The 41,858-nt window shown below is 36.4% G+C and carries 37 protein-coding genes (1 of these 37 cut by a window edge); 19 read left to right on the forward strand and 18 right to left on the reverse strand.

What is annotated here, in order from left to right:
* Window positions 1-189 carry the start of a DNA-binding transcriptional regulator OxyR gene (gene oxyR, locus Q5N69_RS04790; protein WP_304367716.1) on the reverse strand. Its footprint begins 708 nt before the window's first position, so the window shows 189 of its 897 coding nt (coding positions 1-189); it begins with the start codon at window positions 187-189; its stop codon lies off the left edge, out of view.
* A 263-nt stretch (window positions 190-452) separates the two neighbouring features.
* Between oxyR and Q5N69_RS04795 the strand changes: the two genes are divergently transcribed.
* The 3 genes from Q5N69_RS04795 to Q5N69_RS04805 all read left to right on the forward strand — a co-directional run bounded on the left by Q5N69_RS04795 (window position 453) and on the right by Q5N69_RS04805 (window position 3,897).
* Entirely contained in the window at window positions 453-1,262 is an 810-nt protein-coding gene (locus tag Q5N69_RS04795) for a formate/nitrite transporter family protein (RefSeq protein ID WP_304367717.1), read from the forward strand.
* 184 nt (window positions 1,263-1,446) lie between these two features.
* Window positions 1,447-3,150 carry a bifunctional protein-serine/threonine kinase/phosphatase gene (locus Q5N69_RS04800; RefSeq protein ID WP_304367718.1) on the forward strand — a complete coding sequence of 568 codons (1,704 nt, stop codon included), beginning with the start codon at window positions 1,447-1,449 and terminating at the stop codon, window positions 3,148-3,150.
* 234 nt (window positions 3,151-3,384) lie between these two features.
* Window positions 3,385-3,897 carry a DinB family protein gene (locus Q5N69_RS04805; protein WP_304367719.1) on the forward strand — a complete coding sequence of 171 codons (513 nt, stop codon included), beginning with the start codon at window positions 3,385-3,387 and terminating at the stop codon, window positions 3,895-3,897.
* A gap of 203 nt (window positions 3,898-4,100) precedes the next feature.
* Here the strand turns inward: Q5N69_RS04805 and Q5N69_RS04810 are convergent, their stop codons facing one another.
* Entirely contained in the window at window positions 4,101-5,867 is a 1,767-nt protein-coding gene (locus Q5N69_RS04810) for a lysophospholipid acyltransferase family protein (protein WP_304367720.1), read from the reverse strand.
* A 322-nt stretch (window positions 5,868-6,189) separates the two neighbouring features.
* Here Q5N69_RS04810 and Q5N69_RS04815 point away from each other — a divergent pair, with 322 nt between their 5' ends.
* The 5 genes from Q5N69_RS04815 to Q5N69_RS04835 all read left to right on the forward strand — a co-directional run bounded on the left by Q5N69_RS04815 (window position 6,190) and on the right by Q5N69_RS04835 (window position 10,570).
* Window positions 6,190-7,821, forward strand: a complete 1,632-nt coding sequence (locus Q5N69_RS04815) for a phospholipase D family protein (RefSeq protein ID WP_304367721.1) — start codon at window positions 6,190-6,192, stop codon at window positions 7,819-7,821.
* 75 nt (window positions 7,822-7,896) lie between these two features.
* Entirely contained in the window at window positions 7,897-8,610 is a 714-nt protein-coding gene (locus Q5N69_RS04820) for an AraC family transcriptional regulator (protein WP_304367722.1), read from the forward strand.
* 86 nt (window positions 8,611-8,696) lie between these two features.
* Window positions 8,697-9,119 carry an SHOCT domain-containing protein gene (locus tag Q5N69_RS04825; protein WP_304367723.1) on the forward strand — a complete coding sequence of 141 codons (423 nt, stop codon included), beginning with the start codon at window positions 8,697-8,699 and terminating at the stop codon, window positions 9,117-9,119.
* Between the two features lie 152 nt (window positions 9,120-9,271).
* Complete coding sequence (locus tag Q5N69_RS04830; protein ID WP_304367724.1) at window positions 9,272-10,219, forward strand: EamA family transporter; 948 nt, start codon at window positions 9,272-9,274, stop codon at window positions 10,217-10,219.
* A gap of 15 nt (window positions 10,220-10,234) precedes the next feature.
* Complete coding sequence (locus Q5N69_RS04835; protein ID WP_304367725.1) at window positions 10,235-10,570, forward strand: tRNA-binding protein; 336 nt, start codon at window positions 10,235-10,237, stop codon at window positions 10,568-10,570.
* A gap of 35 nt (window positions 10,571-10,605) precedes the next feature.
* Here the strand turns inward: Q5N69_RS04835 and Q5N69_RS04840 are convergent, their stop codons facing one another.
* From Q5N69_RS04840 to Q5N69_RS04850, 3 genes are all read right to left on the reverse strand, one after another.
* Window positions 10,606-10,908 (reverse strand): AzlD domain-containing protein, encoded by a 303-nt coding sequence (locus Q5N69_RS04840; protein WP_304367726.1) that lies wholly within the window; start codon window positions 10,906-10,908, stop codon window positions 10,606-10,608.
* Entirely contained in the window at window positions 10,905-11,552 is a 648-nt protein-coding gene (locus tag Q5N69_RS04845) for an AzlC family ABC transporter permease (protein WP_304367755.1), read from the reverse strand. The genes Q5N69_RS04840 and Q5N69_RS04845 overlap by 4 nt, the downstream gene beginning before the upstream one ends.
* Before the next feature lie 179 nt (window positions 11,553-11,731).
* Complete coding sequence (locus Q5N69_RS04850; RefSeq protein ID WP_304367727.1) at window positions 11,732-12,571, reverse strand: AraC family transcriptional regulator; 840 nt, start codon at window positions 12,569-12,571, stop codon at window positions 11,732-11,734.
* Between the two features lie 204 nt (window positions 12,572-12,775).
* On the opposite strand from Q5N69_RS04850, the gene Q5N69_RS04855 reads away from it, so the two are divergent.
* The gene (locus Q5N69_RS04855; RefSeq protein WP_304367728.1) at window positions 12,776-14,047 is read left to right on the forward strand and encodes an alpha/beta hydrolase; all 1,272 of its coding nucleotides are present in this window, start codon (window positions 12,776-12,778) and stop codon (window positions 14,045-14,047) included.
* A 101-nt stretch (window positions 14,048-14,148) separates the two neighbouring features.
* Here Q5N69_RS04855 and Q5N69_RS04860 read toward each other — a convergent pair whose 3' ends face one another.
* From Q5N69_RS04860 to katG, 3 genes are all read right to left on the reverse strand, one after another.
* Window positions 14,149-14,385: an RNA-binding protein gene (locus Q5N69_RS04860; protein WP_304367729.1), complete on the reverse strand. Its 237-nt coding sequence runs from the start codon at window positions 14,383-14,385 to the stop codon at window positions 14,149-14,151.
* A 118-nt stretch (window positions 14,386-14,503) separates the two neighbouring features.
* Window positions 14,504-15,505: a cytochrome-c peroxidase gene (locus Q5N69_RS04865; protein ID WP_304367730.1), complete on the reverse strand. Its 1,002-nt coding sequence runs from the start codon at window positions 15,503-15,505 to the stop codon at window positions 14,504-14,506.
* 174 nt (window positions 15,506-15,679) lie between these two features.
* The gene (katG, locus tag Q5N69_RS04870) at window positions 15,680-17,902 is read right to left on the reverse strand and encodes a catalase/peroxidase HPI (protein ID WP_304367731.1); all 2,223 of its coding nucleotides are present in this window, start codon (window positions 17,900-17,902) and stop codon (window positions 15,680-15,682) included.
* A gap of 293 nt (window positions 17,903-18,195) precedes the next feature.
* On the opposite strand from katG, the gene Q5N69_RS04875 reads away from it, so the two are divergent.
* Window positions 18,196-19,110: a hydrogen peroxide-inducible genes activator gene (locus tag Q5N69_RS04875; RefSeq protein WP_304367732.1), complete on the forward strand. Its 915-nt coding sequence runs from the start codon at window positions 18,196-18,198 to the stop codon at window positions 19,108-19,110.
* 723 nt (window positions 19,111-19,833) lie between these two features.
* Window positions 19,834-20,172, forward strand: coding sequence for a YkvA family protein (locus tag Q5N69_RS04880; RefSeq protein ID WP_304367733.1), 339 nt, complete (start codon window positions 19,834-19,836; stop codon window positions 20,170-20,172).
* 187 nt (window positions 20,173-20,359) lie between these two features.
* Here the strand turns inward: Q5N69_RS04880 and Q5N69_RS04885 are convergent, their stop codons facing one another.
* Window positions 20,360-22,345, reverse strand: a complete 1,986-nt coding sequence (locus Q5N69_RS04885) for a serine protease (protein ID WP_304367734.1) — start codon at window positions 22,343-22,345, stop codon at window positions 20,360-20,362.
* A 239-nt stretch (window positions 22,346-22,584) separates the two neighbouring features.
* On the opposite strand from Q5N69_RS04885, the gene Q5N69_RS04890 reads away from it, so the two are divergent.
* A complete protein-coding gene (locus Q5N69_RS04890; protein ID WP_304367735.1) occupies window positions 22,585-23,265 on the forward strand; it encodes a 2OG-Fe(II) oxygenase in 681 nt (226 codons plus the stop codon).
* Between the two features lie 86 nt (window positions 23,266-23,351).
* Here the strand turns inward: Q5N69_RS04890 and Q5N69_RS04895 are convergent, their stop codons facing one another.
* Complete coding sequence (locus Q5N69_RS04895; protein ID WP_304367736.1) at window positions 23,352-23,822, reverse strand: nuclear transport factor 2 family protein; 471 nt, start codon at window positions 23,820-23,822, stop codon at window positions 23,352-23,354.
* A gap of 178 nt (window positions 23,823-24,000) precedes the next feature.
* Between Q5N69_RS04895 and Q5N69_RS04900 the strand changes: the two genes are divergently transcribed.
* Window positions 24,001-24,582 (forward strand): TetR/AcrR family transcriptional regulator, encoded by a 582-nt coding sequence (locus Q5N69_RS04900; protein ID WP_304367737.1) that lies wholly within the window; start codon window positions 24,001-24,003, stop codon window positions 24,580-24,582.
* Between the two features lie 145 nt (window positions 24,583-24,727).
* On the opposite strand, the gene Q5N69_RS04905 is transcribed toward Q5N69_RS04900, so the two are convergent.
* The 5 genes from Q5N69_RS04905 to Q5N69_RS04925 all read right to left on the reverse strand — a co-directional run bounded on the left by Q5N69_RS04905 (window position 24,728) and on the right by Q5N69_RS04925 (window position 30,474).
* Window positions 24,728-25,579, reverse strand: a complete 852-nt coding sequence (locus Q5N69_RS04905) for a universal stress protein (protein WP_304367738.1) — start codon at window positions 25,577-25,579, stop codon at window positions 24,728-24,730.
* A 10-nt stretch (window positions 25,580-25,589) separates the two neighbouring features.
* Window positions 25,590-27,077, reverse strand: coding sequence for a SulP family inorganic anion transporter (locus Q5N69_RS04910; RefSeq protein ID WP_304367739.1), 1,488 nt, complete (start codon window positions 27,075-27,077; stop codon window positions 25,590-25,592).
* Window positions 27,078-27,802: 725 nt separating this feature from the next.
* A complete protein-coding gene (locus Q5N69_RS04915) occupies window positions 27,803-28,573 on the reverse strand; it encodes a GGDEF domain-containing protein (protein ID WP_304367740.1) in 771 nt (256 codons plus the stop codon).
* Window positions 28,574-28,702: 129 nt separating this feature from the next.
* A complete protein-coding gene (locus Q5N69_RS04920) occupies window positions 28,703-29,503 on the reverse strand; it encodes an alpha/beta fold hydrolase (protein WP_304367741.1) in 801 nt (266 codons plus the stop codon).
* Between the two features lie 68 nt (window positions 29,504-29,571).
* A complete protein-coding gene (locus tag Q5N69_RS04925) occupies window positions 29,572-30,474 on the reverse strand; it encodes a LysR family transcriptional regulator (protein WP_304367742.1) in 903 nt (300 codons plus the stop codon).
* 202 nt (window positions 30,475-30,676) lie between these two features.
* Here Q5N69_RS04925 and Q5N69_RS04930 point away from each other — a divergent pair, with 202 nt between their 5' ends.
* From Q5N69_RS04930 to Q5N69_RS04945, 4 genes are all read left to right on the forward strand, one after another.
* Entirely contained in the window at window positions 30,677-31,366 is a 690-nt protein-coding gene (locus Q5N69_RS04930) for a type 1 glutamine amidotransferase domain-containing protein (RefSeq protein WP_304367743.1), read from the forward strand.
* A 123-nt stretch (window positions 31,367-31,489) separates the two neighbouring features.
* Complete coding sequence (locus tag Q5N69_RS04935) at window positions 31,490-32,647, forward strand: iron-containing alcohol dehydrogenase (RefSeq protein ID WP_304367744.1); 1,158 nt, start codon at window positions 31,490-31,492, stop codon at window positions 32,645-32,647.
* A 37-nt stretch (window positions 32,648-32,684) separates the two neighbouring features.
* A complete protein-coding gene (locus Q5N69_RS04940; protein ID WP_304367745.1) occupies window positions 32,685-33,113 on the forward strand; it encodes an organic hydroperoxide resistance protein in 429 nt (142 codons plus the stop codon).
* 20 nt (window positions 33,114-33,133) lie between these two features.
* Window positions 33,134-34,186: an NADP-dependent oxidoreductase gene (locus Q5N69_RS04945; RefSeq protein WP_304367746.1), complete on the forward strand. Its 1,053-nt coding sequence runs from the start codon at window positions 33,134-33,136 to the stop codon at window positions 34,184-34,186.
* Between the two features lie 83 nt (window positions 34,187-34,269).
* Here Q5N69_RS04945 and Q5N69_RS04950 read toward each other — a convergent pair whose 3' ends face one another.
* Both Q5N69_RS04950 and Q5N69_RS04955 read right to left on the reverse strand, forming a co-directional pair.
* Window positions 34,270-37,380: an efflux RND transporter permease subunit gene (locus tag Q5N69_RS04950; protein ID WP_304367747.1), complete on the reverse strand. Its 3,111-nt coding sequence runs from the start codon at window positions 37,378-37,380 to the stop codon at window positions 34,270-34,272.
* A gap of 3 nt (window positions 37,381-37,383) precedes the next feature.
* Window positions 37,384-38,565: an efflux RND transporter periplasmic adaptor subunit gene (locus Q5N69_RS04955; RefSeq protein WP_304367748.1), complete on the reverse strand. Its 1,182-nt coding sequence runs from the start codon at window positions 38,563-38,565 to the stop codon at window positions 37,384-37,386.
* A 328-nt stretch (window positions 38,566-38,893) separates the two neighbouring features.
* Here Q5N69_RS04955 and Q5N69_RS04960 point away from each other — a divergent pair, with 328 nt between their 5' ends.
* The gene (locus Q5N69_RS04960; protein WP_304367749.1) at window positions 38,894-40,138 is read left to right on the forward strand and encodes an MFS transporter; all 1,245 of its coding nucleotides are present in this window, start codon (window positions 38,894-38,896) and stop codon (window positions 40,136-40,138) included.
* A gap of 643 nt (window positions 40,139-40,781) precedes the next feature.
* On the opposite strand, the gene Q5N69_RS04965 is transcribed toward Q5N69_RS04960, so the two are convergent.
* Complete coding sequence (locus tag Q5N69_RS04965; protein WP_304367750.1) at window positions 40,782-40,988, reverse strand: hypothetical protein; 207 nt, start codon at window positions 40,986-40,988, stop codon at window positions 40,782-40,784.
* A gap of 479 nt (window positions 40,989-41,467) precedes the next feature.
* On the opposite strand from Q5N69_RS04965, the gene Q5N69_RS04970 reads away from it, so the two are divergent.
* Complete coding sequence (locus Q5N69_RS04970; RefSeq protein WP_304367751.1) at window positions 41,468-41,776, forward strand: hypothetical protein; 309 nt, start codon at window positions 41,468-41,470, stop codon at window positions 41,774-41,776.
* Window positions 41,777-41,858: the final 82 nt, after the last annotated feature.

The following is a 41,858-nucleotide window of genomic DNA, read 5'->3' on the forward strand; positions in this document are numbered from 1 at the left end:
TTCTCCTGCAGGAGTTAGCATTACTTTTCTAGTTTGCCTTTCAACTAAGGTTAAACCTAAATGCTCTTCGAGCTTCATAATCTGACCACTTAATGTGGGTTGACTTACAAAACAAGCTTCAGCAGCACGACCAAAATGTCTGTGTGTATCAATGGCATCTAAATATTCTAAATCACGAATCTTGATCATAGCTAAACTCTATCAATAATTAAAAAGCAATCTATTTTAACTATATCACAATCCTTTTACCTATTTGTCACAAGCATAAACACACAAATATAAGAAATACGCTTCAGCATAGTGCAGCATGCCCATCACTGAACATTTTTTAACAAGAAACAAAGAAATAGAAAACACTTTGAACAATAAAAACAGACACTTAACTTATTGGTATCAGACTTGCTGTACACATAAGTAGATTAAACATTAAATTCAGACAAAAGTGAGAAACCATGGCTTATATAGAACCCAGTGAATTTGTAACCAAAATGGTCGATTCTGGTGAACAGAAAGTTTACATGTCGACTAAAGATACCGTTATCCGTGCATTTATGGCGGGTGCCATTCTTGGCTTAGCCGCTATTTTTGCTATTACTGTAGCAACTAAAACCGGCAGCCCTATTTTAGGCGCGTGTTTATTCCCGGTTGGTTTCATCATGCTTTACTTGATGAAGTTTGACTTATTAACAGGTGTATTTACTTTAGTGCCTTTAGCTTTATTAGATAAACGTCCAGGTGTTACCTTTGGTGGCGTGATGCGCAACTGGGGTTTAGTGTTTATAGGCAATTTTGGTGGTGCCATGACAACCGCTTTCTTTATGTCGTTTATTTTAACCTATGGTTATTCTGCTGATGGTGGTGCAATTGCCGCTAAAGTCGCTCACATTGGTGAATCAAGAACGGTAGGTTACCAAGAGCACGGGATTGGCGGTTGGTTAACTATTTTCATTCGCGGTATGTTATGTAACTGGATGGTGTCTATGGGTGTTGTTGGCGCCATGATTTCTACCTCTGCAGGCGCTAAAATGGCTGCCATGTGGATGCCAGTTATGTTGTTCTTTTTCATGGGTTTTGAGCATTCAATTGTGAATATGTTTTTATTCCCATTCTCTATGATCATGGGTGGTGACTTTACCGTTTATGATTATTTACTTTGGAATGAAATTCCTACAGTTCTAGGTAACTTAGCAGGCGGTTTATTATTAGTGGGCTTACCACTGTACTTTACTCATGTGAGAACTTCACCTGAGCGTAAACTTTAGTAAATTGTTGTAAAGTATTACTTTAAGAAATGGCTTCGTAATTAATATTGCGGAGCCTTTTTATTTTAGACCTTATGAAATAATGTAACTCTGGTAGACTTTTAATGAACTTATTCACACCTGAATAAACAGAATAAGTAGTGTAGATTGAAAACGTTATAATCGAGTTTGATAGGAATAAATCATGAGCAAAGCACTTAGTGTCAGTATTGGCGGTGCAACCGATAAAGGTGTAAAAGCCATTAACCAAGATTTTTTAGGCAGCGTAACGCCTAAAGAACCTCAGCTTAGTGCTAAAGGTATTGCACTAGCTATGGCTGACGGTATTAGCTCAAGTAAAGTAAGCCAAATAGCCAGCGAGACTGCTGTTGCTAGTTTTTTAGATGATTATTACTGCACCTCTGACTCTTGGTCAGTAAAAAGCTCTGTGCAAAAGGTTATTAAATCGATTAATTCTTGGCTGTATTCGCAAACCCGAAATAGCCCATACCGTTTCGATAAAGACAAAGGATATATTTGTACTTTCAGCGCTTTAGTTTTCAAATCAAATACGGCTCACTTGTTTCATTCTGGCGATACCCGTATTTATCGTTTATCAGGCGACGGGCTTGAACAACTTACTGAAGATCACCGTCGCGTAGTTTCATCTGAAGTCACCTATCTCACGCGGGCGTTAGGTATAGACCAAACCTTAGAAATAGATTATCAATCCCTTACTATCGAACCAGGTGACACTTTTGTTATTGCCACAGATGGTATTTACGAATTCATTAAAAGCTCAGACATTACTAAAGCCATTAATAACGCTGAGTCATTAAACGATGCCGCACAATTAATTCTTGAACAAGCACTTGAACACGGCAGCGATGACAACTTAAGTATACAAATAGCTCGAGTAGATAACTTACCTGAATATCAATTAGACGAAGTACATCAACTTACTATGTTGCCTTTGCCGCCTAGACTAACGCCAAGAATGGATTTTGATGGTTATGAAATACTGCGAGAAATTTATATTAGCAGCCGCAGTCATGTATTTTTAGCTCGAGATAAAGACACAAACGAAACTGTTGTTATTAAAACGCCATCCACCGAGTTACGTAACGACAGTAAATATTTAGAACGTTTCATGTTGGAAGAATGGATAGCCAAACGAGTTGATAATCCAAACGTAGCAAAAGCAATAGAGCCTAAACGAAAACGTAACTTCTTATATTTAGTAACGGAATATATTGAAGGCATTTCATTAAATCAGTGGATGATAGACAACCCCAAGCCTAAGTTAGAACAAGTTCGCGACATAATCGAACAAGTCGCCAAAGGATTACAGGCTTTTCATCGGCAAGAAATGATCCACCAAGATTTACGGCCAAATAACATCATGATTGATCATACAAATACCGTAAAAATTATTGATTTTGGCTCAACCTTTATTGCTGGTGTTACCGACGCAAATACCGAAGATGTAATGCGCGGAACCATACGTTTTTCGGCACCTGAGTATTTTTTAGGACAATTAGGAACTCAGCAATCAGACATTTATTCATTAGCGGCTATCACCTATCAAATGTTGTCTGGTGAGTTTCCATATAGCCAAGCCATTGCTCAAGCGAATACCCTTTCAGCACAGGAAAAACTGGGATATAGAAGTTTAATTACTAAAGATTCACAACTTCCTGTTTGGCTAGACTATACTTTAAAAAGAGCTTTACATATCAACCCGTTAAAACGACATTCAGAATTATCAGAATTTATGCATGATCTTAGACATCCAAATAAAATGTATTTAGCACAAACTAAACCACCTTTAATGGAACGAGATCCTGTAATGTTTTGGCAAGGCGTTAGTTTAGTTTTATTTGTACTGTTAATCGCCCAGTTCATCTGAGTTAACTACAGCAAAAAGCTGTGTAATGAAATTTTAATATATTTGTTTTATTATGTAACAATATGCAACCGTAACTGGAAGTATTAAAACTTTTTTACCTGGATAATGAGTATTTTAAATTATATATTTATAAATTCAGTTAATTAAGAATATTTATTTAAGATCTACGGTCTACTATTAGGCAACATAAAAAATCGACATCACGAAACGAACAAACGAGAGAAAAGAAAAATTATGATCACTAGCCAAATAGAAATACTTGAACAAGCACGTTTATATCTGAGGAGTATTACACAAGAAGAATACGTAGAAATAATCTCTCCAAACTTTATCAGCTCAGCCGGCTCACATGTTCGCCATATCATAGATCATTATCAATCGGTTATATCAGGAATTGAAAACGGTATTATCGATTACGATTTCCGTTTACGTGGTAGTAAAGTAGAAGAGAATCCTCAACTAGCTTTAGAAAAATTTGATGAAATTGAAGCATGGATGTCGAATCTTACAGACAGCGATTTAAATCAAACTATTTCACTTTCAACTGAAGTAAGCACCAGCTCTAAACAAGTGCAAATTGTACAAACTTCATTAGCACGCGAGCTTATTTTTGTAGGTAGTCATGCAGTTCATCATTATGCGATGATCACACAAATTACTTTTGCACAAAGCTCTACAGCAAATACATCGTTTGGCATTGCACCAGCAACAGCGACTTTCTTAAGAGAGAAAAACGCCTCAGCTTAATCATTAAGTGTAAAACTTCTAAAAGAAGAGTTAACCCGAGTTAAGATATGGACTTCTTAAGTTATTGATTAGTTTATTTAGATTGAATTTAAACAAATAAACTAATCAATAATGGGCCTTCAACTTAATCAACCTCAACTAGGGATAAGCAAAGTCAGTACTAACTTTACTTCCCAATCTAACAACCCTTTCAAGTAAATAAACTACCTTGTGTAGTTCAAATACTCATCTTTTCCTTTACCTAAATACAGCTTAAGTAATTTCTCTGGAGCTTTTGGTAAATCAACACTTAACAATAATCCCGGCGTGTGATTAAAGTTAGTATCAATACCCGTACAATGAAATTTAGCACCCAATTTATGATATTGTTTTAACAATATAGGTACATCTTTCCCGTCAGTTTCTATGCCTGCTACCATTGCAGATAACTGTTCTAAAGTAACAGAATTAGCTTTTAGAAAGTCTTGTGCTTCAGGATGTAGGTTACTTTCAAAAGGTGATTTAGCATCAACTCCTTCACGCTCGGTGATCATGACTTCATTAATTAACGCAACAGAACGCGGATCGTATAACTTACTTAGCGATACCGTGCCATATAAGGTTCTATATCTTGGGTTTTTACATACGTAAGCGCCTATGCCCTTCCAAAGTAATAACAAGCCGTGATAGCTATTTTGATGCTCAGCAACAATAAACGAACGTCCCATTTCTAAACACGCTTTCTTTTGATTGATAAACTCAGGTTTAAAGGTAAACATTTGCGATAAATACAACTTAGAAATGTCAGCATCTTTTTGTAAAACATCTGTTTGGCCTATACGGTAAGCACCAATAATTTCTTCATTTTGATGATCGAATATAAATAAATGCATATAAGTTGCGTCAAAATGATCGGTATCACATTCTTCGCCACTACCTTCATTATGTTCTCTAAAAGTAATCTCTCTTAAACGAGTGATCTCTTGTACACAATTTGGTATTTGGTGTTGGTAACCGTTATACACAGTAAAAGATTTAAACTTCACTAAAACCTGCTCTTCTGGCAAAGCAGCAAGTTCTTGTGTCATTAAAGCTTTATCAGCCATTGGAATAATGTCTTTAAATTCAACTGTTTTATCGTCTTCTATCCAAGGGGTTAAATATGTTTCATCGTTCAAATAACACTGTAGTCTTACAAAATCGTTCATGTTCTCAATACCATTAAATGCATTAAGCTGCTCAGGCTTAATTAAATTATTTGTCACTAAATTAATAGGGTGTTCATTTAGTTTTACCATTTCGCGCGCCAGCATTAGCAATCGAAAACGATAATATATTTGCCCCATTTTATGGAACAGTTTGCTATTAGTCCCGGAAATAAATACAGGTAATATAGGAGCTTTCTTTTTAACAGCCACTTGAATGGCAATTCGGTTCCATTCTGCATCAGTAATGCGTTGTCTATCGTCTTGAAATGAAGATACTTTTCCAGCAGGGAATACTACTAATAATCCTTCATTATCAACATGCTTAAAACATTGTTTAATCGCCGAAGTATTTATCGCCGCTTTAGGTTGTAATGGATTAGCAAAAATAAAATAATCAGCAATTTCTTTAAAAACCCGTAAGCCTAAGTTCGCCATTATTTTAGTATCAGCACGATATGCTGTAAGTATTTTAGCAATAATAACTCCTTCTACCATACCGTAAGGATGGTTACATACAACAACACAACGACCTTCTTTCGGAATTTTAGCAATAACACCATCACCGCCAAAAACGCGTACACCTAGCTCCTTTAACAAGCGCTCTGAAAAATCTTGTTTTTCGCGCCCCCATAAATCACCTCGAACATAAAGCTGATGAAGTTTATCTATGCCTAGTAGTTTATCTAATAAAGGGGAAATCGGCCTTAGTATGTTACCTAACAGGCTATCGGGTAGTAACGCAGCTAAGCGTAAATCTGAAACATTTTCTTTAGGTTTATTCATAGTGATGGGTTTACAACAATTCTCAACAATTTAATTTTTATTTTGCTTAACTTCAGCCTCAATACGTAAACAAGACCCTTAACAACAGAAAAACTATTCAACAGACTTTAATAATAACTCTTCACACAAATAAAACTAGCATAAAAACATAACTTTACTGCTAACAATTAACACCTGTTTAGTATATTGGTTTATATTAACTCCTCCCGTAAAGCATCAGTAACCATACTGAGAGTCTTATTATTGAACGAAGCAACACAGGATGTTTACGCCAACTCATTAATTTATAACAAGCATTATTTATTGAGAGCTAAAAAATAATATGAAAAAAACTATACTCAACAAATCATCTTTTAAACATCAACTCTCAACACTTATTAAAACATCTTTACTCTGTGTTAGTTTTTTAACTGCATCATGTTCCTCTGCTCAACCAAGTGTTTTAGAAACCCATTATCAAGAAAACGCTCATAAACTTCATGATAAAAACACAGCTGAAACTTGTGCAGCACTTAGCAAACCCAATCAAACATCGTTATCACAGCACTTAGCTCCTTATGCCGAGAGAATGCAAAATAGCACAGGGGTTTATGTACTCGAAGAAGGTATAGAATCGTTATTATCTCGGGGCTGGTTAACTCATAAAGCTGAAAAGACCATTGATATTCAATACTTCATTTTCACTGCCGACAACATCGGACTCATTGCCGCAGACTACTTAATTCAAGCAGCTGACCGTGGTGTAAAAGTTCGCTTACTTGTTGATGACTTAATGGTAGATGCTAAGGGTGACGAATTATTAATATTAGACGCTCATGAAAATCTATCTATTAAAATATATAACCCACTAGCTAATATTGGTAAAAACATTTTCCAAAAAGTAAAAAATCTCGCCACAGATTTTCACGGTTTTAATCAGCGCATGCACAATAAAACCTTCACCGTTGATGGCAAAGTATCAATTACTGGTGGCAGAAATGTAGCCGATGAGTATTTTGGTTACGACCACGAATATAATTTCAGAGATCGTGATGTGTTGTTGTTAGGTGGCTCTGTTAGTGAAATTGAATCATCTTTTGAAGATTTTTGGAACGACGAACTAAGCGTGCCAGTAACGCAACTTATTAAAAGTGAAAACAATGATACTGACATCACAAACTCAGACTTAGCAAATTATGAAGCCCTGCATCAATACGCTTGCGATACTGAAAACTATGTTCCTCTAGTTCGTGAAAAAATGAAGAAAATTCCTGAAGCATTTTTGCAGCAAGAAACTGAAGGTAAAGTGTATTGGTTGCAAGATGTTGAATATATCTCAGATATTCCAGGTAAGAATAACGAAAATAAATTCCTCGGCGGTAGCGGTCTTTCTACAGAAAAACTCATTGAACTGGTTCGTAATGCTAAAAAGTCGATCATCATTCAAACACCTTACTTAGTTACCACCGACTTAAGCCGAGATTTATTCAAAGCATTAACAGACAACGGTGTTGAGATAAAAATACTAACCAACAGCTTAGCCTCTAACGATAACCTTGAAGCTTTTAATGGTTATCAACGCGACAGACAAAAACTATTAAAAACAGGTGTCGAAATTTACGAATTTAAACCAGATGCTGAGATCAGACAAAAAATAATGTCTGAAGTTATGGATAAGCAATTAACCACCCCACCTATCTTTGGTTTACATTCAAAGTCGATGGTAATTGATGATGAAATAACGGTGATCGGGACTTTTAATTTAGACCCACGCAGTGCCAATTTAAACACCGAAAGTATTACGGTTATTCCTTCAAAAGCATTAACGCTAGATGTAAAACAAGGCATGCTTGAAGAGATGGAACCACAAAATGCATGGCGAACTACAGAAGATTGGAATCCTGATGGTGAAGTCGACATACTCAAACGAATAAAAGTAAAGTTACGAAGAGTTGTACCTAAAAATATACTTTAGGTGATAACTTAACAACGGCTTAAGCATAAAGAAATGGAATGCAGAGTGATGCAACTTGGTAATGAGCAATAGCTAATGAGTGAAATTAATCGTATTTCAATACGCTCTTACACTAACAAAATAGAAAGCCATGCTCACAGCTATCATCAGCTAGTGCTGCCCTTGCATGGCTCTATTGATATTAAGGTTGGAGACTTTTCAGGGCTAGTCAACATTGGTGATTGTGTCATTATAAAATCTGGCGAAACACATGAATTTAAAGCCCACCAGGACGCCAGATTTATTGTGGTAGACAGCGATAAATTACCTGAAAACATCATGAAATCACCTAACGAAAAAATTGCGATTAACGCACCTTTACTGGCTCTTATTCAATTTATTGAAACTCAATTAAATCATCATATTAATCAAACCATAGAATCAGCCACTTATGACTTCTTTTATCTGCTTTTAGCACAACAACCGCTATCAAATAACAGAGATAAACGCTTAAACAAAGTACTCAGCTATATTAACCAACACCTAGCGACTAACATGACGAATACGCAACTAGCACAACTCGCTTTTCTCAGTATTACTCAGTTCAAAAAAGTCTTTAAAGAAAATCTCGGTGTAACCACTCAACAGTACATTACACAACAAAGAATGGATAAAGCTAAAACGCTACTTACCCATACCGATACACCTATAGCAATCATTGCCGAGCAAGTAGGTTATCAAAGTCCGTCAGCATTTAGCCGTAAGTTTAAAGCTCATTTTGGTAATTGCCCGAGAGAATTTAGTCAATAATCACTTAGAAAGTCGAGTGAATATTCACATTGAGTGGTCAGGTTAACTTCGTTATATTAAAACAATGCCACAAAACAGAGTTATATATGAAATTAAACGGAACCTCTAAAACTAAAGAATCTAAATACAATTCAACAGTCAGCTTATTTTTAAGCATAGGTATGTTAGTTGTGGTTTTAGTCGCTTTTGATTTTTCAGAAATGCCCACATTTGGCAAACTGTTCATGATTCTTTGGATAGGTGTGGTATGTGCACAAATTTATCAATCATACAGAAACTCTATATTCTCAAATAAAAGCTTACATCATGAGGTTACAGATCATGATTTGAAAATTTCAGGATTCAAACAGAACGTTTCTCCTAAAGCTGAATCAACAAAAGCTAAACCAGAAAAAGACTTTGCATTACGTCTAAGAAAACTAGAAGGTTTATACCTAGATGGCTTATTAACCACTGAAGAGTACGAAGCAAAAAGACAAGATATATTAGATGAAGATTGGGGAAAATAAGCAATGTATAACAAAACCCAAACTCCCCCCTTCTTTAAAACCTGTTGCCTAAATCACGTCTTCCAAAACAACAAAAGCGTCCTTTCTGCACACTTATTAACTTCATAAGCTAGATAATATGCCTCTATGTTAATTCTTTTGGGCCTATGATTATGCAAACCACCTTAGGTATTTTAGCTATTGTTATGTGGAGCTGTTTGGCCTTGTTAGGGGTTAACACGGCGGCTATTCCTGCATTTCAATTATTGTCTGTGTGCTTTGCCATTTCAGCGTTATTAATGTTTATTAAACGCCTTATTTTAAAAGAAAATCTATTCTCCAAGCCAACGTTATCAGTTAAGCAATGGTTAGTGGGAGTTGGTGGATTATTTGGTTTTCATTATTGTTATTTTACCGCTCTAAAAATAGCGCCAGCAATTGAAGTAAGCTTAATTGCTTATTTATGGCCGATGCTACTAGCGCTATTTATTGCCACTAAAGCGACTCGTATCAAAGCATTATTAGGTGGCTTAATAAGCTTTATTGGTGTGAGTTTTATTATAGTGGGTGATACTGATCTGGCTTACAATCCTGACTATATCAAGGGTTATGCATTAGCTGCTTGCTGCGCCATTTTATGGTCCACTTATTCTTGGTTCTTTTCAAAGTCAGATAGTAACGCTGCAAACTCAGTTGATAACATTGGTTGGTTATCGTTAGTTACTGCATTATTCGCGCTTATAGTTCACTTTCAATTAGAGACAGCTTACCTGTCAAGCTCGCAATTAAGCTCTCAGAATTGGCAATTCACTTTTCAACAATGGATTAGCATTATTTTATTGGGAATAGGCCCTGTTGGCGGCGCATTTTATTTATGGGACATCGCTTTAAAGCAAGGAAATAAGAAACTCTTAGCCTCGTTAAGCTTTTGTACTCCACTAATCTCGTCAATAATTTTAGCTCTTGTTGGACTTAACTTATGGTCTTCGAATATACTGATTTCATTAAGTTTAATACTACTAGGCGCGCTGGTTTCTAATACACGAACTCTTTCATTCTCAGCTCTGCTTTTATATATAAAATTAAAAGTGAAGCGGAACACACACAAAATCTCAACGTAAATATAAGGCGATAACATGCAAATAACATGGGACGATTTTCAAAAAGTAGATTTAAGAATTGGCACTATTATCGAAGTTACTGAGTTTCCTGAAGCTCATAACCCTTCGTACAAAATGAGAATAGATTTTGGTGACGAGATTGGTATCAAAAAGTCTAGCGCACAAATCACTAAGCTTTATAACCTAGACGATTTACTCGGTAAGCAAGTGCTTGCGGTAACTAACTTTCCACCTAAGCAAATAGGCCCATTTATGTCGGAATGTTTAGTGACGGGTTTCTACAATACCAATAAAGATATTGCGCTAGCGATGCCTGAATTTGACGTACCAAACGGTTCTAAGCTTATTTAAACTGGTTTATATCATGACTTAAATATGAGTATATGCTACAAAACAAAAAAGAATATGCCCATACTAACTACCACAGTAAGTAAGGTATTTCGCGTAAAGTAAGCCAGTAAACACGCGATAATAGCGCCCACTAAGTAGTTATTATCAATACTTAAATAAAGCGCCTGCTCTTTTACTAAAACCAAAGGCGCTATTATTGCCGTCAGTACAGCAGGTGCGGCATAACTAAGAAACTGCAACGAATGTTTATTAAGTTTTAGCGGCAACTTAGGTTCTAGAAATAAGTAACGGCTGATAAAAACGATTGCAGCCATTAAGCCTATAGTTATCCAAATCATACTGATTCACCTGTCATTCTTGCATACAAAGTACCGCAAGCCATGCCAATTAAAGCAGAAATGAGTAAACCTATTTCAATATTGTAAATCCTACAAACCACCGAACTCACCAACGACACTAATACACATACCAAGATAGATTTAGCTTTAACCATAGGAATAATAATCGCGATAAAGGTAGAAGCAATAGCAAAGTCTAATCCCCAGTTTTCCATATTCGGTATGCTTTGCCCGGCAATAATGCCAAGTAAGGTAGCAATGTTCCAAAATACATAAAAACTTAAACCTCCGCCTAGTGCATACCAGCGGTTAAATAAGTGATCTTTACTTGTAGTAACAATGGCAAAGAGTTCGTCGGTTAGTAAAAAACCAAGAGACAAACGCCACTTTAATGGTAGTGAACTTACGTCTTTTCTTAACGCCATGCCGTAAAGTAAATGTCGAGAAGTGATCAACAACGTAGTTAGCAAGATACTTGTTAAACCTATACCTGATTTTATCATACCTAAAGCGACAAGCTGAGCAGCTCCAGCAAAAACTATCATCGACATACCTTGCGACTCAAGTGATGTTAGCCCAACCTCAATGGCATAAGATCCCGCTAAAATACCCCATGGGATCACAGCGATACTTAATGGCAACATAGCGATAACGCCTTGCCAGAATGATTTCTGCTTCGATTGGGTTTTGGACTTCTCTTTGAACTTGCTTTTGAATTGTTCTTCGGCTTGCACTGGCGCTTCTCTTAGTTCTAACCGCTTAGGAAAATTACTTTTAAATACTGGATTTAATAAAAATTATTTTACGACAAAAAATGATAAATTTATTGTACAAAATTGGCTCTTAACGCTTTTGAATAAACACCAGGTGTTACACCCATGGCACGTTTAAAATGACGATATAGATGGCTTTGATCATGAAAACCACTATCAAGCGCAACATCCATCATTTTATAACCTTGTTGAATCAACTTTTTAGCCAGTCTTAATCGGCTTTGTATTTGATAAGTATGTGGCGGTAAGCCAAAAGAACGTTGAAACTGTCTTAATAAATGGCATGGGCTTAAGCCTGAAATTAACGCTAACTCCTCCAAAGAAACATCGGCAGCAGGATATTCATCTAAAAACTCTTTAACAAGCAACACATGACTTTTATTAGATTGCGCGAGGTTAATATTGAAACGGCTTTTACTGTGCCGCGCCACTAATTTTACCAGTGCAGAATAAAGCACGCTTTCACGCAATAAAGTATTTTCAGAGGTACTAAGGGTAGTAAAAGTTGTACGTAATACTTGCGCCAAATGAGGGTCGTAAACCACAGCTTGTGGGAAGTAAGGAGCACCTTTATTTAGCCCTAACTCTTGGCTGATAGATTCAAATACAGCAGGCAGCGGATACATAGCACGATACGACCATCCACCTTCAGATGCTGAACAGCCATTATGTACTTCATCGGCATTCACTAAAATAATACTGTGCTGTGGAGCAATATGATTATCACCTGTGCGATAGAATTTTTGCGCACCATTATCGATAACACCCACAGTATATCCAGCATGACTATGCCGAGAGAAATTCTGTTTATAGTAAGTCGCGTCAAGCAGTTCAATACCGCCTAACTCTTCTGTTAACTGAAATTCCGCCCTTTCTTTTAACGCCGCCATACTGATTCGTAGTTAGCCATTTTTATACATTATAATTCATCGAGATTAGCATGTTTTGTACAATATGAGCATGTAGATTTTAAACATTAGAGTATTCGAACAAAATTCCCAAAAAAACATAAGTCTGTTATATTTTCTTAGCTGAAGTAACTCTGTGTTGTAAGTCTAATCAATAACTATAAGAATCGAAAATAAGGAATAAATATGTTTCTCCATCCTAAAGGTAAGTTCGCTATTTTCGTTTCGCTGTTCGTTTTTCTACTATCTGCTTGCTCTTCCAATCCCAAACTCATGCCAACCCCTAATGTATTTGTGAATTCACCTTATTCAGAAAACGATATACCTGAAACTTTACGTGAAACCAGTATGGAGCTGATTTATGTAACCGACAGAGGTGCTTCAGAAAAAAAAGGCGTTAAATACGATGCTAGTCGTTCCTCATCTATTGCTTATGGTGTTGCCAAAGTAAATTTTGATAATAACGCACTCCCTTTTGCGACATTAATTGAGCAAAGTAATCTACAAAAGCGCTCGGCCGATTTAACTTATGTTATGGAACAAGTTGATGAGCAAGGACGTTTTCCTTTATCACCTTATAAATTTAAAATGGTAGGAGAGCACCTCCAGATTGATGAAGACATTCTAGAAAAGAAATCTTTCCATGAAAACCAACTCAACAACAAGATCAATCAAGGCTTAAAAAACAGCGAGAATAAAGATGTTGTTTTATTTGTTCATGGTTTTAACAATACCTTTGATGAATCGGTATTTACTCTTGCTGGTCTTTGGCATTTTATGAAACGCCAAGGTGTTCCTATCGTTTATTCTTGGCCAGCAGCAGCGAAAGGTCTTAACGCTTATTTTGCAGATAAAGAGTCAGGACAATTTACTATTTTCCATTTGAAAGAAACTTTACGAGTACTTTTTAAGAATCCTGAAATAGAAAACATTCATATTATTGCTCACAGCCGTGGCACCGACGTAGTAACGACAACATTACGTGAACTGATTATTGAAAACAGAGCCAGCGGTGGAAATCCAAGAAAAGACTTACGCATAGAAAATCTAGTTCTAGCAGCTCCCGATCTAGATTTTGGTATAATTAAACAAAGATTAATGGCAGAACAGTTTGGCCCAGCTTTCGGAAAAATCACCATTTACACCTCTCAAGAAGACAGTGCTTTAGGTATTTCCTCGTGGTTAACAAACAGCTTGAGCTTTGGCCGATTAAATACAAAAGATGTGAACGTGAATGAGCGAAACATCTTTAATTCAGTAGGAAATGTAAGCCTAATTAAAGTACCTAAATCAAGTAACTTTATTGGACACGATTACTTTCATAGTAACCCAGCTGTAAGTTCAGACCTTATCAACTTGATCTTACACAAAGCTTCTCCGGGTTCAAAAGAACGACCGTTAACAAAGCTTGAAAATAACTTTTGGTCGCTCGACTCAGATTATTTGATAGAGAAATAGCTTCTCATCTCTCATTTATTTTAGTTTTCCACTAAACTCCAGACACAAAAAAGCCAGCGACTGACGAAGCTGGCTTAGTTTTACTCAAAATAGAATAGCTATTATTGAGCTACTTTTACTCGAATTCTGTTTTTTGCAATTCTTTGTTCATGTAAAGCTGCTAATGCTTTTTTTGCTTCAATTTCTTTCGGCATTTCTACAAAAGCAAAACCTTTTGATAAACCTGTCGCTTGGTCTAAAACCAGCGTACATTCTGATACTTTGCCATGTGCAGAAAATAAAATACGAATTTCTTGTTCGGTTGTTGAACGAGAAAGGTTACGAACTAAAAGTTTCATAATTAACCATTGGTGTGTTTCTTTATACTGCAATTATCTCACAATTCTTCTACAGACCATATTAGTTTGTGTATTTTATCGCTATGTCACTGTTTCAACGTTTTACAGCTGAGTATTGTTACCTTTCGACGACTGTCGCTTTATTGTTTAGCGTATTAAAAAAAGCTTTAATTTGGCTGGTTTCTTCGGCGGTTAGTCTAATGCCTAATTGATGCCAACCGGTATCTTCGATCGCTTGTTCAATAGTGGTTGCTGCACCATCATGAAAGTAAGGCGCGGTATTTAATACGTTACGTAATGATGGAACTTTAAAGAAGTAGTTATCGCCGGGGTTCTTGGTTATATCTCCAACACCTTTATCTATTGTATTTGGATAAGGATGTACAATACCCATTTTCATAAATAAGCGGCTACCTAATAACGGTCCGTTATGACAAGCCACACAGCCTTTTTCGATAAAAGTATTTAGCCCTATTTTTTCGGCTTGTGTGATGGCAGTTTCATCGCATTTTAAATATTCATCAAGCCGGTCTCGGGTAATTAAAGTGCGTTGAAAAGCTGCTAGCGCCTGCGAAATATTCTGTATAGAAATCGGTTGCTCTTGTTCTGGATAAGCTTGCTGTGGAAATGCTTGTTTGAATTCAGTTAAATAGCCTTTGTTGATAAGTCTTGTAAGCACTTCGTTTTCTGAAGGCATGGCCATTTCTTTTATATCGAAAAGTGGAAAGGCAACTTGTGCTTCTAAGGTTTTAGCGCGTCCGTCCCAAAACTGAGCGACGTGCATTCCTGCATTCCATGTGGAAGTTGAGTTACGTGTACCTAACTTACCTAAGGCACCTACAGATACCTTTAAGTTATCAACACCTGCTGCATTATTAATAATGTTATGGCAGCTATTGCATGATTGTGTTTTGTTAATTGAAAGCGCAGTTTCAAAATAAAGTTTTTCGCCTAAAGCTTGTTGCTGCTTGGTGTCAGCTTCACTGCCTGTCATTTTATCGGGCATCGGCTGGAAAAATTGTAATGCAGATTGAACAAGACTGTTAGTTGCATGGCTTTTACTTATATTGCTTAGGGTAAGTAAAAGAGTAATGGCACCAAGTAGTAAGGTTTTGTTCATGAGGCTTCTTCTCCCAAGCACCCTCTAATGTGAAAAAAGAGAAGAATAAGTGCTTTGGCAATAAACCAGTCAGTACTCATTCTTCTCTTGTTATAAGGTTAACTCTGTAATGATACAGAGTTAACCTTTCTTACTTACAAACTATCATTTGTATATTTACGATTAATGCTTAGTTTATTTCAGGTCAAAGCGATCTAACTTCATCACTTTATCCCAAGCACTTACGAAATCGTTAACAAACTTCTGGTCAGCATCTTTAGAAGCGTAAACTTCTGCAATTGCTCTAAGCTCTGAACTTGAACCGAAGATTAAGTCAACTGGTGTTGCTTTCCACTTTAACTCACCTGTAGCACGGTCACGACCTTCGTAGATACCTTCTTCAGATTTAGCTTTAGTCCATTTGTTAGACATATCTAATAAGTTAACAAAGAAGTCGTTAGTTAATACGCCAGGCTTGTCTGTAAATACACCTAGTGAAGAACCATCGAAGTTAGCATTCAATGCACGCATACCACCAACAAGCACTGTCATTTCAGGAACATTTAAGCCAAGAGTATTCGCTTTATCAACTAACATTTCTGTTGGTTTCATGTAGCTATCTGTAGTGTAAAAGTTACGGAAACCGTCAGCATCAGGCTTCAAGTAGTTAAACGATGTAACATCTGTTTGTGCTTGTGTTGCATCAGCACGGCCAGCTACAAATGGAACTTTAACTTTAAAGCCAGCTTGTTTAGCAGCGTCTTCAATTGCTACAGCACCACCAAGAACGATTAAGTCAGCAAGAGAAACCTGTTTCTTAGATGATTTCTTGTTGAATTTATCTTGGATAGATTCAAGTTTAGCTAATACTTTGCTTAGTTCTTTAGGGTTATTAACAGCCCATGTGTTTTGTGGCGCAAGGTTAATACGTGCACCATTTGCACCGCCACGCATATCTGTAACTCTGTGGCTAGACGCTGACGCCCATGCTGTTCTTACTAATTCAGACGTTGTTAAACCTGAATCAAGAATGTTTTTCTTAAGTTTAACTACATCCTTGTCTGTTACTAACTTGTATGTAACTTCTGAGATAGGGTCTTGCCATGTAAGTACTTCATTTGGTATTTCAGCACCAACGTATCTTGCACGAGGTCCCATATCACGATGCGTTAGTTTGAACCATGCTTTAGCAAAAGCTTTATCAAATTCACGTGGGTCTTCTCTGAAAGCTTCAACAATCTTACGGAATGCTGGATCTTCTTTTAACGCAACATCAGTTGTAAACATAATAGGCGCATTACGCTTATTAGGAATATGTGCATCAGGAACTAAGTAAGCTGCAGCTGGATCATCTGGTGTCCATTGCTTAGCGCCACTAGGACTTTTAGTAAGTACCCAGTTAAAATTCATTAGGTTGTCTAAGTAGTTTGACGACCATTTAGTTGGAGTTACTGTCCAAGCGCCTTCTAAGCCACTTGTTGAAGTATCAGCACCAACACCAGTACCACATGAATTCTTCCAGCCTAAACCTTGATCTTCAACCGCCGAACCTGCAGGTTCAACGCCAACACATTTACTTGGCTTTTTCGCACCATGTGCTTTACCTAATGTGTGACCACCAGCAAGTAGAGCAACAATTTCTTCGTCGTTCATTGCCATGCGGCCAAATGATAATCTAATATCTGCAGCAGCTAAAAGAGGATCAGGGTTACCGTGTGGACCTTCAGGGTTTACATAAATCAAGCCCATTTCTAATGCAGCAAGAGGACGTTTTAATTCGCCTTTTGAATCACGACGTTCGTCAGTAAGCATTTTAGTTTCTGGACCCCAGTAAACTAGATCTGGTTCCCAATCGTCGCTACGACCACCAGCAAAACCAAAGGTTTTAAAGCCCATTGACTCAAGCGCTACGTTACCAGAAAGTACCATTAAATCTGCCCAAGAAACTTGACGACCATACTTTTGTTTTACAGGCCATAATAAACGGCGAGCTTTATCTAAGTTTGCGTTGTCTGGCCAGCTATTTAGCGGATCAAAACGTTGTTGACCACCAGAAGCACCACCACGACCATCATGTACACGGTAAACACCAGCACTATGCCAAGCCATACGGATCATTAATGGACCGTAATGCCCCCAATCTGCAGGCCACCAAGCTTTTGAATCAACAAGCGTTGTTTCAATATCTTTTTTAAGTGTATCAAGATCAACTTTGGCAAATTCTTTTGCATAATTAAATTCTGCACCGTACGGGTTTGATTCTGCACCGTGCTGTCTTAGTGGACTAAGGTTTAATTGATCTGGCCACCAAAATTGATTTGTTTTAGCTTCGCCTTCAGCAAATGCTGAAACAGTTACAGCCATTGATGAAAGAGCTACTGTAATTGCTGCTGCCATTGGGAGTGCTTTTTTTAGCATGATAGTTTCCTCGTAATGTTTAAGACTTTATTTATAACTTTGTTCAGAAGTTGTAATAATTAATTTCAAGTGCAGTGTAGAGGCAAGAGTATCTTCTGGATATTTGATTAACTTGAAGATAATGTTCTGTTTTTTCGACTTATCGATTTTTTTGATTAAATATCAGCTATTTGATTTAACTTTTAATAAAGGAAAATTGAATTATATGATTTAAAACTAAGAGTTTGCTTGTCATCATTCTATAAAATTGATTAACATGACCACTTAATTCTATTTATACTAACGCTTTTCTTATGATTTCATTCAAACAGCTCTCTTATGCTTTAGCCATTGAAAAAACCTTACATTTTAAAAAAGCAGCTGAAGCCTGCAATGTGTCTCAGTCAGCTTTAAGTACCGCGATAACAGAGCTTGAAAGGCAATTAGATGTCACTATTTTTGAACGAAATAACAAGCAAGTACTTATTACAGATAAAGGCGAGCTTATTCTCAACAAAGCGAGAAGAGTGAAGTTAGAATTAGACGAATTACTGCAAATAGCTCAAGTTGATAATCAACCATTCGCTAACCCAATGAAAATAGGTGTTATTCCAACTATTGGCCCTTACCTTTTACCTAAAGTATTGCCTGAAGTAAGAAAGCAATATCCTGATTTCAAATTACGTATTATAGAAGAGCAGTCGCATAATTTAGTTGAGATGGTACGCACAGGTGATATTGATGCTGCAATACTTGCCTTACCCTTCCCTATTGACGGCTTAATGAGTTTTGAATTTTGGAAAGAAGATTTCTATTGGATTTGTCATAAAGATGAATACCTGCCTTCGATGCAAGAAATCACCAGTGACGAATTAGAAATTGACAAACTCATGTTGTTAAAAGACGGGCATTGTTTAAAGCAACATGCTTTAGCAGCCTGTAGCTTACAAAATAAAACCCAAGAATCTGATTTTGACTCAACCACTTTGTATACGCTTATTCAAATGGTAGCGAGCAAGTTAGGTTCTACGTTAGTTCCGCACATGGCGCTAGATCAGTTGATATGTAATGAGTCGGAAATTAGAGCCGTACATTTAAATGAGCCAGGCCCACACCGTTCTATAGCCTTGGTTATACGACCAAACTATGTGAGAACAAGCGAACTAACAATACTGATGAATATATTTAAAAGCCAACTATCGAATTCTTGTAGTTTAGCTGCAGAATAGCGCTAGCCACATTGAGATAAGTATCTCTCAATAAGCTATAGAAAATAACTATAGGTAGACTCACCCAATGGCATCTAACATTTACACTGTTTTATATACAAATGGCGAGTCAGCCTTCTTTTTACAAGAAAGTGGGATTAGATCCTCCTTTCACACATTACCAGTTACAGCTATATTTTTAAGTTATTGATCTACTGATAACAATTACGTAATGTCGATATTAATAAATAACGGTTAGGTATACGGAGCATGCATGGACGATTTTGATTGGATTGATAGAAGCTCAGGAGAGCGATTCCATTCTGCAATATACAATTGTCCTGATTGTAGTAAAAAAGTTTCATTCGGTGATAATTTTTGTCGGCATTGCGGTATAAAATTTACCCCTCAAATGTGTAATCACATGAAGAAAAATTTAAAACTGCTTAGTGATAGTAATTTCAAACATTTAGTCATAATCATGCTTATAGTTTTGGTTATTATATTGAGTACTGTACTTTCTTAGTTTGGTTATATTGTATACCTAAGAAAATGAACTAGGACAAAAAATAACTGGCTAGGTTTCGCTCCACTTCACATTTTTGACAACTTAGAGTTAGCATGTAAACGGCTTGTTTTTTAAGTAAAAATGCAGCGAGACACTTATTCGCTGGCTTCGCCAACGACACTCACAACGGCTCTTTAGCAAGGGTTTGCTTTCAATCTACAATGGAGTAATTAAAATTGTCAGATAATAAATTTGAACAAGCATTTAGTGAAAATAGTTTTTGGGATAAAACCAAGAAATTTGCAAAAGCGGCAGGTGAAACTGTTTTAGAGCCTGCACTAAAGCTTTATTATTCAGCTCAAGATTCCGATACTCCTTCTTGGGCTAAAACTACCGTTTACGGTGCACTTGGATATTTTATTTCACCAATAGATGCGATTCCTGACCTTACTCCTATTGTTGGTTATTGCGATGATCTCGGAGTCCTTGTAGCAGCCACAACAACCATAGCTGTATATATTAAAAATGAGCACTCCGAAAAAGCAAAAGAAACATTAAAAAAATGGTTTGTTTAATACAAAGATAACAAGTGATTATGGTTTCAAATCTTAATGATTAATCCATTTTGGCATCTCAATGTAACTGTTCGAGCTAAATAAAAAGAGGAAACAGATAAGCACCTATTTCCTCTTTTGTAATACTAAACCTTTACTTTAAACGCAGGTTTCTAATGTTAGTAACAGCGAGTGTTAATAACTCAGCTTAATGAATACCTTTTATGAAAGCGTCACACGATTCGTTAAATTCAGCTTCTTTTACTTCTGACTGTAACTGACAACCCACTAAGTAATTTACGTCTTTAGACTTTGTTTTAACGAGTTTTTTGTCTTTAAAGTTGGCGCTAAGATTCATGTATTTACTGATCAGCTTCCCTTCATTTAACAATTCAAAATTATATGGTGTTTCTAGCTGAGTAAACTTCTGCCAAAAATCTTTATAGCTGTCGCTGGCTTCGTCGGCTAGGTCGTAATATTTAGAGATATAAAACGCGCCATCTTCGTTAATATTAGGGCTAAAATCTAATGTCCCGATCACTAACTCGTTGGTATTTTCAGGGTTCACTTCAATACCTGCGTATAAGTTACTGTCGTTAGTAAGTTTCAGTTTTTCCATGTCGCCTGAAAAGCCAGCTAATTCAAACTCAATGTTGTTTTTGTTAATTTCAAAACTTGAGTCGTGAAGGTACTTAGGCAGAATTTTATCAGGTAATTCTAAAAATTCTTTCCATTCACTTAGTTTAGCTGAGTAAGACAACATGGTTCTGTGTAGGTTATCTGGGTAAGCTTGCTTTTGTACTTCAAGCCAAGCGACTGAAGTTTGCAATAAATCACACGCAACACCTTTAGGAATAGGTAAACAGTAGATCATAATGGCTCTATCTGAATACTGATCATTCCATGCTGCCATTTGCCATACTCGACCATATTTGTCGGTGTGCTGTTCTTGGTAAACAGGCTCTCCATATGAAGCTATATATACTGGAGTACCTGATATTTGGCGGTTCCACTGCACTGACGATAAAAAGGTATCTAAAATGCCTTTTTTATTTTTAATAAATGCGGCGAGCTTAGTGTCTTCTGGCTTTTCTAATATAAACTGATAGGTTCCCAACATTTTACTATTGTTACCGTACAATAATGATTGGTTTTTAGTGATGGTTATTTCACGTTGGTTTTCAGGGTTATGTAACAACCATTCACCATTACCGTTAATATCAATAATAGACAACATCTTATCGTTAGGCTGGTTTCTTAAATATTTATCTACATTCTTATGTTTAGGGAAAATCTCGTTTTCGAATTTGTCGGTAAATTCACCTCTGGCATCAGCAAAGCGGGTATAAAAGCTTTTTTCTGCTGCAGCTCTTAAATCCATAATGTCTTGAGGTAGCTTAGTGTTAAATTTCCAAGTAAATCGGTGTCTTTGTAATGATTCAACTTCAGACATTTGTGGTGCAAAAAATTCAGCTTCTTTATCAGTAAACTTAATAAATTCTTGAATAGGTAGTGCGTAGTTAAGATTTTCGTTAGATGACTTTTTAGTTACGATACCAACTACTTCACCTGCTAAGTTAAGTAACGGACCTCCACTATTACCTGGCGATGCTGCGGCTGAATAACGTATATTTTTCCATTGCCCATCTATAGCTTCGTATGTGAATGAGGTTAGTGAACCTTTTCTGAAAATAACGCCTTCTCCTAAGGCATTGCCCGCAGCATAAACTACATCACCTTCTTCGTAGTCATCGCTAAATGCAAACTTATGATACTTAGAGGTGTCACCTTCAATAGAAAACTGGATAAGGTCTCGATAATTTGAGAACTTCTCAACTTTTTTGATTTTGAATAAGTTGCCTTTACTGTCGCGAACAGCATAGTTTTTAGCAAATAGAGAATAGTTACCAATATTAAAAACATGTGCCGCAGACACTAAAGTATTGTCGTCAATTAAAAAAGCTGTACCTACGCTGTGTTGTTTGTCTTTGCGAATATGGAAGGGAATTAAATCTTTAGGAAATTCATCTTTGTAGATGGTGTTATCTTCTAGTTTTAAGGTAACAACTTCGAAAATGCCTTTCTTTAAGGTTTTTATCTGACTTGAAAGTAGTTCCTCTTTTTCGGCATAAGCTGGAAGTGAAATACTGAGTACTAAAATACACTTTAAAATAAATCGATAAGCTTTATACATTAACTTTATTCCTTTTAGTTATTATTTTTATCCTTAATCAACCCCTATCTGGTTTTGATAAAAGCTTATTTAATATAGCACTAAAAGATTAAATTAATAAGGTGGAAAGCGTACGTAAAATTGTGTGCACTTAATCGGCATTTTTATATACCAGATATCAACATTTCGGTGTTATTATGCCGCACTTTCATTCAATTTAATTAGCACTCCATGTTAGTTTTAACTTTCAAGACAAGCCAATGTTGAGCTTGCCTAAAACTTTCTCTTCAGACGATACCACATCGCTTTTTGAATCAATTACTAATGACATAGTAGATAAAGGTTATAGTATTCGTCCTTATGCTTTGCCTGAGCATTTAGCGCAATTACTTTTGCAACATGTCACTATGTTAGATGAAGAAAAATTCAAACGTGCCGGGATCGGGCGTGCAAATGATCATGTTGTAAATGACTTTATTCGTACTGATGAAATATGCTGGATAACAGGTAATAGTGATGCGGGCAGTGCTTGGATAAAATGGTCTGAGTCTTTACGTATTTATTTAAATAGGCACTTATTTTTAGGCTTGTTTTCATTTGAAAGCCACTTTGCTCACTACGCCAAAGGTGACTTTTATAAAACGCATACTGACGCTTTTAAAGGTGAAGGTAATCGTATGTTGTCGGTAGTAGTTTACTTAAACCAATACTGGTTACCTGATGATGGTGGCGAGTTGGTTATTTACGATAAACAACAATCCACATCAGCGGTTATTGATAATAGTGTTATTAAAGTAACGCCTAATTTTGGTACTATTGTTGTTTTTTTAAGTGAAGAATTTCCGCATGAAGTATTACCAGCAAAACGCGACAGATACTCAATAGCAGGTTGGTTTAGATTAAATAACAGTATTGCTAATAATATTGATCCGCCTAGCTAAATAACACGTTTAACCGTTGTAAGCTCAAGCGATTTTTCTTATAACTAATCACTTGAGCCTATTAATTTACAAGTTTAGCTCAAGAACTACAAACCTAGCTCAGATAAACTTGGAAAATCATCAGGGCGAACGGCCCCTTCCCAGGTAAATAATCGGTCTTTTTCTTCAATAGGCAAATCGTTTATGCACGCATAACGTTTTTGCATTAGTCCGAGTTCATCAAATTCCCAATTCTCATTACCGTAAGCACGAAACCATTGATTTTCAGCATTCTTATACTCATAAGCAAAACGCACTGCGATTCGATTATCGGTAAATGCCCACAACTCTTTAATAAGTTTGTAATCTAATTCTTTCGCCCACTTCTGGGTAAGAAATTCTACAATTTCAGCTCTTCCGTTGATAAAAGATGAACGGTTACGCCATGAACTGTCTGGACTGTAGGCTAAAGATACGGCTTCTGGGTTTTTATTGTTCCAACCATTTTCAGCAGCTCTAACTTTTGTTTTTGCGCTTTGTGCATCAAATGGTGGTAGTGGCGGACGTGGGTTTTCCATGAATCTATCTCCGAGTATTAATTTAGTTTCAGGTGCTTAAAGTAAAAGTTAAATAAGCCATTGGTCTCATAACAAAAGAGTAGACCGACTTGTCTATTGAGTTAGGGTAGACAACTTTGTATACTTACGCAACACTTTTATTGCAAAGTGCTATAAGTCGCTAATAGAGATGCAAACAATGCTAGTAGAAAAGGTAAATGATAAACGTACGCAATTAATTGATACTGCATTGCAGCTATTTTATCTACAAGGTATTCATGCCATTGGTATTAATGAAATATTAGCAACATCAGGTATCGCCAAAAAAACCTTATACAATCATTTTTCAAGTAAAGAAGTCTTGATACAAGCTTGTGTAATAGAGCGAGACAAACGTTTTATGGCATGGTTTGAGGAGCAATGCAGTAATGCTCATTCAGTATCTGAATTTATTGAAAAATTATTTGATGGGTTAGATGATTGGATTAATAATCGCGTTTCCCAGATAGGGAATTTTGATGGCTGTTTTTTTGTGAATACAGCAGCAGAATATGGTAACTCTGATAGTGAAATTTATCAGTTATGTATGCAACATAAATTGAATATTAAACGCTGCATAGAGCAGCAACTTGCCTTAATGCTTAACGATAGCAAAAGATTAAAAAGCCTAACTGACTTGTTATTACTGCTTAAAGAAGGCGTTATTAATTGCGCCTACGTGATGAATGATAAAAAGGCCGCAGTGAAAGCTAAACCTTTAGCTTTAGCATTTAACGATTAAGGATTAGGGTAATAACGTAGCTAGATTGTTTAGCTCAATTCGTTAATAAAAACTAACTCATAAAAAACTAGGCCATAAAAAAGCAGCCTGCGTATTCACTTAGGCTGCTAAATATATTTGAAAGGTAAACTAATGATAAAAAGAATTAACGCAAAATCACCATAGGTAAGTTCGTTTTTTCCATCATTTTTAATGTATTACTACCAAGAAAGACTTGCGCTATTTTAGAGCGTGAAAAAGCGCCCATCACTAGCATTTCTATCTTATTTTCAGTTTTGTAATCCATTAAAGCATCATAAATATTACCTTCTAAAAAGCTGGCTTTTACGTTAAAACCGCTTTCTATGAGTAACTTTTTAGTTTGCTCAAACTTCTCTGCTATGGCACTTTGCTTATTATTTACTGTCACTAAATGACAAGTTAAATTATGCAATAATCCGCCTTCAATAATACGTTTAACCGCGGTGTCTGCAGTTTCACGCCCATCATAAGCTAACATAAAGTTTTCAGGTTCTGTAAAGCCTTTATTCGCGATAAGTACTGGCGTATTTACATGACGAATAATCTGCTCAATATGCGAACCTAAAGCTTTAAAGTTTTTCCCATGGTTTTCACCTGAACGACCAAGAACAATAAAGCGAGCATCGGCTTCAAGATCACAAATAGCTTCAGTAATGTCGCTGTGGCGTTGCGTTTTTTCAACCGAACTACAGCCGTTATCCGTTGCAAGCTTAGAAGCTTGCTCTAACATTTCATTACCTACAGTTAATGCAATTTTGCTGCGCTGTTCATCTAATAAAGACATTTCTTTAAGTAAAGATGAATGCGCACCTAAGCCAATACTGCCACTTAAATTTTCTACTACAGGCGTATTTACCTTTTCGATAGCATGTAAAAACAGTATGGTTTTGTTAAGCTTTTTAGCTGCCCAAATACCTGCATTACAAACGTCATCTGCATAAGCTGAGCTATCTACACATGTAATAATATTGTTCATTGTTATCCCCTTAGTGACCTGCCATGAACTTTTCAACTTCCTTCGGATCGTTATGTACACCAAACTTATCAACAATCGTTTCTGTTGCTTCACTCATTCCAATAATTTCTACTTCAGCACCTTCACGTCTGAACTTAATAACGACTTTATCTAGTGTTGATACTGATGTTATATCCCAAAAATGAGCATTACTTAAATCAATAACCACTTTACTTACGACTTCTTTAAAATCAAATGATTCAACAAACTGCTCTGAAGAAGCAAAGAAAACCTGACCAATAACTTGGTACACACGTGTATCTTCAGTAGATTTATCAGTTTTAACCACCATAAAGCGACCAATTTTGTTGGCAAAAAATAAGGTTGCTAATAAAACACCTACTAACACGCCCATCGCTAAGTTATGCGTAGCTACTACCACTACAACAGTTGCAATCATAACAATACTGCTTGAAAGCGGATTTTTCTTTAAGTTAATCACTGATGTCCAAGAGAAAGTACCAATTGAAACCATGATCATTACTGCAACCAGTGCAGCCATAGGAATTTGTTTTATCCATTCATCCATAAATACCACCATGATGATCAAGAATAAACCAGCAACAAATGTAGATAATCTACCTCTACCACCTGACTTCACGTTGATAATCGATTGACCAATCATCGCACAACCAGCCATACCACCCATTAAGCCAGCACCAATGTTTGCAATACCTTGACCTTTACACTCACGGTTTTTATCACTTTTCGTGTCGGTTAAGTCATCAACAATAGTCGCTGTCATCATGGATTCAAGTAAACCAACAACGGCAAGGCCAATTGAATAAGGTAGGATAATCATTAAGGTATCTAAATTTAATGGAACATCAGGCCATAAAAAAATAGGTAAAGTATCAGGTAATTCACCCATATCACCAACGGTACGAATATCTAAACCAACAGCCATAGCAACACCTGTTAAGACAACAATACATACCAACGGAGATGGAATAGTTTTGCCAATAACAGGTAAGTATGGAAATAGGTAAATAATCCCAAGCCCTGCTGCTGTCATTGCATATACATGCCATGTAACGTTTGTAAGTTCTGGTAATTGCGCCATAAATATAAGAATAGCTAAGGCGTTTACAAAGCCAGTAACCACTGAGCTAGAAACAAAACGCATTAAACTGCCCAGCTTTAAATAGCCGGCAAATATTTGAAACACACCTGTTAATAACGTTGCAGCAAGAAGGTATTCAAGCCCATGTTCTTTAACTAGGGTTACCATTAATAATGCCATTGCACCTGTAGCCGCAGATATCATACCTGGACGACCACCAACAAAAGCAATAACAACTGCGATACAGAATGACGCGTATAAACCTACTTTAGGGTCAACGCCTGCAATAATAGAAAAAGCAATAGCTTCTGGGATCAAAGCCAACGCCACAACAATACCTGCGAGTAGATCGCCTCGAACATTAGAGAGCCAATCTAGTTTCATTTTTTCTAACATAAATAACCTTGTAGTATGTTTAACAGCAACGCCTTACAAGCACTGAATGATGAGCAGCAAATTTACGCTTTTCATCTATGCCTTAACGTTTATGTTTTTTGTTTTAATTGTTTATAAAATCTTTTGTACTAACGCACCCACCGCATTTACGGTACGAGAATGTCACGCTGAAACTGGTGACTTAAAGAAGAGAAATAGTTAGGGCTGCATAATCTACAAAACCTTACTTTTATTTCAAAAAGTACGAGTATCTATTATACAGCAAATTTGTTGAACAATTAAATAAGAACCTGCTTAACACCGCCTTTCTACCGTACTTATTTAACCTCAACTCGGGATAATGAATGTCATAACATTCAATAAAAAGAATTATTTATTAATAAATTAAAGAACCATCAGAGTACTTTACATGTAATTTGATGACTCAATATTGATAGTTTGATGCCTAGCAAGGCGGATTTGTGTACCCAATAGCTGGCTATTGGTAACGAATACCAGTTTTTTATTCCCGATAAAAACTAAATACCTACATCCATGTAGGCAACGATGTTAGGCTTAAAAATAGCTTATTGAGTAACTTTGCTTATCCCGAGCTGAGGTTATTTAAAAAGCCAATACTTCAGGTACAAAAAAGCTCACTATAAAGTGAGCTTAATATTTTTATATTATCAGACTACAAAGAAAAGTATTACTATAGAGTTCAATATTAAAAAATAAACACGTTATTAATATTGAGCCACCGTTGTTTTATTTCGACCTGTGTTTTTAGAAGAATATAGAGCGTCATCTGACAACTTCAGTAGTTCATCAGCACTTCTTTTTTCATCTTCATTACTAACGACTACGCCTATGCTAATAGTAATATAGATATCGTTTACACTTTCCTGTTTGACTTTTTTCCTTAAGCTTTCTGCTAGTTTATAAGCATCTTCTTCATTTATGTCAGACAGTAGTAATACGAACTCTTCGCCACCTACTCTTGCCACTATATCATTTGACCTTCGGTCTTCTTTTAATATATTAGCTAAGTGAATTAGGGCTTTATCACCCACTTGATGACCATGGGTATCATTAACTCGTTTAAAAAAGTCGATATCAATTGATAACAATGCAAAAGTAGATGGATTACGAGAAATATGATTAATAGCCCTCGTAATTTGTTTTTGTAGCTCGCGGCGATTCATTAACCCTGTTAATGGATCTGTTATTGCTAATTGATAAAGCTCTTTAGATTGCTCTTCAAGCTTCTCTTTCATCTTGATTAATTCACTGTGCAGCTTATCTCTATTAGTACATTCATATATAGACCAATAAGATTTCCCGTCCTCTCCTATTCTAATATTTACAACGACAGGAATAACTTTTTTCTGTTGGTTAACCCAAGATAATTGAATTTCTTGTACTGCGGTTTCGATCAACAGAAGAGGATAAATATAGCTATCAATAAAAATATTTGATGCTTTACTAAAACACGAAGATAAAGACAAATTAGTCAATGTACTAACCGCCCGCCCGCTTAAGTTACCAATATAAGAGTTACAAAAAACTATCTCTCTTTCTTGGTTAACTATCATATGGCCGGAGCAAAAGTTATTAATATCTGTGACAACATTAGTCGCCATAGATTACTCAATAAACTTAAGAATAATTGGAGTAATATCTTGGTAATTGGTCATATGCAAACAATGACCTTCAGCTTTCACAATTTCAAGCTGACTATTTTTTATATTTTCAGCCATATACTGCCCTACTTTTGTGCTTGCTAACGAATCAGATGCGCTTTGTAAAATAAGGGAAGGACATTTAATGTCTTTAAGAATATGTCGATAGTCTGAAAAGAAAGTAGCTTTTGCGAAGTTTTTGGCTATTAATGGGTCTGTACTACAAAAGCTTCCTGATAATTCAGCAATAAGTTCAGCTGATTGAGAACTCCCCATCACCAGTGGGGCTAAATAATTCGCCCAGCCAATATAGTTTTTATCCATTAACTCAATTAACTCTTCTAAATCACTTCGTTCAAAACCGCCCTCGTACTGTGGTGGAACGTTTAAAAAGCAAGGTGATGGACAAACCATAATTATTTTGCTGATTTTTTCAGGTATTTCTAATGAAGCAATAGAGGCAATAATAGAGCTAACTGAATGACCAATTATAGTAACATCAGTCAGTTGTAATTCTTCGATAATATCAATGATATCTCTTGCGTAACCTTCTAATGAACTGTATTTCTCATTTGAATAGCCTGTTACTACTGAATTCCCAGAGCCAACATAATCAAAGAGTACAACTTGATAGTGTTTTTCTAATTCTGGCAGCAGAAATCGCCACATATTTTGATCACATCCGAACCCATGAGCCAGCAATAAGGTAGGAGCATCTTTTAAACCTGAAATTTTGATATTGTTTATTGTTTTTATATTCATCATATCACCAGCTTTTTTTTAATAGTTCTTAGTATATATCAATGATTCAAAAATTTCTTAAACCACTTTTTTCATAAAAGCCTAGGTGTCATAAAATAAGCTTTTAAGAAATCGATAAGTAAACGTAGCTTTTTAGAGTCGGCGCCGCCAGGCGGAAATACCCCATACACGTTTATATCTTTCATTTTGTAATCATCGAGTACAGAAACTAAAGTGCCTTGTTGAATTTTAGGCTTAGCATCGTACATAGGTATTCGTCCTAAGCCATGACCACCTTCCACAAATGCAGTTCGTGCGGCAGCATTGTTGGTGGTAATTGTGCCTTTCATTTCAACGCTAAAAGATCGTGAGCCTTTGGTTAACTCAAGCGTACCTGAGGTTAATTTATACACCACCCATTGATGTTTATTTAATTCACTAGGATGTTTTGGCACCCCAAACTTTTCGAAATACGATGGCGAGGCACAAAGACAAGTATCTAATGTCGATAACTTAACGGCTTGCAAACCTGAATCAGCCAAAGGTGCTCCCCTGATGGCTAAATCAATACCCTCTTTCATTATATTTACCACTTCATCCGTTAACATCACATCAAGTTCAATTTTAGGATAAAGAGTACGAAACTCATTTAACGCAGGCACAATAGTTTGCAACCCAACATTTACTGGACAAGTAATTTTTAATAAACCGACAGGTTCATGTTTTAAGTTTTCAATTTGTTGATTAGCAGCTGTCGCTTGTTCAGCAATAATTCGACAATGCTGATAATAATCGCTGCCCGCTTCTGTTAAAGAAATTGTTCGAGTTGAACGGTTCAATAGCTTTATACCTAAATGCTCTTCAAGCTTTTTGATATGATAACTAACCACAGCACGCGATAAACCTATACGTTTAGCTGCGCCACTTAAAGTGCCTTGCTCAATAACTTGGGCAAATACCACCATACTTTTTAACTGCTCGAATGAAATATTCAACACTCACCTCATGCTTAACTACACTAAAGGCACAACAAGCTAATTCAACAACACGAACCTTATTATGCAAACAAAGCCATTGTATCATTTATTGATACAAAGTTAATCATATTAACTGCATTGTTAGCTTAAGCTTGCTTGTGTACACTTATCTCAGTTAGAAAATTACTTGTAAAACAACTTAATAAATTAGGAGTTCAAAATGAATACGAAGAAAGTATTAATGGTATTAACATCGCATGCTGATTTAGGTGATACAGGTGAGAAAACTGGTTTCTGGGTAGAAGAATTTGCCGCACCTTATTACGCATTTAAAGAAGCTGGGTTACAAATTACCTTAGCCTCTCCATTAGGTGGGCAAGCGCCAATTGACCCTAAAAGTGAATTAGACGACTTTCAAACGCCAGCAACTGTAAAATATTATGCTGATTCTGAAACTCAAGCGTTAATCGCTAACACACATGTACTTGCAGAAGTGAATAGTGAAGACTTTGATGCCGTTTTCTATCCTGGCGGTCATGGACCTTTATGGGATTTAGCATCAAACAATAATTCTATTGAATTAATTGAAAACTTTCTTAAAGCCAATAAGCCAGTGGCAACAGTTTGTCATGCGACTGCCGCATTATTAAATGTTAAAGACAGTGCTGGTGAATATGCTGTTAAAGGTAAAGCAATTTCAGGTTTCACAAACAGTGAAGAAGAAGCCGTACAGCTTACCGATATCGTGCCATTTTTACTTGAAGATGAGTTAGTTAAACGTGGTGCTGACTATCAAAAAACTGATGACTGGCATGCTTTTGCAGTACAAGACGCATTATTTATTACTGGCCAAAACCCGGCAAGTTCAGTACTTGTAGCTGAAAAATTACTTAACCAGCTAAATAAGTAGTACTCAAACTGATGATCACAAGGTTTTTAGTAGCTATACCTTTAAATAGCTACACAATCTAGTTTCTAGCTAACTGGCATAGATCAGTTAGCTGTTTCCCCTTTTATTGAGAGATTTTCCCTTATGTTAAATTTTAGCTTTCAAAACCCAACAAAAATTCATTTTGGTGAAGATCAGATTCACCTTATCGCTAAAGAAATTCCAGCTGACGCAAAAGTATTATTAGTATACGGCGGCGGCTCAATTAAAAGTAACGGTGTTTATGATCAAGTAGTAGCAGCATTAGCTGATCATACTTGGTTTGAATTTTCAGGTATCGAACCAAACCCTAAATACCAAACATTAATGAAATCATTAGAAATCATTGAAAAAGAAGACATTGATTACTTATTGGCTGTAGGTGGCGGTTCAGTAGTTGATGGCGCTAAATTTATCGCCGCAGCTGCATTATTTGAAGGTGGTGATCCTTGGGATATTCTAGCTAAGCAAACACCTGTAGAAAAAGCATTACCACTTGGCGCAGTATTAACCTTACCAGCAACAGGTTCTGAAAGTAACGGCAACTCAGTTGTGACACGTGATGGTGATAAATTACCATTTGCTAGCCCTTTGGTTCGTCCACAGTTTGCAGTATTGGATCCTAAAGTAACGTTATCATTATCTGATCGTCAAATTAGTAATGGTGTAATCGATGCTTTTATTCATGTTATGGAACAATACTTAACTTACAGCGTGAATGGCAAAGTTCAAGACCGTTTCGCTGAAGGTTTACTTCAAACCTTAATTGAAGAAGGTCCTAAAGCGTTACAAGCTGAAACGAAAGATGACTTAGAAATACGTGCAAACATTATGTGGTCTGCAACGATGGCATTAAACGGTTTATTAGGTGCTGGTGTTCCACAAGATTGGTCTACACATATGATAGGTCATGAATTAACAGGTGGTTTTGGTATTGACCACGCACGTACATTATCAATTGTTTTACCTGCAGTAATGAAAATTAAACGCAAAGAAAAACACGGTAAATTAGTACAGTACGCAGAGCGTGTATGGCATTTAACAGATACTGACGAAGAAGTTAAAATCGATAAAGCTATCGAGTTAACTGAAGACTTCTTCAAACGTATGGATGTACCTGTACGATTATCTGAAATAGATATAACAAAAGATCAAATTGATGGTCTGATTGAGAGACTAGAACAACACGGAATGACTGAGCTTGGTGAACATAGCGACATTACATTAGATGTAAGTCGTAAAATTTTAGAAGAAGCACTTTAGTCTATTTGCATACGATTTAAATGAAAGGAATATTAAAATGAATAAACTTGATAACGTACTTTACACAGCAGAAGTTACAACAAATGGCGGTCGTGATGGGTCATCAAAATCAGATGATGGTCATTTAAATATCTCATTATCTACGCCTAAGTCATTAGGTGGTGCAGGTGGAGAGGGCACGAATCCAGAGCAATTATTTGCTGCTGGTTACTCAGCTTGTTTTATTGGTGCTTTAAAAGTGGTAATGGGGCAAGAAAAGATTGCTTACCCTGAAGATGCTTACGTTAATGCAAAAGTTGCTATAGGCCCTATCCCTAATGGTTTTGGTATAGCAGCCGAGTTAAATATTTTTTTAGGTGATATAGACAAAGCAACAGCTCAATCACTTGTTGAAAAAGCTCATGTTGTTTGTCCATACTCAAACGCAACCCGTGGAAATATCCAAGTTACTTTGAATGTTTTATAAACGACTAATAGGAATTTATAATGACAAAATTAACACAAACAACAGAAATTAATAGACAGATTGTTTTAGCGTCACGCCCTTTTGGCGCGCCAACTAACGAAAACTTTGAATTTGTACAAACAGAAAAACCAACGCCAAAAGCAGGCGAGATTTTATTACGTACTATTTATCTTTCTTTAGACCCTTACATGAGAGGACGCATGAGCGACGCTAAGTCTTATGCCGAACCTGTTGGGATCAACGAAGTAATGGTAGGCGGTAGTGTTTGTCGTGTTGAAGAATCAAACCACGCTGATTACCAAAAAGGTGATTGGGTTGTATCTTTTGGTGGATGGCAAGATTACAGCATCTCTGATGGCGTTGATTTACTTAAATTAGATAACAACTTAGCTAATCCGTCATACGCTTTAGGTGTTTTAGGCATGCCAGGTTTAACAGCTTATATGGGGCTATTAGACATAGGTCAACCTAAAGCTGGTGAAACCGTTGTAGTTGCTGCTGCAACAGGTGCTGTTGGTAGCTTAGTAGGACAGATTGCTAAGATCAAAGGCTGTAAAGTTGTTGGTATCGCAGGTGGCGCTGAAAAGTGTCAATACGCTGTAGACACACTTGGGTTCGACGCATGTTTAGATCACTACTCAGACAACCTTGCAGAACAACTTGCAAGCGCTTGTAACGACGGTATTGATGTATATTATGAAAATGTAGGTGGTAAAGTATTTGATGCTGTATTGCCATTACTTAATACAAGTGCTCGCATTCCATTATGCGGACTTATTTCACAATACAACTCAACTGAATTACCTGAAGGCCCAGACAGAATGTTTGCCTTAATGGGGAATTTGTTAGTGAAACGTATCAAAATGCAGGGCTTTATTGTATTTGACGATTACGGACATCGCTACAACGAATTCAGCGAAGCTATGATGCAGTGGATTGTTGACGGTAAAATTAAATATAAAGAGCATTTAGTTGAGGGATTAGAAAGCGCTGTACCATCATTTATCGGACTACTTAAAGGTGAAAACTTTGGCAAGTTGGTCGTACGTGTTGGTCCTGACAGCCTAAGCTAAATTTGCATCATAAAAACATATAAAAACGGTGAGCCATAAGCTCACCGTTTTTTTTGTCTTTAATTTAGGTTTTGGCTATTTAGCTAAGCCTCAACATTTGCCTTTTTAGTTCTAAAAAGCTTAATAATTAAAACAAAAAACAATGGAGCAAAGTAAACCACTAATACTGTCGCTGCCAACATACCACCCATTACTGACGTACCAATAGCATTTCGAGCATTAGCGCCAGCACCCGTACTTATTACTAACGGCAGTACACCTAATATAAAAGCTAACGACGTCATAATAATTGGGCGTAAACGCATTTCACAAGCTTTGACAGTAGCATCAATCATATTAGTACCTTGGTCGTATAACGCTTTGGCAAACTCAACAATTAATATTGCATTTTTAGCGGTAAGTCCGATGGTGGTTAAAACCCCTACTTGGAAATACACATCGTTTTCAAAGCCTCTCAAACTAATAGCCGCTAAAGCACCTAATACGCCAAGTGGAACCACTAAAATAATCGCAATTGGAATGCTCCAACTTTCATAAAGCGCAGCTAAACATAAGAACACCATAAGTAACGATATCGCATATAGAATAGGTGCTTGGTTACCGGCTTCAAGCTCTTGGTATGACATACCTGTCCAGCTCACTTGCACATCATGAGATAATTCAGCAGCTAATCTATCAATCTCAGCCATTGCATCACCCGTACTGTAACCAGACGCAGCTTCACCTAAAAGTTCTACAGCTGAGTTACCGTTGTAACGCATAAGTTGTGGAGAGCCTTTACCCCAATGTGATGAAGTAAATGCAGATAAAGGTACCATCTCATCTTTGTTGTTTCGTACAAACCAAAGCTCTAAATCTTCAGGCGTCATACGGTATTGCGCATCCGCTTGAATATATACTTTCTTAGAGCGACCTCTGTCGATAAAATCATTTACGTAAGATGAAGCCCAAGCAATAGATAACGAACTATTGATGTCTGAAATTTCAATACCGAGTACTTTGGCTTTTTCATAATCAATATCAAGGAAAAACTGGGCGTTATCTTCCAAGCCATTTGCTCTTACATTCTGTAATATTGGGCTTTGTCTAATTTGCTTTAATAGTTGATTACGTAACTCTATTAAACGTTCATGCCCTACATTACCAATATCTTGCAGATAAAAATCAAAACCAGAGGCTTGTCCTAATTCTCGAATAGGCGGACTGTTGAAAGCAAAAACTGATGCTTTTTTGTAAGTTGAAAAATGTTGCATAGCCCTTTGAGTTACTGAGTTAACATCAGTACCTGGTGCTGTTCTATCATCCCAATCTTTAAGACCTACAAATGCCATACCTGCATTTTGACCTCTACCTGAGAAGTTAAAACCTGCAACAGTAAATACTCGTTCTACTGTGTCAGCTTCGTTTTCTTCAAAGTATTCTCTAATTTCTGACATTACCTCATTGGTTTCTCTTAATGTTGTACCTGTTGGTAGCTGCGCCATAACCATGAAATCACCTTGATCTTCACTCGGTAAGAATGAGCTAGGGATCGCATTATACAAATAAGCAGCACCACCAAATAACACAACATAAATTAAAACAAAACGAACAGGACGAAGTAATACTCCGCCTACAGAGCCTTTATAATTAGCTAATAATTTGTCGAATAGTTTATTAAAAGTCGTAAAGAATTTGTTTTTAGGTTTATCGTGAGTAGGCTTTAATAGCGTGGCACATAATACCGGTGTCAGTATTAACGCCACTAAGACTGACAACACCATGGCTGAAACAATAGTTAATGAAAACTGTTTATAAATAACCCCTGTAGAGCCTGTCATAAATGCCATAGGAATAAATACAACCGCCAATACCATAGTAATACCCACTAAAGCACTGGTAATTTGTCCCATAGATTTGATCGTAGCATCAAGTGGCGAGAGCTTTTCTTCATGCATTATTCGCTCAACGTTTTCTACAACAACAATGGCGTCATCAACTAATAAACCGATCGCGAGTACCATACCAAACATGGTTAATGTGTTTATAGAAAAACCGAATACCGACATAATGGCGAAGGTACCTAACAAAACAACAGGTACAGCAATAGTAGGAATTAAAGTAGCGCGGAAGTTTTGTAAGAACAATAACATAACAATAAAAACTAACACTATAGCTTCCAAAAGCGTGGTAATAACTTCACTAATTGATAAACGAATAAATTCGTTATTATCAACAGCTTTAGCTAAAGTTAAACCCTCAGGAAAACCTTCAGACAATTGTGCAAGCTTTTCGTCTACTGCGATCTGTGTATCTAGAGAGTTTGCACCCGAAGCAAGTGTTACAGCAATACCTGACGCGCCATAGCCATTAAACTCAGGAATCACACTTGAGCTTTCGCTAGCTAATTCAACACGAGCAACATCTTCAAGTAAAACCTGCGAACCATCTTCATTCACTTTGACCAAAATGTTTTTAAATTCATCAACGCTTGTTAACAAACTTTGAGCGGTAATTGTTGCATTAATTAACTGAGTGTCTGTCGCTGGTGTTCCACCTAACTGGCCAACAGTTACTTGACTATTTTGCTCAGATACCGCCGCAGAAATATCAACGGGTGTTAAGTTGTAGCTATTAAGTTTAGCTGGATCTAACCAAATACGCATCGCATAAGAAGGCCCGAAAATCGTTACGCTACCTACACCATTAACTCGGCTAATCACATCTTTAAGACTAGAGTTAGCATAATCTTGAATATCAGCCGTCGTCATAGTGCCTTCAGGCGAGTACAAAATAGTAACCGACATAAAGCCTGAACTACTTTTAGTTACTGATGTACCTAAGCTTTGCACCACACCAGGTAAACGGTTAGTAGCTTGTTGTAGGTTATTTTGAACTTGTACTTGTGCAATATCAGGATCAGTGTCTGCACTAAAGGTTAACGTAATAGACGCACTACCTGACGAATCACTGGTTGACGACATATAAAGTAAGTTATCTATACCCGTCATACTTTGTTCAATAACTTGCGTTACACTGTCTTCAATTGTTTTTGCTGAAGCACCAGGGTACGACGCAGAGATCTTAATCGCAGGTGGCGCTATTGTTGGGTATTGCGATATAGGTAAAGTAACAATAGAAAACACACCAGTTAGCATGATAACTATAGCTAGTACCCATGCAAAGATGGGTCTTTGAATAAAGAAGTTAGACATAAATTACCCCTGCTCTACCGACTGAGATAAATCTTTTTGGCTTATACTGTTAGTATCAGTGTCGGTATCAATAATTACCTCTAGATTGTTTCTCACTCTGATTAAGTTACTTATCACAACCTTATCACCCGCATTAATACCCTTCTCAACAATCCAGCCGTTACCCACTTCTTTACCTAATACCACTTCTTTTTTAACTGTTTTGTTTTCTTCATTCACAACAAACAATGAAGGTTGTCCAGATTGGCTTCTTACTACGGCTGATTGCGGTACAACAAGATAATCACGTTCTTCAGGCATAGAAATATGAGCTCGTACATACATTCCAGCTAACAACGTATTATTGGGATTAGGGATAATCGCTCTAAGAGTTACTGTTCCTGTAGAACCTGTTACTTGAGTGTCTGCAAACTCTAAATGCCCTGTTAATTCATAAGGAGTACCATCTTCTAAAGTTATAGACACAGGAATAAGAAATGAATCAGAACCTCTTAAATGTTGGAAGCTTTGTCTTATTTTATAAAGAGATACCGAAGGCTGTTGCATATCAACATACACATCATTTGTTTGGATGATTGTGGTTAAATAAGATGACTGCTCAGCAGTTAATAACGAACCTTCAGAAACAGAAGAAATGCCTATTTGTCCTGAAATTGGTGCTTTAACTTTCGTATACGATAATTGAACATTGGCGTTATCTAACTCAGCTTGTCTGATTGCAACTTCGGCTTTGGCTTGTTCGTATACAGACTCAGCCTCATCATAAAGTAACTTACTCGCAAGGTTTTGCTGTAATAACTCTTTGTAACGAAGCGCACTTCTTTTAGTCGTCGCTTCATTCGCTAAAGCTTTTGCCAATTGCGCTTTTGCACTATTAACAGCTGACTGATAAGTTGTTGGATCAATCTCATAAAGCACATCGCCAGCTTCAACCATTTTACCTTCTTTGTACAATCGGCTTTTTAGAATTCCTGAGACTTGCGGCCTTACTTCAGCTTTTTTAAAGGCAGCAATACGTCCCGGCAGTTCCTTAGATAACCGGATAGAAACAGGAGATATAGTTAGCGTATCAACATGAATAGCACTAGGTGCCTTCATTTCTTGCTCAGCTTGTCCGCCACAAGCAGCTAAGATGAACGGAAGTAAAATGTATAAGCTGTATTTAAATGATTTAGCTAGCAACATAAAAAGACCTTAAGTTTTAAAAAAGACTACTGAATATAAAACGAGTATAACAAGGATAAGGTTAAGGTTGGGTTAAGAGCTTTTTAGGAGGGTTTCTAAAGTGTAACTGATTGTTTAAATCGGTTTTATTTGCGAATCAATCATAATAATTTGTATATTCGGAAAATGTCAGAATAAAAACATTCCTTCTTGAAGTTAGGTATGGCATAAAGAGAAATATTATAACAATTAAAAGGACTTAGATTGTGATAGCAAAAGAAAAAACATTACTATTTAATATTCTGAATCACACTCCTTTCAACATAAACATGTGTGATTTTGAGGGAAAATGAATAAAAATATATTCTTGTTATGGCAAGGTCAGTTAATAAGTCAATTAGGAACACAAGCGTTCTCAATCGCCATGATGTTTTGGCTTATGGAAAACATTGGCTCATCAATTTTAATGAGTATCATTTTAACTATCTCGATATTGCCGAGTATAGTTTTAGGAGCAATATCGGGTGTGTTAGCTGATAAGGTTTCAAGAAAAAAGATTATTGTTTTTGCAGATATTATTAGAGGTATAGTTGTTCTATCATTAGCATTATCTCTTATTTATGGAGTCACAGACAAAACCGTTGTCATTATCCTTTTTGCTATAACAGCATTAATAAATGGTGTTTGTCGTGCATTATTCCAACCGGCTATTGATGCTTGGATACCTGATATTGTTTCAAATCAACAACTCCCCAAAACAATAGCCTTTTTTAGTACATCTACTCAGTGTGCGACAATATTAGGTCAAGCATTAGGCGGTATTCTTTATAGAATCTTAGGTGCTCCTGTCCTACTTTTACTCGATGCATTATCATATATATTCTCTGCAATCAGTGAGTGTTTCATCAAGGTAGAAACAAAACCTAAAAATGATGAACACTTAAGTTTCAAACTTACGATTACAAGCTATAAAACTGATTTACTTGAAGGTTTCTATTATGTAAAAAATAAGAAAGGCATGTTTCAAACAATGCTCTTTGCCTCTTCAATTAACTTTTTTATTGCACCCTTTATGTTATTGCTCCCATTTTATGTTGCGGAACAATTATCAAGCCCGGTTCAGTGGTATGGCTTTTTACTTGCTGGGATGGGATTAGGGAGTTTGTTGGGTTTTTGGGTTTCTGCAATGCTAAAACCCTCTGGAAATCAGCGAGCAATCATTATGTTTTCTTCGATACTCATTCTTTCTTTATTCTTGCTTTTATTGGGCCAAAGTTTTGAAAATATCAGTTCACTAATTTATTTAAGTATCGTGGGTTTTTGTCTAGGTATGTTTAATTTACAAAGTATGACACTATTTCAGACATCTTCTCCGTCAGAGATTAGAGGCAGAGTTATGGGTTTATTAATGACAGCATCTAGTGCCTTGCTACCTTTAGGCTTAATTATTAGTGGTGGGTTAGGAGCGCTTACAAATAATGACACACAATTTATTTTTTCATTATCAGCTTTATTACTCGCTCTATTAACTATGTGTTTTATTTTAAGCACTAATACCCGAGAATTTTTATTTTCAAATAGAAAAGATAGCTAATATGCAAATCCTCCTCTCTCCTGAAATATTATTAATAACAATCCCTCTGTGGATCTTCATAAATGATGAGAATTCTTAAACAAGGTTTTCTGGGCTGTAGCTAAATTGTGGTAAATCAATTGAAATTTTTACGTCAAAAGTCGTGAGAAAATTATAAAAAACTTCACAAAAAGCAAGAAAATTCAAAGCCCCCAAATACTTATTCTTTCATCATATCCAAACAAATTATTAGTGCAAGCTAATACCTACAACTTGAATTTTAATATAAACAATAATGCTAAAGTGCTGCTCGCTTATAAGTCAGATTTAAGGTCATTGCCGTCAGTGGACTTGCCCTCATAATGTTAACTATATGCAAACTGGTGACCTAAATCCGTCCTCAAAATCAAGCACATTTATGTTCACTTAGATACTAAGCTGTGTGAAAACTCATAAACAACTGTGCTGTTCGCACACTATCTGTGTGCTGGTGTAATAATAGTTACTTTTACAATAATTTGAGATGATTAACGTGATGGGACTCCTGTAGAGTTATTACCTTTATTAGGTTTACTTTTGGTTGTTTTTCACCTGTATTGAAATTAAGCCTTATTTTGAATTAGTAGTCGTACACGCGGTTTACTAAGCGTCCAATTCTAGTAGGCTATAATTCAACCTCAAACTCACCATTCTTTAGGTGACCGAGTGTTCTGTGTCCATCTGGCGTAATACGTTCAATATAGTCAGGATAGGCTTTGTTTATACCATATAGGGTATTACCTTGAACCAATAATTCATGTTTTAGTTTTCCTGATTGACTATCACGTTCAACTTCTTCACTGAGTGCCATTATATCTATGTCATCAATCATAATTCAGCCCACCATATTTTTGTTTCCTAATGTCCTCAATATAAAACAATTGATACTAAACATCATGGTTTTTAGTAAATTCTTCGATTTTTCCTTCCATACGGTTGAGAGCATGATTATAACGGTAAAGTAAACCAGAAACACTCTCATTAAGTGGTCTTTAAATGCTTAAAAACTTAATAGTATTAACTTTAAATCATTTACTCAACTTTGATTTTATATTCAAGTTCTATCAATAAAATGTACATTTAAACTGGTTTTATATCCAGTTGGTGTTTAATCCTTCTTTCTACAAATATGCGAAATTATATCCTCCTTTCACACACAACCATTTAATGCTCTATTTTTAAGTCATTGATCTAAAGGTAACAATCGCGTAATGTCGATATTAATTATAAATTAAAGGGGATTTTTGGCCTTTGTAGAAAGGCGGATTGTATCCTCATAATAAACTGTTATATTTAATCAGAGGTTAGGGTTTGAAATTTCAACTAGTAATCCAATTTGACACATCAAACTTTGATGACTTTGATTGGTTAATTGCATTGGAAGATAAACTTGAGTTAAAACTTGGTTCAGCCCATGAAGTAGATGGACATGATTTTGGTTCTGGTGAAATGAATATTTTTATTAACACAAACAATCCCCAATCTGCTTTAGCCACTTGTAAAAAAGCAATTGATGAACTCACAATACTTAAATTTATTGCAGCGTATCGAGACTTCACTAGTGAGGAGTTTACGGTTATTTACCCTAAAAACAAAGAACGAGTGTTTAGTGTAATTTAAATATAAATCGGGTAGCCGGAGGTATCTAACCTCCAGCCCCCACACCACCCTGCATGCGGCTCCGCACAGGGCGGTTCATTAA

It is taken from the genome of Pseudocolwellia sp. AS88 (assembly GCF_030551755.1).
In the GTDB taxonomy this organism is placed as follows: domain Bacteria; phylum Pseudomonadota; class Gammaproteobacteria; order Enterobacterales; family Alteromonadaceae; genus Pseudocolwellia.

What these genes read in the sequence shown, in the direction of transcription:
- Q5N69_RS04795 (WP_304367717.1), top strand. Translation starts at nt 453, where the DNA reads ATGGCTTATATAGAACCCAGTGAATTTGTAACCAAAATGGTCGATTCT.
- Q5N69_RS04800 (WP_304367718.1), top strand. Translation starts at nt 1,447, where the DNA reads ATGAGCAAAGCACTTAGTGTCAGTATTGGCGGTGCAACCGATAAAGGT.
- Q5N69_RS04805 (WP_304367719.1), top strand. Translation starts at nt 3,385, where the DNA reads ATGATCACTAGCCAAATAGAAATACTTGAACAAGCACGTTTATATCTG.
- Q5N69_RS04810 (WP_304367720.1), bottom strand. Translation starts at nt 5,867, where the DNA reads ATGAATAAACCTAAAGAAAATGTTTCAGATTTACGCTTAGCTGCGTTA.
- Q5N69_RS04815 (WP_304367721.1), top strand. Translation starts at nt 6,190, where the DNA reads ATGAAAAAAACTATACTCAACAAATCATCTTTTAAACATCAACTCTCA.
- Q5N69_RS04820 (WP_304367722.1), top strand. Translation starts at nt 7,897, where the DNA reads ATGAGTGAAATTAATCGTATTTCAATACGCTCTTACACTAACAAAATA.
- Q5N69_RS04825 (WP_304367723.1), top strand. Translation starts at nt 8,697, where the DNA reads ATGAAATTAAACGGAACCTCTAAAACTAAAGAATCTAAATACAATTCA.
- Q5N69_RS04830 (WP_304367724.1), top strand. Translation starts at nt 9,272, where the DNA reads ATGCAAACCACCTTAGGTATTTTAGCTATTGTTATGTGGAGCTGTTTG.
- Q5N69_RS04835 (WP_304367725.1), top strand. Translation starts at nt 10,235, where the DNA reads ATGCAAATAACATGGGACGATTTTCAAAAAGTAGATTTAAGAATTGGC.
- Q5N69_RS04840 (WP_304367726.1), bottom strand. Translation starts at nt 10,908, where the DNA reads ATGATTTGGATAACTATAGGCTTAATGGCTGCAATCGTTTTTATCAGC.
- Q5N69_RS04845 (WP_304367755.1), bottom strand. Translation starts at nt 11,552, where the DNA reads ATGTTGCCATTAAGTATCGCTGTGATCCCATGGGGTATTTTAGCGGGA.
- Q5N69_RS04850 (WP_304367727.1), bottom strand. Translation starts at nt 12,571, where the DNA reads ATGGCGGCGTTAAAAGAAAGGGCGGAATTTCAGTTAACAGAAGAGTTA.
- Q5N69_RS04855 (WP_304367728.1), top strand. Translation starts at nt 12,776, where the DNA reads ATGTTTCTCCATCCTAAAGGTAAGTTCGCTATTTTCGTTTCGCTGTTC.
- Q5N69_RS04860 (WP_304367729.1), bottom strand. Translation starts at nt 14,385, where the DNA reads ATGAAACTTTTAGTTCGTAACCTTTCTCGTTCAACAACCGAACAAGAA.
- Q5N69_RS04865 (WP_304367730.1), bottom strand. Translation starts at nt 15,505, where the DNA reads ATGAACAAAACCTTACTACTTGGTGCCATTACTCTTTTACTTACCCTA.
- katG (WP_304367731.1), bottom strand. Translation starts at nt 17,902, where the DNA reads ATGCTAAAAAAAGCACTCCCAATGGCAGCAGCAATTACAGTAGCTCTT.
- Q5N69_RS04875 (WP_304367732.1), top strand. Translation starts at nt 18,196, where the DNA reads ATGATTTCATTCAAACAGCTCTCTTATGCTTTAGCCATTGAAAAAACC.
- Q5N69_RS04885 (WP_304367734.1), bottom strand. Translation starts at nt 22,345, where the DNA reads ATGTATAAAGCTTATCGATTTATTTTAAAGTGTATTTTAGTACTCAGT.
- Q5N69_RS04890 (WP_304367735.1), top strand. Translation starts at nt 22,585, where the DNA reads ATGTTGAGCTTGCCTAAAACTTTCTCTTCAGACGATACCACATCGCTT.
- Q5N69_RS04895 (WP_304367736.1), bottom strand. Translation starts at nt 23,822, where the DNA reads ATGGAAAACCCACGTCCGCCACTACCACCATTTGATGCACAAAGCGCA.
- Q5N69_RS04900 (WP_304367737.1), top strand. Translation starts at nt 24,001, where the DNA reads ATGCTAGTAGAAAAGGTAAATGATAAACGTACGCAATTAATTGATACT.
- Q5N69_RS04905 (WP_304367738.1), bottom strand. Translation starts at nt 25,579, where the DNA reads ATGAACAATATTATTACATGTGTAGATAGCTCAGCTTATGCAGATGAC.
- Q5N69_RS04910 (WP_304367739.1), bottom strand. Translation starts at nt 27,077, where the DNA reads ATGTTAGAAAAAATGAAACTAGATTGGCTCTCTAATGTTCGAGGCGAT.
- Q5N69_RS04920 (WP_304367741.1), bottom strand. Translation starts at nt 29,503, where the DNA reads ATGATGAATATAAAAACAATAAACAATATCAAAATTTCAGGTTTAAAA.
- Q5N69_RS04930 (WP_304367743.1), top strand. Translation starts at nt 30,677, where the DNA reads ATGAATACGAAGAAAGTATTAATGGTATTAACATCGCATGCTGATTTA.
- Q5N69_RS04935 (WP_304367744.1), top strand. Translation starts at nt 31,490, where the DNA reads ATGTTAAATTTTAGCTTTCAAAACCCAACAAAAATTCATTTTGGTGAA.
- Q5N69_RS04940 (WP_304367745.1), top strand. Translation starts at nt 32,685, where the DNA reads ATGAATAAACTTGATAACGTACTTTACACAGCAGAAGTTACAACAAAT.
- Q5N69_RS04945 (WP_304367746.1), top strand. Translation starts at nt 33,134, where the DNA reads ATGACAAAATTAACACAAACAACAGAAATTAATAGACAGATTGTTTTA.
- Q5N69_RS04950 (WP_304367747.1), bottom strand. Translation starts at nt 37,380, where the DNA reads ATGTCTAACTTCTTTATTCAAAGACCCATCTTTGCATGGGTACTAGCT.
- Q5N69_RS04955 (WP_304367748.1), bottom strand. Translation starts at nt 38,565, where the DNA reads ATGTTGCTAGCTAAATCATTTAAATACAGCTTATACATTTTACTTCCG.
- Q5N69_RS04960 (WP_304367749.1), top strand. Translation starts at nt 38,894, where the DNA reads ATGAATAAAAATATATTCTTGTTATGGCAAGGTCAGTTAATAAGTCAA.
- Q5N69_RS04965 (WP_304367750.1), bottom strand. Translation starts at nt 40,988, where the DNA reads ATGATTGATGACATAGATATAATGGCACTCAGTGAAGAAGTTGAACGT.